Source organism: Methylobacterium variabile, assembly GCF_001043975.1.
Lineage (GTDB): Bacteria > Pseudomonadota > Alphaproteobacteria > Rhizobiales > Beijerinckiaceae > Methylobacterium > Methylobacterium variabile.
This window is the reverse complement of record NZ_LABY01000021.1, coordinates 1-41,631: the sequence shown is the minus strand read 5'-3', so window position 1 is coordinate 41,631 and position 41,631 is coordinate 1. Positions and strand designations below refer to the sequence as shown.

40 protein-coding genes and 1 pseudogene are annotated in these 41,631 nt (G+C 71.8%); 27 read left to right on the top strand and 14 right to left on the bottom strand.

The genetic code is table 11. The features are described 5' to 3' along the window. Both VQ02_RS03605 and VQ02_RS03600 read right to left on the bottom strand, forming a co-directional pair. On the bottom strand, positions 1-1,189 hold a 1,189-nt coding region (locus tag VQ02_RS03605; RefSeq protein ID WP_245239616.1), incomplete at its 3' end, for a stimulus-sensing domain-containing protein. 132 nt (positions 1,190-1,321) lie between these two features. Then, positions 1,322-2,038, bottom strand: coding sequence for a response regulator transcription factor (locus VQ02_RS03600; RefSeq protein ID WP_048430384.1), 717 nt, complete (start codon positions 2,036-2,038; stop codon positions 1,322-1,324). Positions 2,039-2,363: 325 nt separating this feature from the next. Here VQ02_RS03600 and VQ02_RS03595 point away from each other — a divergent pair, with 325 nt between their 5' ends. The 6 genes from VQ02_RS03595 to VQ02_RS03570 all read left to right on the top strand — a co-directional run bounded on the left by VQ02_RS03595 (position 2,364) and on the right by VQ02_RS03570 (position 10,441). After that, positions 2,364-3,131, top strand: coding sequence for a HugZ family pyridoxamine 5'-phosphate oxidase (locus tag VQ02_RS03595; protein ID WP_048442786.1), 768 nt, complete (start codon positions 2,364-2,366; stop codon positions 3,129-3,131). 228 nt (positions 3,132-3,359) lie between these two features. Continuing rightward, on the top strand, positions 3,360-4,970 hold the full coding sequence (locus VQ02_RS03590) for a phosphoenolpyruvate carboxykinase (protein ID WP_048442785.1): 1,611 nt from the start codon (positions 3,360-3,362) through the stop codon (positions 4,968-4,970). Between the two features lie 94 nt (positions 4,971-5,064). Further along, positions 5,065-6,159 carry an NAD(P)/FAD-dependent oxidoreductase gene (locus VQ02_RS03585; protein ID WP_048442784.1) on the top strand — a complete coding sequence of 365 codons (1,095 nt, stop codon included), beginning with the start codon at positions 5,065-5,067 and terminating at the stop codon, positions 6,157-6,159. Between the two features lie 424 nt (positions 6,160-6,583). Continuing rightward, positions 6,584-8,389, top strand: a complete 1,806-nt coding sequence (lepA, locus tag VQ02_RS03580) for a translation elongation factor 4 (protein WP_048442783.1) — start codon at positions 6,584-6,586, stop codon at positions 8,387-8,389. A 90-nt stretch (positions 8,390-8,479) separates the two neighbouring features. After that, a complete protein-coding gene (locus VQ02_RS03575; RefSeq protein WP_048442794.1) occupies positions 8,480-9,781 on the top strand; it encodes a glutamate-5-semialdehyde dehydrogenase in 1,302 nt (433 codons plus the stop codon). Positions 9,782-9,823: 42 nt separating this feature from the next. Continuing rightward, positions 9,824-10,441: a nicotinate-nucleotide adenylyltransferase gene (locus VQ02_RS03570; RefSeq protein ID WP_048442782.1), complete on the top strand. Its 618-nt coding sequence runs from the start codon at positions 9,824-9,826 to the stop codon at positions 10,439-10,441. Positions 10,442-10,454: 13 nt separating this feature from the next. Here VQ02_RS03570 and VQ02_RS03565 read toward each other — a convergent pair whose 3' ends face one another. After that, on the bottom strand, positions 10,455-11,378 hold the full coding sequence (locus VQ02_RS03565) for a class I SAM-dependent methyltransferase (protein WP_053080195.1): 924 nt from the start codon (positions 11,376-11,378) through the stop codon (positions 10,455-10,457). 457 nt (positions 11,379-11,835) lie between these two features. Between VQ02_RS03565 and rsfS the strand changes: the two genes are divergently transcribed. From rsfS to VQ02_RS03520, 9 genes are all read left to right on the top strand, one after another. Then, positions 11,836-12,168, top strand: coding sequence for a ribosome silencing factor (gene rsfS / locus VQ02_RS03560; protein ID WP_083469023.1), 333 nt, complete (start codon positions 11,836-11,838; stop codon positions 12,166-12,168). Between the two features lie 36 nt (positions 12,169-12,204). Then, a complete protein-coding gene (rlmH, locus tag VQ02_RS03555) occupies positions 12,205-12,693 on the top strand; it encodes a 23S rRNA (pseudouridine(1915)-N(3))-methyltransferase RlmH (RefSeq protein WP_048442781.1) in 489 nt (162 codons plus the stop codon). Then, positions 12,690-14,024: a murein hydrolase activator EnvC family protein gene (locus tag VQ02_RS03550; protein ID WP_083469022.1), complete on the top strand. Its 1,335-nt coding sequence runs from the start codon at positions 12,690-12,692 to the stop codon at positions 14,022-14,024. The genes rlmH and VQ02_RS03550 overlap by 4 nt, the downstream gene beginning before the upstream one ends. Further along, the gene (locus VQ02_RS03545; protein ID WP_048442780.1) at positions 14,024-15,346 is read left to right on the top strand and encodes a S41 family peptidase; all 1,323 of its coding nucleotides are present in this window, start codon (positions 14,024-14,026) and stop codon (positions 15,344-15,346) included. The genes VQ02_RS03550 and VQ02_RS03545 overlap by 1 nt, the downstream gene beginning before the upstream one ends. A 154-nt stretch (positions 15,347-15,500) precedes the next feature. Beyond that, positions 15,501-16,694, top strand: a complete 1,194-nt coding sequence (locus tag VQ02_RS03540; protein ID WP_048442779.1) for a divergent polysaccharide deacetylase family protein — start codon at positions 15,501-15,503, stop codon at positions 16,692-16,694. Between the two features lie 104 nt (positions 16,695-16,798). Next, positions 16,799-17,335, top strand: a complete 537-nt coding sequence (locus VQ02_RS03535) for an RNA pyrophosphohydrolase (RefSeq protein WP_048442778.1) — start codon at positions 16,799-16,801, stop codon at positions 17,333-17,335. A gap of 34 nt (positions 17,336-17,369) precedes the next feature. Further along, on the top strand, positions 17,370-18,029 hold the full coding sequence (locus tag VQ02_RS03530; protein ID WP_245239615.1) for a DUF2939 domain-containing protein: 660 nt from the start codon (positions 17,370-17,372) through the stop codon (positions 18,027-18,029). A gap of 161 nt (positions 18,030-18,190) precedes the next feature. Further along, complete coding sequence (locus VQ02_RS03525) at positions 18,191-18,625, top strand: Hsp20 family protein (RefSeq protein ID WP_048442789.1); 435 nt, start codon at positions 18,191-18,193, stop codon at positions 18,623-18,625. An 89-nt stretch (positions 18,626-18,714) separates the two neighbouring features. Beyond that, on the top strand, positions 18,715-18,981 hold the full coding sequence (locus VQ02_RS03520; RefSeq protein ID WP_048442777.1) for a BQ00720 family protein: 267 nt from the start codon (positions 18,715-18,717) through the stop codon (positions 18,979-18,981). Positions 18,982-18,995: 14 nt separating this feature from the next. Here VQ02_RS03520 and VQ02_RS03515 read toward each other — a convergent pair whose 3' ends face one another. Continuing rightward, positions 18,996-19,757 carry an alpha/beta hydrolase gene (locus tag VQ02_RS03515; protein ID WP_048442776.1) on the bottom strand — a complete coding sequence of 254 codons (762 nt, stop codon included), beginning with the start codon at positions 19,755-19,757 and terminating at the stop codon, positions 18,996-18,998. A gap of 251 nt (positions 19,758-20,008) precedes the next feature. Between VQ02_RS03515 and VQ02_RS03510 the strand changes: the two genes are divergently transcribed. Further along, entirely contained in the window at positions 20,009-21,241 is a 1,233-nt protein-coding gene (locus VQ02_RS03510; RefSeq protein WP_048442775.1) for a glycosyltransferase family 4 protein, read from the top strand. Between the two features lie 251 nt (positions 21,242-21,492). Then, positions 21,493-22,014 (top strand): translation initiation factor IF-3, encoded by a 522-nt coding sequence (gene infC / locus VQ02_RS03505; protein ID WP_048442774.1) that lies wholly within the window; start codon positions 21,493-21,495, stop codon positions 22,012-22,014. 128 nt (positions 22,015-22,142) lie between these two features. Here infC and VQ02_RS03500 read toward each other — a convergent pair whose 3' ends face one another. Then, the gene (locus tag VQ02_RS03500) at positions 22,143-24,413 is read right to left on the bottom strand and encodes an amylo-alpha-1,6-glucosidase (protein WP_083469020.1); all 2,271 of its coding nucleotides are present in this window, start codon (positions 24,411-24,413) and stop codon (positions 22,143-22,145) included. Positions 24,414-24,807: 394 nt separating this feature from the next. Next, the gene (locus VQ02_RS03495) at positions 24,808-25,944 is read right to left on the bottom strand and encodes a glycosyltransferase family 4 protein (protein WP_048442773.1); all 1,137 of its coding nucleotides are present in this window, start codon (positions 25,942-25,944) and stop codon (positions 24,808-24,810) included. A 350-nt stretch (positions 25,945-26,294) separates the two neighbouring features. Between VQ02_RS03495 and rpmI the strand changes: the two genes are divergently transcribed. The 7 genes from rpmI (at position 26,295) to VQ02_RS03465 (ending at position 34,395) form a co-directional block, all read left to right on the top strand. Continuing rightward, positions 26,295-26,498 carry a 50S ribosomal protein L35 gene (gene rpmI / locus VQ02_RS03490; RefSeq protein WP_007561407.1) on the top strand — a complete coding sequence of 68 codons (204 nt, stop codon included), beginning with the start codon at positions 26,295-26,297 and terminating at the stop codon, positions 26,496-26,498. Positions 26,499-26,564: 66 nt separating this feature from the next. Next, complete coding sequence (gene rplT / locus VQ02_RS03485) at positions 26,565-26,942, top strand: 50S ribosomal protein L20 (RefSeq protein ID WP_048442772.1); 378 nt, start codon at positions 26,565-26,567, stop codon at positions 26,940-26,942. A gap of 179 nt (positions 26,943-27,121) precedes the next feature. Then, the gene (gene pheS / locus VQ02_RS03480) at positions 27,122-28,204 is read left to right on the top strand and encodes a phenylalanine--tRNA ligase subunit alpha (RefSeq protein WP_048442771.1); all 1,083 of its coding nucleotides are present in this window, start codon (positions 27,122-27,124) and stop codon (positions 28,202-28,204) included. A 147-nt stretch (positions 28,205-28,351) separates the two neighbouring features. Beyond that, a complete protein-coding gene (gene pheT, locus VQ02_RS03475; RefSeq protein WP_048442770.1) occupies positions 28,352-30,775 on the top strand; it encodes a phenylalanine--tRNA ligase subunit beta in 2,424 nt (807 codons plus the stop codon). Positions 30,776-30,834: 59 nt separating this feature from the next. Next, on the top strand, positions 30,835-31,749 hold the full coding sequence (locus VQ02_RS35070) for a DUF1186 domain-containing protein (RefSeq protein WP_048442769.1): 915 nt from the start codon (positions 30,835-30,837) through the stop codon (positions 31,747-31,749). Positions 31,750-32,381: 632 nt separating this feature from the next. Beyond that, positions 32,382-32,879, top strand: coding sequence for a hypothetical protein (locus tag VQ02_RS39885; RefSeq protein WP_342447807.1), 498 nt, complete (start codon positions 32,382-32,384; stop codon positions 32,877-32,879). A gap of 22 nt (positions 32,880-32,901) precedes the next feature. Continuing rightward, positions 32,902-34,395: a methyl-accepting chemotaxis protein gene (locus VQ02_RS03465; RefSeq protein WP_342447806.1), complete on the top strand. Its 1,494-nt coding sequence runs from the start codon at positions 32,902-32,904 to the stop codon at positions 34,393-34,395. 52 nt (positions 34,396-34,447) lie between these two features. Here VQ02_RS03465 and VQ02_RS03460 read toward each other — a convergent pair whose 3' ends face one another. Continuing rightward, positions 34,448-35,248 (bottom strand): HesA/MoeB/ThiF family protein, encoded by an 801-nt coding sequence (locus VQ02_RS03460; RefSeq protein ID WP_048442768.1) that lies wholly within the window; start codon positions 35,246-35,248, stop codon positions 34,448-34,450. 121 nt (positions 35,249-35,369) lie between these two features. Between VQ02_RS03460 and dapE the strand changes: the two genes are divergently transcribed. Together dapE and VQ02_RS03450 are read left to right on the top strand one after the other, a co-directional pair. Further along, entirely contained in the window at positions 35,370-36,560 is a 1,191-nt protein-coding gene (gene dapE, locus VQ02_RS03455; protein WP_157080474.1) for a succinyl-diaminopimelate desuccinylase, read from the top strand. 53 nt (positions 36,561-36,613) lie between these two features. Continuing rightward, positions 36,614-37,186, top strand: coding sequence for a hypothetical protein (locus VQ02_RS03450; protein ID WP_048442767.1), 573 nt, complete (start codon positions 36,614-36,616; stop codon positions 37,184-37,186). A 26-nt stretch (positions 37,187-37,212) separates the two neighbouring features. Here VQ02_RS03450 and VQ02_RS39690 read toward each other — a convergent pair whose 3' ends face one another. Further along, positions 37,213-37,341: a hypothetical protein gene (locus tag VQ02_RS39690; protein ID WP_280818931.1), complete on the bottom strand. Its 129-nt coding sequence runs from the start codon at positions 37,339-37,341 to the stop codon at positions 37,213-37,215. Between the two features lie 15 nt (positions 37,342-37,356). On the opposite strand from VQ02_RS39690, the gene VQ02_RS03445 reads away from it, so the two are divergent. Next, positions 37,357-37,629: a hypothetical protein gene (locus tag VQ02_RS03445; RefSeq protein ID WP_048442766.1), complete on the top strand. Its 273-nt coding sequence runs from the start codon at positions 37,357-37,359 to the stop codon at positions 37,627-37,629. A 101-nt stretch (positions 37,630-37,730) separates the two neighbouring features. Here the strand turns inward: VQ02_RS03445 and truA are convergent, their stop codons facing one another. The 6 genes and pseudogenes from truA to VQ02_RS03415 all read right to left on the bottom strand — a co-directional run. Further along, a complete protein-coding gene (truA, locus tag VQ02_RS03440; RefSeq protein ID WP_048442765.1) occupies positions 37,731-38,483 on the bottom strand; it encodes a tRNA pseudouridine(38-40) synthase TruA in 753 nt (250 codons plus the stop codon). A 14-nt stretch (positions 38,484-38,497) separates the two neighbouring features. Beyond that, entirely contained in the window at positions 38,498-39,439 is a 942-nt protein-coding gene (fmt, locus tag VQ02_RS03435) for a methionyl-tRNA formyltransferase (RefSeq protein ID WP_048442764.1), read from the bottom strand. A gap of 4 nt (positions 39,440-39,443) precedes the next feature. Then, positions 39,444-39,959, bottom strand: coding sequence for a peptide deformylase (gene def / locus VQ02_RS03430; protein WP_048442763.1), 516 nt, complete (start codon positions 39,957-39,959; stop codon positions 39,444-39,446). Between the two features lie 102 nt (positions 39,960-40,061). Next, positions 40,062-40,667 (bottom strand): recombination mediator RecR, encoded by a 606-nt coding sequence (gene recR, locus VQ02_RS03425; RefSeq protein WP_048442762.1) that lies wholly within the window; start codon positions 40,665-40,667, stop codon positions 40,062-40,064. A 67-nt stretch (positions 40,668-40,734) separates the two neighbouring features. Continuing rightward, positions 40,735-41,058, bottom strand: coding sequence for a YbaB/EbfC family nucleoid-associated protein (locus VQ02_RS03420; protein WP_048442761.1), 324 nt, complete (start codon positions 41,056-41,058; stop codon positions 40,735-40,737). 61 nt (positions 41,059-41,119) lie between these two features. Next, a pseudogene (locus VQ02_RS03415) lies at positions 41,120-41,631 on the bottom strand (DNA polymerase III subunit gamma/tau); the annotation flags it as partial.

Here is a 41,631-nt window from a genome sequence, read left to right as displayed (position 1 = left end):
CGGCCCGGGCGAGCTCGGCGTCGAGGCGCGAGGCGTCGGCGATGTCGCTGATCAGCCGGTCGAGGCGCTTCACGTCGTGCTGGATGACCTGCATCAGCCGGCCGCGGGACTCGTCGGTCTTGGCGAGCGGCAGGGTCTCGACGGCGCTGCGCAGGGAGGTGAGCGGGTTCTTCAGCTCGTGCGAGACGTCCGCCGCGAAGTTCTCGATCGCGTCGAGGCGCCGGTACAGGGCCTGGGTCATGTCCCGCAGCGCCCCAGAGAGGTGGCCGATCTCGTCGGTGCGCCGCGTGAAGTCGGGGATCTCCTGGCGCGACTTGATGCCGGTGCGCACCCGCTCGGCGGCCTCCGCCAGGCGCCCGACCGGGCCGACGATCTGGCCGGCCACCAGCATCGACAGCACCACCATCACGAGCGCCGCGATGATGAACACCTGCAGCAGGGAGAAGCGCTCCGCCGCGATGATCTTGTCGATGTCGCCTTCCTGCGTCGACAGCAGCAGGGCACCCCGGACCGTGCGGCCGCGCTGGATCGGCACCGCCACCGACACGATGGTCTCGCCCGGGCTGCTGCGGCGCACCAGCGTGCCGCGGGCGCCGGCGAGCGCCCGCTGCACCTCCGGCAGGGTGCGGCCGTCCGCCGGGCCCGGCTCGTCGGCCGCCGGGTTGCGGCCGATCCCCGGCAGGTAGGCCCGCGCGGCGTTCCAGGCCTGCTCGACCAGGCTCGGGCGCTCCTTGCGCGCCGGCGGCGGATCGCGGCTGAGATCGCCCCGGATGTAGAGGCCGCGCGAATCGATCAGCATCGTGCCGTCGCGGTCGTAGACCCGGGCGCGGGTGCCGGTCGGCGTGATCAGGCGGCGCAGGAGCGGGGCCACCCGCTCCGGGTTGAGGGAGAATTCGAGGCCCGACGGGGCCTCGTCGCTGAACGCCCCGCCCTCGCCGGCCTGGAGCTGGAGCAGGCGGTCGGGGTCGATGGTGATGGCGTCGGTGTCGACAGTGGCCGAGGCGGCGATCGCCCCGGCGATGATGTCGCCCTGCGTCAGCAGGCTCTGCACCCGGGCCTCGATCAGGCCCTGGCGGAACTGGTTGAGGTAGAGGAAGCCGAGGAGGAGCGCGATCAGCCCGGCGAGGTTGAGCACCACGATCCGCCGGGTCAGGCTGGAGGCGAAGCGCTGGGCGATCCAGCGCCGCACCGTGCGCGGGCCGAACGGCTCGCGCGCCGCCTCCGCGTCCGGATCGATCTCGCTCGACGGTTTCAGGGCCGAGCCGCCGAGCAGGCGGCGCACGGTACTCAGGGCCGAACCCTCGCTCACGCCGGCGATCTCTTACATTTCCTTGAAGCGGTAGCCGACGCCATACAGCGTCTCGATCATGTCGAAGCTGTTGTCGGTCACCTTGAACTTCTTGCGCAGGCGCTTGATGTGACTGTCGATGGTGCGGTCGTCGACGTAGACCTGGTCGTCGTAGGCCGCGTCCATCAGGGCGTTGCGGCTCTTCACGACGCCCGGGCGCTGGGCCAGCGCCTGCAGGATCAGGAACTCGGTCACGGTCAGCGTCACCGGCTCGCCCTTCCAGGTGCAGGTGTGGCGCTCCGGGTCCATCATCAGCTGGCCGCGCTCGAGGGAGCGCGCCGCGGCGGCCTCCGCCTCCCGGGCCGAGGCGCCCGGCCCCGCCTCCTTGGCGGCGAAGCGGCGCAGCACCGCCTTGACCCGCTCCACCAGCAGGCGCTGCGAGAACGGCTTCCGGATGAAGTCGTCCGCTCCCATCTTGAGGCCGAACAGCTCGTCGATCTCCTCGTCCTTCGAGGTGAGGAAGATCACCGGCAGGTCGGACTTCTGGCGCAGGCGGCGCAGCAGCTCCATGCCGTCCATGCGCGGCATCTTGATGTCGAAGATCGCGAGATCGGGCGGCGAATGCTTCAGGCCGTCGAGGGCGGAGGCGCCATCGGTGTATGTCTGGATCCGGTAGCCCTCGGTCTCCAGGGCGATCGAGACCGAGGTGAGGATGTTGCGGTCGTCATCGACGAGGGCGATGGTCGGCATGGGCATTCCCTGGGGCGCGGGCGTCGCCCGCAGGACACACCGGCCCTGCTGAACGTCACCCGACTGGAACCGGTTCCGGGCCCGGCAGATCTTGGGTGTCGCGGCCGGTCCCAAGAAAGGCTGGACAGTGGCCGCGACGCCACGATTCTGACTCCCTTAAGGCCATCCCGGCGAAAAAGCGAGCACCCGTGGCGAGGGGGCCACAGGCGGCGGCGGATTCCGATGGCCCCGCCCGCGGCACCGCGCGGCCTGGACGGGCTTTTGTCCCGGCGCCAGGGTGCCGGCGAGGCGGCCCGGCGGCCGCGGCTGAGGGAGGTGACCGGGCATGGCCGACGCAGACAGGAAGCGGGCCGCGCCGCTGCCGGCCGCCGAGGCGCCGTTCGACGCCGTCGGCCTCGCCAAGGCGCTCCTGCGCAAGACCCGCGCGGGCGCCCTCGCGACCCTGGAGCGCGACGGGGGCGCGCCCTTCGCCTCCCTGGTCACGGTGGCGACGGACCATGACGGGACGCCGCTGCTGCTGCTGTCGCGGCTCTCGGCCCACACCCTCAACCTCGAGGCCGACCCGCGCTGCTCCCTGCTCCTGAGCCAGGGCGGCAAGGGCGATCCGCTCGCCCATCCGCGCCTGACCGTGACGGGCGAGGCCTCGCGCAGCGCCGAGCCGCGGGTGCGGGCCCGCTTCCTCGCCCGCCACCCGAAGGCCGCGCTCTACGCCGATTTCCCGGACTTCGCGTTCTTCCGCCTCCAGGTCCGGGCCGGGCACCTCAACGGCGGCTTCGCCAGGGCCGCCACCCTGACCGCGCCCGAGCTCCTCACCGACCTCGCCGGGCTCGAGGCCCTGGCCGAGTCCGAGCCCGGCGCCGTCGCCCACATGAACGAGGATCACGCCGACGCCGTGGCGCTCTACGCCACCCGGCTCGCCGGGGAGGAGCCCGGGCCGTGGCGCCTCACCGGGTTCGACCCCGAGGGGCTCGACCTCGTGGCCGGCGAGCGCACCGCCCGGGTCGCGTTCCCGGAGCGGCTGGCGAATCCCGCCGCCTTGCGCCCCACCCTGGTGACGATGGCGGCGCAGGCCCGAGCCGTCCCCGGCTCCTGACACAAAGTTGGGCTTGTCACTGCCCCCATAAGCGAATTCGATTGAACCGCGAAGTTTCGCCACCTACTAAAGCACCCCGGCGAGGCCGCCATGATCGGCCTCGGCGCGGGGGCGCTCGACCTGCTAGAACAGGGCGCGGTCGCCGCACCGGACGTGAGCAAGTCAATCGGCCCGATCCGGACCGGCACCTGCCCGGCTTCCCCAAGGTCGGTGCCAGGAGGAGCAGGCGTGAACGACATCGGCGTATTCAACGAGGCGTTCGGCGCCGACAAGATCGGCTTCCGCAACCTCAAGCGCGTCAACTGGAATCTGGAGGCCCCGAGCCTCTACGAGCACGCGCTGCAGCGCGGCGAAGCCCAGCTCGCCGCCGGCGGCGCCCTGGTGGCCGAGACCGGCATCCACACCGGCCGCTCGCCCAAGGACAAGTTCGTGGTCCGCGACGCGGACACCGAGAACGAGGTCTGGTGGGAGAACAACGGCGCGATCAGCCGCGAGCAGTTCGAGACCCTGTTCGCGGACTTCCTGGCCCATGCCGAGGGCAAGGAGCTGTTCGCCCAGGACCTCTACGGCGGCGCCGAGGTCGGCCACCGGGTCCGCGCCCGGGTCTTCACCGAGTACGCCTGGCACTCGCTGTTCATCCGCAACCTGCTGATCCGCCCCGAGCGCGAGGCTCTCGCGACCTACGAGCCGGACCTCACCATCATCGACCTGCCGAGCTTCCGCGCCGATCCGGCCCGCCACGGCTGCCGCAGCGAGACCGTCATCGCCTGCGACTTCTCGCGCAAGATCGTGCTGATCGGCGGCACGTCCTACGCCGGCGAGATGAAGAAGTCGGTCTTCACCTACCTGAACTACGTGCTGCCCAAGGCGGGCGTGATGCCGATGCACTGCTCGGCCAATGTCGGGCACGCCGGTGACTCCGCCCTGTTCTTCGGCCTGTCGGGCACCGGCAAGACCACGCTGTCCTCCGACCCGAACCGCACGCTGCTGGGCGACGACGAGCACGGCTGGAGCCCGAAGGGCATCTTCAACTTCGAGGGCGGCTGCTACGCCAAGACCATCCGCCTGTCGCGGGAGGCCGAGCCCGAGATCTACTCCACCACCGAGCGCTTCGGCACCGTGATGGAGAACGTCGTCATCGACCCGGTCACCCGCCAGCCGGATTTCGACGACGCCTCGCGCACCGAGAACACCCGCTGCGCCTACCCGCTGCCCTTCATCAGCAACTCGAGCGCCACCGGCCAGGCCGGGCACCCGAAGAACATCGTGATGCTGACCTGCGACGCCTTCGGGGTGCTGCCCCCGATCGCCAAGCTGACCGGCGCCGAGGCGATGTACCACTTCCTCTCGGGCTACACCGCCAAGGTGGCCGGCACCGAGAAGGGGCTGAAGGGCCCGGAGGCGACCTTCTCGACCTGCTTCGGCGCGCCGTTCATGCCGCGTCACCCGTCGGTCTACGGCAACCTGCTGCGCGACCTGATCGCCCGCCACCACGTCGATTGCTGGCTGGTCAACACCGGCTGGACCGGCGGCGGCGTCGGCACCGGGCGGCGCATGCCGATCCGCGTCACCCGCCGGCTCCTGACCGCGGCCCTCGACGGCTCGCTGGCCAAGGCGGATTTCCGCCGCGACCCATATTTCGGCTTCGCGGTCCCGACCTCGGTGCCGGGCGTCGAGCCGCACATCCTGTACCCGGTCAAGACCTGGCAGGACAAGGCGGCCTTCGCCGAGACGGCCAAGAGCCTGGTCGAGATGTTCCAGAACAACTTCAAGCGCTTCGAGGCCCATGTCGACGCCGACGTGCGGGCCGCCGAGCCGACCATGTCGATCGCGGCCTAACGAACGGCGCGGTCACCAGAGGGCCCCTCTCCCCGGAGAGGGGCCCTTTTCGTTGTACAAGCACGAACGAAGAAACCAGAGGGAGGAGCGGCCGATGATGGTGCTCGTCGTCGGTGCCGGCGTGGTCGGCCTCGCGATCGGTCGGGAGCTGGCCCTGCGCGGCCACGAGGTGATCGTCGCCGAGGCGGAGGGTGGCATCGGGACCGGCGTGTCCTCGCGCAATTCCGAGGTGATCCACGCCGGGATGTACTATCCGACCGGCTCGGCTCGGGCGCGCCACTGTGTCGAGGGGCGGCGCCGGCTCTACGCCTTCTGCGACAGCCACGGCGTGCCGCACGCCCGGATCGGCAAGCTGATCGTCGCGGCGACCGAGCCGGAGGGCGCCAAGATCGCGGCGATCCACGCGCAGGGGCTCGAGAACGGCGTCGAAGGCCTGTCCTTCCTCGACGGGACGGAGGCGCGACGCCTCGAGCCGAACCTGGCCTGCCACGCGGCCCTCCTCTCGACCGAGACCGGCATCGTCGACAGCCACGCCCTGATGCTGGCGCTCCAGGGCGACATCGAGGATGCGGGCGGGGCGCTCGCCTTCAACACCCCGATCGAGCGCCTGACCCGCTCCCCCGCGGGCTGGGTCGCCCGCTTCGGCGGCGAGGCCGCGGACGAGCTGACGGTGGACGCCGTCGTCAACGCGGCGAGCTTCGGCGCGCAAGGCCTCGCCCGGGTGACCGAGGGCTACCCGCAGGCGCGGGTGCCGCGCCTGGTGCTCGCCAAGGGCAACTATTTCGGCTGCACCGGCCGTCCGGCCTTCTCGCGCCTGATCTATCCGGCGCCGGTCGAGGGGGGCTTGGGGATCCACCTCACCCTCGACCTCGCCGGGCGGATGCGCTTCGGCCCCGACGTCGAGTGGATCGACGCGCCCGACTACGAGGTCGATCCCGGCCGCGGCGCCCTGTTCTACGCCGCGATCCGGCGCTACTGGCCCGGCCTGCCCGAAGGGGCGCTGGTGCCCGACTATGCCGGCATCCGCCCGAAGCTGTCCGGACCTGGGGAAGGGGCCGCCGACTTCCTCATCGACGGCCCGGCCGAGCACGGGCTGCCGGGCCTCGTCCACCTGTTCGGCATCGAGAGCCCGGGGCTGACCTCGAGCCTGTCGCTCGCGGAGGACGTGGCGGACCGGTTGGGGGCGTGAGGCGATCCCGCGAATTCATCGGCGATCGGCTGACAGAATTCGAATCCTCATCGTCATCCCGTGGCTCGCCGAAGGCGAGAGCCCGGGATCCAGAACCGCTGACGGTGCCGGATAAGACGACCTGCGTTCCGCCTCGTCCTGATGCATCCGCGGTTATGGATCCCGGGTTCCGCTGCGCGGGCCCGGGATGACGCCGAGGGTGGCACCTCGTGTAAAGCAAGTGATTGGCGCCTGATCTCGCTTCGGCCGTCGACGGCAGGTCGCGGCCGGGCACGCCTTCGGGCGACGACTCCACCCGGGACTCGCGTGCGTCCGGCCGCCGTCTTGGCGCGGCGGGGTGCCGCTGCTATCTCCCGTCGACTCTTTCCTTCACCGCCGTGCGCCACGCGCATCGCCGCGCCTGCGCGCCGGAGACAGCCCCACGATGACCGCGTCCCCCATCGACAACATCCGCAACTTCTCGATCGTCGCCCATATCGACCACGGCAAGTCGACCCTGGCCGACCGGCTGATCCAGATCACCGGGACGGTGGCGGCGCGCGACATGAGCGAGCAGATGCTCGACTCGATGGACATCGAGCGCGAGCGCGGCATCACCATCAAGGCGCAGACCGTGCGCCTCGAGTACAAGGCGCAGGACGGGCGCGACTACGTCCTCAACCTGATGGACACGCCCGGCCACGTCGACTTCGCGTACGAGGTGTCCAGATCGCTCGCCGCCTGCGAGGGCTCGCTCCTCGTCGTCGACGCCTCGCAAGGGGTCGAGGCGCAGACGCTCGCGAACGTCTACCAGGCGCTGGACGCCAACCACGAGATCGTCCCGGTCCTCAACAAGATCGACCTGCCGGCAGCCGAGCCCGAGCGGATCAAGGAGCAGATCGAGGAGGTGATCGGTATCGACGCCAAGGACGCGGTGCCGATCTCGGCCAAGACCGGCCTCAACATCGAGGCGGTGCTGGAGGCGATCGTCACCCGCCTGCCGCCACCGAAGGGCGACCGTGCCGCGCCGCTCAAGGCGCTGCTGGTCGATTCCTGGTACGACGTCTATCTCGGCGTTGTCGTGCTGGTGCGCATCGTCGACGGCGTGCTCAAGAAGGGCATGACGATCCGGATGATGGGTGCGGACGCCGCTTACGGCGTCGAGCGCCTCGGCGTGTTCCGGCCCAAGATGCAGGACGTCGCCGAGCTCGGCCCCGGCGAGGTCGGCTTCTTCACCGGCTCGATCAAGGAGGTCGCCGACACCCGCGTCGGCGACACCATCACCGAGGACAAGCGCCAGACCAAGGAGGCGATGCCGGGCTTCAAGCCGGTGCAGCCGGTGGTGTTCTGCGGCCTCTTCCCAGTCGATGCCGCAGACTTCGAGAACCTGCGCGGCGCGATGGGCAAGCTCCGGCTCAACGACGCCTCGTTCTCTTACGAGATGGAGACCTCCGCCGCGCTCGGCTTCGGCTTCCGCTGCGGCTTCCTCGGGCTCCTCCACCTCGAGATCATCCAGGAGCGGCTCGAGCGTGAGTTCAACCTCGACCTGATCTCGACCGCGCCGAGCGTCGTCTACCACCTCAACATGCAGGACGGGGAGCAGCGGGAGCTGCACAACCCGGCCGACATGCCCGACGTGATGAAGATCGCCTCGATCGAGGAGCCGTGGATCCGCGCCACCATCCTCACGCCGGACGAGTATCTCGGCGGCGTCCTGAAGCTGTGCCAGGACCGGCGCGGCACGCAGATCGACCTGAACTACGTCGGCAAGCGCGCCATGGTCGTCTACGACCTGCCGCTCAACGAGGTGGTGTTCGACTTCTACGACCGTCTGAAGTCGATCTCGAAGGGATACGCCTCGTTCGACTACCACATCTCGGATTACCGCGAGGGTGATCTGGTGAAGATGTCGATCCTGGTGAATGCCGAGCCGGTCGACGCGCTGTCCATGCTGGTCCACCGCACCCGCGCCGAGAGCCGCGGCCGGGCGATGTGCGAGAAGCTGAAGGACCTGATCCCGCGTCACCTGTTCCAGATCCCGGTCCAGGCGGCGATCGGCGGCAAGATCATCGCCCGCGAGACCATCCGGGCCCTGTCGAAGGACGTCACCGCCAAGTGCTACGGCGGCGACATCTCCCGCAAGCGCAAGCTCCTCGACAAGCAGAAGGAGGGCAAGAAGCGCATGCGCCAGTTCGGCAAGGTCGAGATCCCGCAGGAGGCGTTCATCGCCGCCCTCAAGATGGACACCTGACGCCGCTTGCCGCTCTCCGGCACGGCGTGCGATGAGGGTGCCCCCCAAGACGATGAGCCGCCGCATCGCGGCGGCCGGGATGTGACGACCGTGTCCGTGCTGAGCCTGAAGCCCCGCCAGGAGCCCCGCCAAGAGGACGTCGACGCGCTGATGCGCGAGATCGGCAGGCAGGCCCGCGCCGCCGCCCGTCGGATGGCGCTGGTCCCAGGCCCGGCCAAGGATGCGGCCCTGCGCGAGGCCGCCGCCTCCCTGCGCGCCGCCGGCCCGGCCATCCTCGCGGCCAACGCCGAGGACCTCGCCGAGGCCCGCGCCAAGGGCCTGCCCGCCGCCACGCTCGACCGCCTGGCGCTGAGCCCTGCCCGGGTGGAGGCGATCGCCGCGGCCGTCGAGAGCATCGCCGGCCTGCCCGATCCCGTCGGGCGCACGCTCGCGACCTACGAGCGGCCGAACGGCCTGCGGATCGAGCGGGTGGCGACGCCGCTCGGCGTCGTCGGCGTCATCTTCGAGAGCCGCCCCAACGTCACGGCGGATGCCGGCGCGCTCTGCCTCAAGGCCGGCAACGCCGCGATCCTGCGCGCGGGCTCGGAGAGCCATCGCAGCGCCACCGCGATCGCGACCGCGATGAGCGAGGGGCTGACCCGCCACGGCCTGCCCGCGGACGCGATCCAGCTCGTGCCGACCAGGGACCGCGCGGCCGTCGGCGCCATGCTGACCGGCCTCGACGGCGCCATCGACGTCATCGTGCCCCGCGGCGGCAAGGGCCTGGTGGCCCGGGTGCAGGACGAGGCCCGGGTGCCGGTCTTCGCCCATCTCGAGGGGATCTGCCACGTCTTCGTCCACGCAGCCGCCGACCTCGCCATGGCCCGCGCCGTGGTGCGCAACAGCAAGCTGCGCCGCACCGGCATCTGCGGCGCCGCCGAGACCCTGCTGGTCGACCGCGCCTGCGCCGGCACCCACCTCGCCCCGCTGGTGACCGACCTGCTCGACGCCGGCTGCGCCGTGCGCGGCGACGAGGCGGTGCGGGCGGTCGACCCGCGGGTGACGGCCGCGACCGAGGAGGATTGGCGCACCGAGTACCTCGACGCGGTCATCGCCGTGCGGGTGGTGGACGGCCTCGACGCCGCCATCGACCACATCGAGGGTTACGGCTCGCACCACACCGATTCGATCCTGACCGAGGACGCGACGGCGGCGGAGCGTTTCCTCGGCGAGGTCGATTCGGCGATCGTCGTCCACAACGCCTCGACCCAGTTCGCCGACGGCGGCGAGTTCGGCTTCGGGGCCGAGATCGGCATCGCCACCGGGCGGATGCATGCCCGCGGCCCGGTCGGCGTCGAGCAGCTCACCACCTTCAAGTACCGGGTCCGCGGCACCGGGCAGGTCCGGCCGTGATCGCCTGAGCGAGCGGCGGCAGGAACCAGGAACGGTGCGCCCGTGATCGTGCGCCTTCCGCCCCTCGCGCCTGGCCTGCGCGTCGGCCTCTACGGCGGCTCGTTCAACCCGGCCCATGCCGGCCACCGGCATGTCAGCCGGCTGGCCCTGCGGCGCCTGGCCCTCGATCGGGTTTGGTGGCTGGTGAGCCCGGGGAACCCGCTCAAGGACCGCAGCCACCTGCCGGAGGCGGTGCGCCGCGCCGAGGGCGCCCGGGCGGTCGCCGCGGATCCGCGCATCGCCGTCACCGACTTCGAGGCCGCCCTCGGCGTCCGCTACACCCGCGAGACCCTGACCTGGCTGACCGACCGGCACCCGGACGTCCGCTTCGTCTGGATCATGGGGGCGGACAGCCTGGCGACGTTCCACCGCTGGCGCGGCTGGCGCGAGATCGCCGCCCGGATGCCCTTCGCGGTGATCGACCGGCCGGGCTACACCCTGCGGGCGATGGCCTCGCCCGCCGCCCGGGCGCTCGCGCGCGACCGCATCGACGAGGCCGCCGCCGCCACCCTGGCCGACCGGGCGCCGCCGGCCTGGGTCTTCCTGCACGGGCCGCGCTCCAGCCTGTCCTCGACGGCCCTGCGGGCGGTCCAGGCGGCGCCGGCAGGGGTCCAGTCGTGAGGGCGCCCGGCGGTCATCCCGGCTTCCGGCCGGCGACGACGTAGAGCAGGGCTCCGCCGGCCGTGTGCCACGTCCCGTTCTCGGCCGCCGCCGCGGTCATGTCGTCGAGCCGCAGATGGTCCGACCACGCCCGCGCGAAGAAGTCCGCGTCGCCACCTCCCGCAAGGACGTTCCTGCGCATCTCGTCCATGTCGAAGGGCCCCGTACCTTCCCTTCGCCAGCGCGACGACGCGCCGAAGGCGGCTGCCTGCTCGCGGGAGTCGTAGGGCGGGAACAGGGCCGCGGCCTTGTCGCAGAGCCACACCCGGATCTCGCCGAGGCCGGCGGCGGCGAACAGGCCGGGCAGGCGCTCGCCGATGCATTCGTCGCCCAGGCCCCGGCGGGTCCGCCCGATGGTGTGGCGAAACGCGAATTCGGCGAGCCGGACCACCGCGTCATCCTCCATGCCATGCATCAGGCAGGTGACGGGCAGCCGGGCGACGAGGTTGTTCGGCTCGACGCAGAGGACGAGGCCGCCCGGACGCGCCGCGCGCACCATCTCGGCGAGCGCCCTGGACGGGTCCTGCAGGTGAAGCAGCAGCGTCTGACACGTCACGAGGTCGGCGGTGCCGGTGGGGACGGGGAGGGCGTAGGCGTTCGCCCGGATGCCCGCGACCGTGATGCCCCGTGCGGCGAGCGGCGCCATCGCCCGTCGAAACTCGGTGATGTGGGCCGTCTCGCGGTCGATGCCCGTCACCGAGACGCCGTCGGCGAGGCGCTTCGCCACGAGGCGCGTCCAATGGCCGATGCCGCATCCGACGTCGAGGACCGACCGCACCTGCGCGAAATTCAGCCGCGCCGCGAGCAGGTCGAGGTAGTCATCGTTCCAGAAATAATCCCGATCCTCCCCGAAATATTCCAGCGAGTGCGGCGATCTGCTTGGGGCGTCGTCGGGCATGATTCCTCCTCCCTGTGAGGAAGCCTATCATGAAGCCGTGACCTGGAGGCAGTGGCGGTGCCCTTGCCTGGCGTCTCGCGTGGTCCGCACGGGGCGACCGGACCATCCGGAGCACCCGACCCGGTGCGCCGGAGACTGGCCGGCCGTCCTCGTCGCTCCGCGCGGGCTCACCGCCCGCAAGCCCTCCGGACGGCGAGTCCCAGCGCTGCTCTGCGGCCCGGGCGACCGGGCGCGTGCCCGGGATTTGCACGGGTCCAGCTTGAAAATCCCGCACCGGCACGCCACTGTCCTTGAGAACGGCATCGGCGCCGCTGAGCGCGCCACAGGCAGCATCGTCTCGTGGCGCCAGCGGGTGCCTCATCGACAGGGGTCGGCACTGAACGAAGCAATCTCTCACGAAGCTCACGACGGCGAGCTTCCCGCGCAGCCCGAGGCGCAGGCGCCCGAGGCGGCGGACATGAGGTCGGTTGCCCTCGCCTGCCTCGAGGACATGAAGGCCGAGGAGACCGTCGAGATCGACCTCGTCGGCAAGACCTCGATCGCCGACGCCATGATCATCACCTCCGGCCGCTCGCAGCGCCACGTCGGCTCGATCGCTGACAAGGTGATCCAGGAGCTGAAGACCCGCGGCTTCGGCAATCCCCGGGTCGAGGGCCTGCCGGCTTGCGACTGGGTGCTGATCGATGCCGGTGACCTCCTGGTCCACATCTTCCGGCCCGAGGTGCGCCACTTCTACAACCTCGAGAAGATCTGGGGCGCCGACCGGCCGGCCGATCGCCTCGCCGGCTGACGCCCCAGGACGAAGCGCAAGGACGGACACGCCGCCATGCGACTCGCCCTCGTCGCGGTGGGGCGCCTGAAGCGCGGCCCCGAGCGCGACCTCGCCGAGGAGTATCGCGGCCGCGCCGACGCCCTCGGGCGAGGCCTCGGCTTCTCCGCCGTGCAGCTGACCGAGATCCCGGAGAGCCGGGCTCGGCGGGCGCCAGACCGCTGCGCCGAGGAGGCCGCGGCGATCCTGTCGGCGATCCCCGCGGGCGCCGCCGCCCTGGTGCTCGACGAGGGCGGTCGCGCGGTGACGAGCCCGGACCTCGCCGCCCAGGTCGGGGCCTGGCGCGACGGCGGCCGGCCCGGTCTCGCCATCGTGATTGGCGGCGCCGACGGCCTCGACCCTACGGTGCGGGCGCGGGCGGACCTGATCTTCGCGTTCGGGGCCGCCACCCTGCCGCACGGGCTCGTCCGCGTCCTGGCCCTGGAGCAGCTCTACCGGGCCATGACGATCCTCTCCGGCCACCCCTATCACCGCGGCGCCCCGTGACCCGAGCGCTCCTCCCCGCCCTCCTGTCCGCCGCTGCCCTCGCCTGCGCCGTCCCGGCCCGTGCCCAGGAGGCCCGCGCTCAGGAGGCCGGCGCCCCCGATCCGGTGGCGAAGGCCCAGGCCGAGAAGGACCAGCGGGCCGAGAGCCTGCGGGCGATCGAGAGCGCTCTCCAGGCGAGCACCGAGGCCCGGGCGAAGCTCGAGCGCGAGGTGGCCGAGATCAAGGGCGACGCCACCCGCCTCAACCAGGCCCTGATCGACGCCGCCCGCAAGGCGCAGGAGGCCGAGACCCGCATCTCCGAGCTCGAGGCCAGGCTCCAGACCATGGCGGGCAGCGAGACCGCCCTGCGCCGCTCCCTTGAGGCCCGCCGCGGCGTCATCGCCGAGGTGCTGGCGGCCCTCCAGCGCATGGGCCGGCGCCCGCCGCCGGCGGTGCTGGTGCGGCCCGAGGACGTGCTGGCGGCGATCCGGACCTCGATGCTGCTCGGCGCCGTGGTCCCCGAGCTGCAGGGCGAGGCCCAGACCCTGGCAGGCGACCTTGCCGAGCTCGTGCGCCTGCGCGGCCTCATCGCCGCCGACCAGGAGACCCTGCGCGGCGACGTCAAGGGCTGGGCCGTGGAGCGCCAGCGCCTCACCGCCCTCATCGTGGCCCGCCAGTCCCGGCTCGGGGAGGCCGAGACCGGGCTCTCCGCCGAGCGTGAGCGCGCCGCCGGCCTCGCCGGCCAGGCCCGCAGCCTCAAGGACCTGGTCGATCGCCTCGATGGCGACGTCGCGGCGGCCCGCCGCGCCGCCGGGGCGGCCAGGGAGGCGGCGGAGGCCGAGAGCCGCGAGACCCGCGAGCGCTTCGCGGCGGCCGCCCTGCGCGACCCCGCCCGCCTCGCGCCCAAGGTGCCCTTCGCCCAGGTGCGCGGCCTGGTGCCGCGGCCGGTGAGCGGCGAGGTGGTGCGCGGCTTCGGCAGCACGGATGGCGCCGGCGGCACCAGCCGCGGCATATCGCTCATGACGCGGCCGCGCGGCGTCGTCTCCTCTCCGGCCGACGGCTGGGTGGCCTACGCAGGGGCGTTCCGCTCCTACGGACGTCTCTTGATCATCAACGCGGGCGACGGCTACTATCTGCTCCTGGCGGGCATGGACCAGATCAACGTCGAGGTGGGTCAGTTCGTGCTCGCGGGGGAGCCGGTCGCCGTGATGGGAGACACGGGCTCCGCACCTTCGGCAGGAGCCGGCGGGCGGAACGATCCCGTCCTGTACGTCGAGTTTCGAAAAGACGGTGGCTCCATCGACCCGGATCCTTGGTGGGCCAAAGGGTCAAGCGAGAAGGTTCGCGGATAATGCGCAAAGTTTCCCTCGTCCTGTTCGGAGCCGTCCTGGGCGCCGGGACGGCCACGGTGGCGACCCAGACCCACCTGCTCTCGAGCACGAGCGCCGTCGCTGCCTCGGCCGAGACCTACCGTCAGCTCAGCCTGTTCGGCGACGTCTTCGAGAAGATCCGCACCGACTACGTCGAGAAGCCCGACGAGGCCAAGCTCATCGAGGCGGCCGTCAACGGCATGCTGACCTCCCTCGACCCGCATTCGAGCTACATGGACGCCAAGAGCTTCCGTGACATGCAGGTCCAGACCAAGGGCGAGTTCGGCGGCCTGGGCATCGAGGTCACGATGGAGGACGGCCTCATCAAGGTCGTCACCCCGATCGACGACACGCCCGCCGCCCGCGCCGGCCTGCTCGCCAACGACATCATCACCCAGATCGACAACGACCAGGTCCAGGGCCTGACCCTCAACCAGGCCGTCGACAAGATGCGCGGCCCGGTCAATTCGCCGGTGAAGCTGAAGATCACCCGCAAGGAGGCCAAGGAGCCTCTCGAGGTCACGCTCAACCGCGACCTGATCCGGATCAAGCCGGTGCGCTCGCGGACCGAGGGCGGCGACATCGGCTACATCCGCCTGACCCAGTTCAACGAGCAGACCTTCGACGGCCTGAAGGCCGCGGTCGACAAGATCTCGAACGATCTGCCCGGCGACAAGCTCAAGGGCTTCATCATCGACCTGCGCAACAACCCGGGCGGCCTGCTCGACCAGGCCGTGATGGTCTCCGACGCCTTCCTCGACCGGGGCGAGATCGTCTCTACCCGCGGCCGCAACCCGGACGAGACGCAGCGCTTCTCGGCCAAGTCCGGCGACCTGACCAAGGGAAAGCCGATCGTGGTGCTGGTCAATGGCGGCTCGGCCTCGGCCTCCGAGATCGTCGCCGGCGCCCTGCAGGACCACAAGCGGGCGACGGTGCTCGGCACCCGCTCCTTCGGCAAGGGCTCGGTGCAGTCGATCATCCCGCTCGGCGGCAACGGCGCCCTGCGGCTCACCACCGCGCGCTACTACACCCCGTCCGGCCGCTCGATCCAGGCCAAGGGCATCGAGCCAGACCAGGAGGTGCTGCAGGACGTGCCCGACGAGCTGAAGGGCAAGGACGAGACCAAGGGCGAGGCCGGCCTGAAGGGCCACCTCAAGCAGAAGGACACCGAGGAGCGCGGCGGCTCGTCGGCCTACGTCCCGCCGGACCCGGCGAAGGACAAGCAGCTGACCGCCGCCGTCGACTTCCTGCACGGCGTGCAGAAGGGTGCCGCCAACACCGCCAAGTCGAACGTGCCCAACTAGGTCGAGGACCCGGACTGACCGGCTCGCGCCGGCGCGCGCAGTCCGCCGCGCTTTAACGCCGCGTTTACCACGAAGGCCCGCAATACCGGTTGAAAGACCGGCGCTGCGGGCCTTCCGCTTCTTCGCAGCGACACGGTCGCGGGACCTCACGCCTGTGCCGCTCGCGTCCGACACCATCCTGACCCGTCCCCTCGGGCTGCGGGACGAGGCGACTGCCCGTGCCGCGCGCTGGCGCGCCGCCCTGCGCCCCGGGGTGCTCCTCGGTGCCTCCCTCGGCGCCGGGGCCGCGGCCCTCGTGGCCTTCCTCGCCCTCCACGACGACCCGCTGGCGGGCGAGCCTCACGCCGTCGCGGTCATCGAAGTCCGTGCGCCGAGCTCAGGCCCGCCGGAGCCGGCCGTCCCGGCCCGCCCCGACCCGGCGAGCCGCAGCGCCGGCGAGGTCGAGCGCGCCTCCGGCGTGGCGGTGAGCCGGCCCGACGGCACCGCGGCGCCGGATTCGGTGGTGATCCGGGTGCCCGGCAGCGGGCCGGTCCAGCTCGCTCCCGCCCCCGACCCGCGGCTGAGCGAGCGCGGCCGCTACGGCGTCCTTCCCAGGATCGGGCCGGACGGCAGCCGGCCTCTCGACGTCTACGCCCGGCCCGAGGCCGCGGGCCTGGAGCGCGGCGGAGCTGTGGCCGGGCGCATCGCCCTGGTCGTGTCCGGCCTCGGCATCGGCCAGGCGGCGACCCAGGAGGCGGTGCAGCGCCTGCCCGCCGCCGTCACGCTCGCCTTCGCGCCCTACGGCGCCGACGTCTCCCGCAGCGCCGCCCGCGCCCGCGAGGCCGGTCACGAGGTGATGGTGCAGGCGCCGATGGAGCCGTTCGACTATCCCGACAACGATCCCGGCCCCCAGACCCTGCTGGCCGGCGCGAAGCCCGCCGAGAACCTCGACCGCCTCGCCTTCGTGCTCGGCCGGGTGCCGGGCGCCGTCGGGGTGATGAACTTCATGGGCGCGCGCCTCACCGGCGAGGCGGCCGCCCTCGAGCCGGTGCTGCGCGAGATCGGGGCCCGCGGCCTCGGCTTCCTCGACGACGGCAGCTCGCCCCGCTCGCTCGCCCGCGAGGTCGGCCGCAAGGTCAAGGCGCCGGTGGCCCGGGCGGAGATCGTGGTCGACGCGGTGCCGCGCCCCGACGCCATCGACCGCGAGCTCGCCCGGCTGGAGGAGGCGGCGCGCAAGTCGGGCTTCGCGCTGGGCTCGGCGACCGCCCTGCCGCTCTCCATCGACCGCATCGCCCGCTGGTCGCGGGACCTGGAATCCCGCGGCATCCTGCTCGTCCCGGCGAGCCGGGCCCTGCGCGCCGCCCCATGAGAGAGCGGGCTCATGAGGGCCGGCGCACCCGGCCCGCTTCGCTCCCGCCGCATTTTCCCCCGGTGCTCGGTCCATACAGCGGGAAATTGCTCTAAGGTCGCCCCATGGCATCGCTTCACCGCCCCTCCGAGACCGCGCTGGCGGACCTTCCCTACCGGCCCTGCGTCGGCATCGCCCTGTTCAACCGGGACGGCCTGGTCTTCGCCGGGCATCGCCGGCACGAGTCGGCCGACCTCGGCGCCCATGCCTGGCAGATGCCCCAGGGCGGCATCGACGAGGGCGAGGCCCCGCTCCAGGCCGCCCTGCGCGAGCTCTACGAGGAGACGAACGTCGCCGCGGGCTCGGTGCGCCTCCTCGCCGAGGCGCCGGGCTGGTACTCCTACGACCTCCCCACCTTCGCGGCGGGCAAGCCCTGGAAGGGGCGCTATCGCGGCCAGACCCAGAAGTGGTTCGCCTTCGCCTTCGAGGGCGACGAGCGCGAGATCGACATCCTGCGCCCGGGCGGCGGCGCCCACAAGGCGGAGTTCGACGGCTGGCGCTGGGAGCCGCTGGCCAACCTCGCCGAGCTGGTCATCCCGTTCAAGCGCCCGGTCTACGAGCAGGTGATCGCCGCCTTCGCCCACCTCGCGCGCCCGGCGTGACCGGTCCCGGACGCCCCGCCCGCGGGCCTCGGGCATGATGCGCTGGTGGCTCACGGGCCTGGCGGTCCTGCTCCTGTGGGTCGCCTACGGGATCTCGCCCTACGTCGCGCTCTACCAGCTGTCGCGCGCCGTGCAGGCCCACGACACGGCGGCGGTGGCCCAGCGGGTGAACTTCCGCACCCTGCGCCTGTCGCTGACCAAGCAGGCCCTCGCGGCGGCGGTCGACGCCATCGCGGCCCGCCGCGACCTGTCGGCCCGGGAGCGCACCATCCTGACCGAGGCGAGCGGGGCCCTGGCCGAGCCGCTGGTCGAGTCCCTCGTCACGCCCGAGACCCTGATCGATCTCCTCGACGACGGCTGGCCGGTGCGCGCCGGCCTGACGCGCGATGGCGGCGCCGGCGAGGCGGCCTCCGGGACGCCCGACACCTCGCAGGGGTCCGACACCCCGAGGGGCAGGAACGGCCTCGGCTTCCACGCCTCGACCGTCGGGCAGCTCCTCGCCCTGTTCCGCTCGGCCGAGCCGCGGGGCTTCCGCGGCATGGTGGTGAGCTACCCGCCGGACCGGCCGCTCGAGAACCGCTTCCGCCTGCGCCTGCGCCTGCGGGGCTGGACCTGGCGCGTCGTCGACCTGGAACTGCCCGGCTCCTTGCGCGAGCGCATCAGCCAGCGGCTCACCGGGGCGATGCAGCGCTGACCGTGCCCGCTCCGGAGCGCCCGGACTCCCCTTGATGGGCCGGCCCGCGCCCCTCATATCCGGAAGCGGGCCGGCGGAGTTGCGGTCGGTCCCGACGGGCGCTGCGGATGCGGGCCCGGACAGCCTACGAAGTGCCTCCGCAACAGGGCTTCGCCGAGACCATGACGCGTCCCTCGCCGTTCGGGCATCCGTTCCTGCTGGGCTTCGACGAGATCGAGCAGGCGCTCGACCGCGTCGCCAAGGCCGCCAACGACGGCTACCCGCCCTACAACATCGAGCGCCTGCCTCGCACCGAGCGGGAGCCGGAGCGGCTGCGGATCACCCTCGCGGTGGCGGGCTTCACCCGCGACCAGCTCGACGTGACCCTGGAGGAGAGCCAGCTCATCGTCCGCGGCCGCCAGGCCGACGACAAGAGCCGGACCTTCCTGCACCGGGGCATCGCGGCCCGGCAGTTCCAGCGCGCCTTCCTGCTGGCCGACGGCATGGAGGTGCTGGGGGCGGACCTGTCTAACGGCCTGCTCTCCATCGACCTCGCCCGGCCCGAGCCGGAGCGCATCGTGCGACGGATCGACATCGGCTCGCGCGACGCGGGCTGAGCATCCCCATATCCCTTTCAACCGGTCGGCGGGCCGCTGCGGGGCCCGGCCGATCACCCGTCCTGCTGCCTTTGAGAGGAGGGCGCATCATGTCCGACACCACCCTGACCATGGATGCCACCGCCATGGACCCCAGCGCCCTCGCCGCCCTCGGCGAGGGCCACGTCGCCTACGTCCGGGCCATGCGCTCGGAGGAGGTCAAGCGCCTCTTCCCGCAGGCGCCCGACCTCACCCCCGGCCTCGACCTGTTCGCCCTGCTCTCGGCCAGCGGCGCCCCGATCCTGCTCACCGACAGCCGGGACGCGGCCTTCGCGAACGCCTGGGCGCACGACCTGCAGGCGCTCAGCGTGCACTGAGCGCCCGCGGCACCTTACGCGTCCGGGGGTGCGATTCCCTCGACCGCCGCGACCAAGCGGTCGAGGTCGGTCGGGCCGGAGAGGCGGTGGTCGCCCTCCTTGATCAGGGTCAGGACCACTCCCGCCTCCGGCAGCCGCTCCACCAGCCGCAGGGCGTGCCGCCAGGGCACGTCCGGGTCGGCCATTCCCTGGAGGATGTGCACCGGGCAGCCCGGATCAATGGGCTGAGCCAGGATCAGGTGGCGGCGCCCGTCCTCGATCAGCGCGCGGGTCACCGGCGTCGGCTCGGGCGAGTACTGCGACTCGCGTCGCCACACTCCGTCGCGCATCACCTGCGCGCGGATTTCCTCCGGGAACTGCTCCCACATCAGCGCTTCGGTGAAGTCCGTCGCCGGTGCGATCAGCACCAGGCCGGCCGGGCGCAGCCGGCGCGCCGCGAGCAGCGCGATCCAGCCGCCCATCGACGAGCCGACCAGCACCGGGCGCTCCGGCGCCAGGGCGGCGACCACGGCCTCGGCATCGGCGAGCCAGTCCGAGATCGTGCAATCGGCGAAGATCCCTTCGGATTCGCCGTGGCCCGCGTAGTCGAAGCGCACGAAGGCCCGGCCCCGCGCCGCCGCCCAGGCGTCGAGAGCCTCGGCCTTGGTGGCGCGCATGTCCGACCGGAAGCCGCCGAGCCAGACCACCGGCGGCCCCGCGCCGGGGCGCACCAGGGTGGCGAGGCGGCGCCCTCCCACTGTCAGCATCGTGGCGGGTCGGCGTGCCGTCTCGTCCATGGTGTTATCCCCGTTATTCCAACGTCCGCACTGGTCGCGGGCGGCCGGCGCCCAAGGTTTACCGATCTGCAACGGGGTCGCGCGACCTTTCGCTATCGTCCCGGTGCGGACCTTGACCCGGCGGCTTCTATATCGGGCGCCGCCGGGCACGCGAAAACCCGGCCGGCATCGCCGGCCCGTCGCCGATTCCTGCACGGAGCGGGCACCGTCTTGCCGCGAGAGCTGTGATCAGAGTTCTGACCCGGAGTTCCATGCCGTCGAGCCAGGCCCCGCCGTTCCCGGCCGCGAGCCACCCGCTGGCGGGCCGCACGGTGCTGCAGATCATCCCGGAGCTGGATGCCGGCGGCGCCGAGCGGACCGCGGTCGACGTCGCCGCGGCCCTCGCGGCGGTCGGCGCCCGCGCCCTGGTCGCCACCGAGGGCGGGCGCCTCGTCGGCGAGTTGCAGGCCAAGGGCGGCGCCTGGGTGCCGTTCCCGGCCCGCAGCAAGAATCCCTTCGTCATGGCCCTCAATGTCGGGCGGCTGGCCCGCATCTGCCGGGCCGAGCGGGTCGACCTGATCCACGCCCGCTCCCGCGCCCCGGCCTGGGTCGCCCTGGGGGCGGCGCGGCGGCTGCGCCTGCCCTTCGTCACCACCTACCACGGCAGCTATTCCGGCCGCTCGCCGGCCAAGCTCCTCTACAACTCGGTGATGGCCCGCGGCGACGTGGTGATCGCCAACTCGCACTTCACCGCCGACGCCATCCGCCGCCTGCACCCGCAGGCGGCCGGCGACCGGGTGCGGGTGATCCACCGGGGCACCGACCTCGCCGCCTTCGCGCCGGCCCAGGTGGCGCCGCAGCGGGTCGAGGCCCTGCGCCGGGCCTGGGGCGTCGCCCCGCACGAGCGGGTGGTGCTCCTCGCCGCCAGGCTCACCGCCTGGAAGGGCCACCGCGTCCTGATCGAGGCGGCGGCGGCCCTGCGGGCCCAGGGGCTCGGCGACTTCACGGTGGTGCTCGCCGGCGATTCCCAGGGGCGAACGGGCTACGTGCGGGAGCTCGACGCGATGATCGCCGCCCACGGCCTCGCCGGGCAGGTGCGCCGGGTCGGCCACTGCGCCGACATGCCGGCCGCCTATCGGGCCGCCTCGGTGGTGGCGGTGCCCTCGACCGAGCCCGAGGCCTTCGGCCGCGCCGCGGTCGAGGCCCAGGCCGTCGGCACGCCGGTCGTCGTGTCGGATCTCGGCGCCGTGCCCGAGACGGTGCTGGCGCCGCCGGAGGTGCCGGCGGCCGAGCGCACCGGCTGGCGCGTCCCGGCCGGGGACCCCGACGCCCTGGCGGGGGCGATCGCCGAGGCGCTCCAGCTCGGCGCCAGCGCCCGCGACGCCCTGGTGCGCCGCGCCCGCCGCCACGTCGAGGAGCGCTTCTCCCTCGAGCTGATGCTGGCCGACACCCTGGCGATCTACGCCGAGCTGCTCTGTCCGCCCGCGACAGGGGAGGGACCCTGAGGGAGGCGTCAGGTGCGTGCGGACGTCCCGGTGCGACCGGGGCTCCAAGACTTCGGGGATGCTTCGCTCTTCGGCAACCAAGTTCGGCATCCGCGAGTTGACAAACCGGGCGATCTCGCCAAGGTGATATCGTACACCCGAGTATGCCCGCGCGGTGGTTCGGGACTGGCCCGGAAGGGGATCCGGTCCGCGGACCGCCGCCGGACGACGTGACTGAGGAGATTACAGCCATTCGCAGACCTATGAGAGCCATGCCGGCCCCGCAGAAGGACGGGCCGCGCGCCAACCGGGACATCCGCGGCGTCCGCGAGGTCCAGCTCATCGACGAGAGCGGCCAGAACCGCGGGGTCATGGGCTTCTTCGAGGCGCTGCAGCTCGCCGAGGAAGCAGGCCTCGACCTCGTCGAGATCGCGCCGAACTCCGCGCCTCCGGTCTGCAAGCTTCTCGACTACGGCCGCTTCCGCTTCAACGAGCAGAAGAAGCAGGCCGAGGCGCGCAAGCGGCAGAAGACCGTCGAGGTCAAGGAGATCAAGCTCCGGCCCGGCATCGACAAGCACGACTACGACGTCAAGATGAAGGCCGTGCAGCGGTTCTTCGAGGAAGGCGACAAGGTCAAGGTGACGCTCCGCTTCCGCGGCCGCGAGATGGCGCACCAGGACCTCGGCCTGCGCCTGCTCGAGCGCGTGAAGGCCGAGACGCAGGAGGTCGCCAAGGTGGAGAGCGAGCCGCAGCTCGAAGGCCGCCAGATGATCATGATCCTGGCGCCGCGCTGAGCGCACGGCGCCGCGTCCGCGTTGTCAGGCGCGGGGCGGATCACGGAGCGCTCCGGGCGCGGGCTTCTCCTTGAAAAACCCGCGCGGGGAGCATCGAAGGGCCGGGCATGTCCCGGCCCGTCGCTTGTCTACTTCAGCAGGACCACCTGCGCGTCGCCGGTCCGGCGCACCACGTTCACCGTGACGTCGCTGCCGTGGCGATGGATCAGCAGGTCGACGTGGCTGTCGCCGAGCTTCAAGTTGCGGATCAGCACGTCGTCGAGGAAGGCCGGCAGGATCGGGTCGCGGAAGCGGATCCGGTTGCGGTCGTGGCGCAGCTCGAGCCCGAGGCAGGCGGCCAGGAACGCGAAGGGCGCAGCCGCCGCCCAGGCCTGCGGGCTGCACGCGACGGGGTAGTTCGTCGGCCCGCGCTGCTTGCGCTGGATGAAACCGCAGAACAGCTCCGGCAGGCGCCGCCCCTCCTGGTAGAGCGAGGCGCCGTGCTGGCCCTCGAACACGCGCGCCGCCTCGGCCTTCAGGCCGTAGCGCGCGAGGCCGAGCGCGACCAGCGCGTTGTCGTGCGGCCAGATCGAGCCGTTGTGGTACGACATCGGGTTGTAGCGCGCCTCGCCGCTGGCGATGGTGCGCACGCCCCAGCCGTTGAAGCCGTCCTTCGACATCAGCACCGCGGCGACGCTCTCGGCCCGCTCGGGATAGGCGATGCCGGTGAACAGCGCGTGGCCGGCATTCGAGGAGCGCACGGCGCAGGGGCGCTTCTCGCCGTCGAGCGCGATGGCGTAGGTGCCGATCTCAGGCAGGAAGAACGCCTCGTCGAAGGCCTTGCGCAGCCGGTCCGCCTCGTCCTTCAGGCGGTCCGAGAGCGCCTCGTCGCCGAGCAGCGCGGCGAGCTTCGCGGCGCCCTTCTTGGCGGCGTAGACGTAGCCCTGCACCTCGCACAGCGCGATCGGCCCCTGCGCCATCCGGCCGTCGGCGTGGAAGATCGAGTCGTGGCTGTCCTTCCAGCCCTGGTTGGCCAGGCCCTTCTCGGTCTCGCGGGCATATTCCACGAAGCCGTCGCCGTCCCGGTCGCCGTAGCGGTCGATCCAGTCGAGGGCCGCCAGGATGTTGGGCCAGATCGCCGTGATCGTCGCGGCGTCGCCGGTCTGCTCGTAGTACTGCCCGGCCAGCATCACGAACAGCGGCGTGGCGTCGATGGTGCCGTAGTAGAGGCGGAACGGCACCTCGCCGAGGATCGCCATCTCGCCGTTGCGGGTCTCGTGCAGGATCTTGCCGGGCTGCGCGTCGGCGGCCGGGTCGATCTTGGTCGCCTGCGTCGCCGCGAGGTGGCGCAGCACGCCCTTGGCGATCTCCGGGTCGATCCACAGCGTCATCATCGCGGTGATGATGCCGTCGCGGCCGAACACCGTGCTGTACCAGGGGATGCCCGCATAAGGGTACACGCCCTGCGGCGTGCGGCTGAGCAGCATGTAGAGGTCCGCCGTCGCGCGGCAGGCGGCCTCGTTGAACTGGTCGTTCGAGCTCTCGATCGTGGTGATGTTGGCGGTGGCCTGACGCAGGTCGCGGCGCGCGTCGCGGTAAGCCAGCGCGAAGGTCATGCCCTCGCCCTTCGGGTGGCCCTCCTCCCGCCGCGGGCTCGGATAGGCTGCGGCCGTGAACGGCAGGGCGCTGCCCACCGCCGCCACCGCCTCGCCGTCCCGGCTGCGATCGACCGTGTCGCAGATCGCCCGCACGAAGATCGAGGCCCGCCCGCCGGGGCTGAGCCGGACTTGGAACTCGGCCCGGTGCGCCTCGATCCGCGCCGGCCTGGGCCCGAAGCGCAGGCGGGTGGTGCGGCGGCGCCCGTCGAGCCCGTCGTACCGGAACGTCACCTCGTCGTCGCCCGTCACCTCGACGCTGCGCTTGCCCCGCTGGGGCCGGTCGCTGCCGCGCACCTCGAACAGGTCGCGGAAATCCGCGTCGAAGCTCAGGGAGACGCGCAGGTGGCGGGGCTTGGTGTCGTAGTTGCGCAAGCCGATGCGGTCGTAGCAGGTGCCGCGGAAGAGAAACTTGGTCCGCTCCAGCGCGATGATCTCGCGCGGGATGCTGGTCTCGTCGCCGGCGTCGAGCCGGATGTCCGGCGTCGTCAGGTCGACCGAGAGGGCGCCGTTGTCGTCCTGCACCACCGAGCCGAGCAGCATCGGCCGCTGGCCCTCGACGGTCAGCTCCAGGCGCGACAGGAAGCGGGTATCCTGGAAGTACAGTCCCTCGGGCCCCGGGAAGACGCCGATGTCGCCGTAGCTGTCGAGCACCGCGAAGGCGTCGCCGTGCTTGAGCGAGCGCAGCTGGCGCTCCACCAGCGAGGTCTGGGCCTCGATGTGGTACTGCGGCAGTTGCTCGTCGTCGGGGACGGTCGCGACCATCGGCAGGTTCTCCTGGGCATCGCTCCGCGAGGCGTCGCGGGGATCGGGGGCGAGATGTCGGGGCGCCGGGCGGGCGGCCCGGGGAGGCAACGGGAGGCGGGACCCGCGGCGATTCGCGGGTCCGGTCCCACGCTAGAGCGAATGTGGGCCATCGTGCGGCGGGTGCCAGGGGGGGCCGGGCGCGGGCGCGGCCCGGATTTCGGGCAGGGCCGGTGAGGCTCGCCGAGGCACCACGCCCTTTCCCGGAGGAGTGGAGCGTCAGCGGAAGGAGATCCGGGAAAGGGGTGAGAGCTTACAAAAGATCTGCAGAGAACAGGCAGGATGCGCCGCGCAAGACAAAGGCCCGGCCCCCTCGCGGGGACCGGGCCTCGTGACGATCAGGCGATGCCGCGGATCAGACCGCGCGGAGCACCGGGCGCACCGTCGCGCCGTTCGCCGCGCCGTTGAGGTCGAGGCCGGGAGCGCCGAAGCTCAGGCCCGGCAGCTTGATCGCGTCGGCCTCGCCGGCGAGGAGCGACTCGTAGGCGGCGACGTAGGAGCGGGCCATCACGCTCGCGGTGAAGCGGGTCTCGAAGTAGCGGCGCACGCCCTCGCGGCTCATTGCCTTGACGGTCTCGACCGCGGCCACGGCCTCGTCCATCGACTCGACCACCACGCCCGAGACGCCGTTCTTGATGACTTCCGGCACCGAGCCGTTGCGCCACGCGATCACCGGGGTGCCGGCCGACATCGCCTCGATCATCACCAGGCCGAAGGGCTCCGGCCAGTCGATCGGGAAGGCGAGCGCCAGGGCGTTGCCGAGGAATTCGTGCTTCTGGTCCTCGTTGATCTCGCCGATGTACTCGACCAGCGGGTGGTGGGTCATCGGCTCGATGACCTCGTCCCAGTACTCCTGGTCCGCCTTGTCGACCTTGGCGGCGATCTTCAGCTTCACGCCGGAGCGCTTGGCGATCTCGATCGCCCGGTCGGGGCGCTTCTCCGGCGAGATGCGGCCCAGGAAGGCGAGGTAGCCGCCGTCCTTGGGCTTGGCCGAGAAGCGGCAGTTCTCCGCCGGCAGGCCGTGGTGGATGGTCTGCAGCCAGTTCGCGTTCTCGGGCATCGGCCCGCGCTGGTGGTCGGAGATCGACACCAGGGGCATGCCCGTGAAGGTGCGGTAGACCGGCATGAAGTCCGGCACGTCGAGCCGCCCGTGCAGGGTGGTGACGCACTTGTGGTTCAGGTCCTCGAACAGCGGGTACTGCAGGAGGTCGATGTGGAAGTGGATGATGTCGAACTCGTCCGCCCGCCGGCGCAGGTGGTACAGCATGGCGAGGTGGCTGGCGACGTGGTCGCGGATGCCGGCGAGCCGCAGGCCCTCGGGGCAGCAGGCGACCAGCCTGGCGCTCGTCTCGGAGTCGCCGCTCGCGAACAGGGTGACGTCGTGGCCCTGCCGGACCAGCTCCTCCGTCAGCCAGGAGACGACACGCTCGGTGCCGCCGTAGAACTTCGGCGGAACAGCCTCCGCGAGAGGGGCTACTTGGGCAATGCGCACGACGAAATCTCCTGAGACGCCCAACGGTGGCGGGTCAACGTTGGCGGGGATCAAGCAGGATCGGGCCTGAGCGGGACATGAACGAAACCGCGCACCCGAGCTTATGGTTCCGGTGCGCCGCACAACGCTACGGCCGGGCGCCGCCTGTTCCCGTCGCCCACAGGGATCAACCGCCCGCCGAAGCGACGATTGCGGGCCTCGCCAGTCTCTGCTATAGCGCGCGCCTCGCCGAACCGCCCGGCCGTGAGGGCTGCCGTGGCGGTTCGTGTCGCTCCACACCTTCGATCGAGCGCGATCGTCGGGGCCCGCCCGTGGCGGATCCCCGGTGGAGTTCGCGTCAGGAGAGCAAAATGCCCAAGCTGAAGACCAAGTCGGGCGCCAAGAAGCGCTTCAAGATCACCGGGACCGGCAAGGTCATGTACGCCCAGGCCGGCAAGCGCCACGGCATGATCAAGCGGACCACGAAGCAGATCCGCAACCTGCGCGGCACGACCACCCTGTTCGAGGGCGATGCCGCCAACGTGAAGAAGTACTTCCTGCCGAACGCCCGGTAAGAACCGGCTTCGCGCGAGAAGACGCTTCGTCCCGAATCTGTTTCGTAGAACCCCCAGGAGATCACCATGGCCCGCGTCAAGCGCGGCGTGACCAGCCACGCCAAGCACAAGAAGGTTTTCAAGGCCGCCAAGGGCTATTACGGCCGGCGCAAGAACACGATCCGGATCGCCAAGCAGGCGGTCGAGAAGGGCATGCAGTATGCCTACCGCGATCGTAAGAACAAGAAGCGCAACTTCCGCGCGCTGTGGATCCAGCGTCTGAACGCGGCGGTCCGCCCGCACGGCCTGACCTACTCGCGCTTCATCGACGGCCTGGCCAAGGCCGGCGTCCAGGTCGACCGCAAGGCCCTGTCGGAGCTCGCCATCCACGAGCCGGCGGCCTTCGTCGCCGTGATCGAGAAGGCCAAGTCGGCGCTGCCGGCCGAGCTCGTCAAGGCGGCGTAAGCCCGGCGCTCCGGGCCCGCACCCTCGCGCGGGCCGGACCTTCGAGACCGCACCATCACGGCCCGCCCGCGCGGGCCGTTTTTCGTTGCGCGGGTCATTCCCTGCCGCCCGCCCCGCCGCCCGGGTTGACGGGCGGGACGGCCCGTTGCAGGGCATCCGCAGCCCGGATTGAGCAGACCATGACCGATCTCACCAGCCTCGAAACCGATCTCCTCGCACAGGTCGCCGGTGCCTCCGACGAGACGGCGCTCGAGGGCGTGCGCGTCGCCGCCCTCGGCAAGAAGGGCGCCGTCTCCGAACTGCTGAAGACCTTGGGGACCATGAGCCCCGAGGCGCGCAAGGAGCAGGGCCCGCTCATCAACGGCCTGCGCGACCGGGTCCAGGGCGCGATCCAGTCCCGGCGCGAGACCCTGGCCGAGGCGGCGCTGGCCGCCCGCCTCTCCGCCGAGCGCATCGACGTGACGCTGCCGGTGCGCGAGGGGCCGGAGACGCGCGGCCGCATCCACCCGATCACCCAGGTGATGGACGAGATCACGGCGATCTTCGGCGACATGGGCTTCTCGATCGCGGAGGGCCCCGACGTCGAGACCGACGAGCTGAACTTCACGGCGCTGAACTTCCCCGAGGGCCACCCGGCCCGGGAGATGCACGACACCTTCTTCCTGCGGCCCGACCGGGACGGGAAGCGCAAGCTCCTGCGCACCCACACCTCGCCGGTCCAGGTCCGCACCATGCGCGAGGTCGCACCGCCGATCCGGGTGATCTGCCCCGGCCGCACCTACCGGCACGATTCCGACCAGACCCACACCCCGATGTTCCACCAGGTCGAGGGCCTGGTGATCGACCGCCAGGCCAACATCTCCCACCTGAAGTGGATCCTGGAGGAGTTCTGCAAGGCGTTCTTCGAGGTCGACAGCGTCAAGATGCGCTTCCGGCCGTCGTTCTTCCCCTTCACCGAGCCGTCGGCGGAGGTCGACATCCAGTGCTCGCGCAAAGGCGGCGAGATCCGCTTCGGCGAGGGCGACGACTGGCTCGAGATCCTCGGCTGCGGCATGGTCCACCCGAACGTGCTGCGCAATTGCGGCCTCGACCCGGACGCCGTCCAGGGCTTCGCCTGGGGCATGGGCATCGACCGGATCGCGATGCTGAAATACGGCATGCCGGACCTGCGCCCGTTCTTCGAGGCGGACGTGCGCTGGCTCGAGCATTACGGCTTCCGGCCCCTCGACATCCCGAGCCTGGTCGGCGGCCTGACGGCCTGAGTGACAGCCCCTGAGTGATCGCCGCAGAGGCGCCCTGTCACCGGGGGCGAGATCCTGGCGATCGCCGACGAGGTCACCCGCCTCCTCGTCGGCTCCAGCCTCCTCATCACGAAGACCCGGCTCGCCTGAGCCGAGAGGTTAGTCCCGATGAAATTCACCCTCTCCTGGCTCAAGGACCACCTCGACACCGACGCCCCCCTCGACCTGATCGTCGAGACGCTGACCCGCATCGGCCTGGAGGTCGAGCGCGTCGAGGACAAGGCCGCCGACCTGTCGGCCTACCGCATCGCCGCCGTGCTCACCGCCGAGCAGCACCCCAACGCCGACCGGCTGCGGGTCTGCACCGTCGACACCGGCGAGGGCGCGCCCGTGCAGGTCGTCTGCGGCGCGCCGAACGCGCGGGCCGGCATGCGCAGCGTGTTCGCTCCCCCCGGCACCTACGTGCCAGGCAAGAACATCACCCTGTCGGTCGGCGTCATCCGCGGCGTCGAGAGCCGCGGCATGCTGTGCTCGGGCGCCGAGCTCGGCCTGTCGGACGACCACGACGGCATCCTCGACCTTCCCGCCGACGCGCCGGTGGGCCAGCCCTACGCGGCCTTCGCCGGCCTCGACGACCCGGTGATCGAGATCAACCTGACGCCGAACCGGCCGGACTGCACCAGCATCCACGGCATCGCCCGCGACCTCGCGGCGGCCGGGATCGGCACCCTGCGGTCGCCGCAACTGCCGCCGGTGCGGGGGGAGGGGGCCTGCCCGGTCACCGTCACCCGCGACTTCGCCCCCGGCGACGCGCATCTCTGCCCGCTCTTCGGCCTGCGCCTGGTGCGCGGCGTCAGGAACGGGCCGTCGCCCGAGTGGATGCGCCGGCGCCTGGCCGCGATCGGCCTGCGCCCGATCAACGCGCTCGTCGACATCACCAACTACATCACCTTCGATCGCGGCCGGCCGCTCCATGTCTTCGACGCCGCCAAGGTGAAGGGGAACCTCACCGTGCGCCGCGCCCGCGACGGCGAGGAGGTGCTGGCCCTCGACGGCCGCACCTACCGGCTCGACGACGGCGCGATCGTGATTGCCGACGAGGCGGGCGTCGAGTCGATCGCCGGCATCATGGGCGGCGAGCATTCGGGCTGCGACGAGGGCACCACCGACGTGCTGATCGAGTCGGCCCTGTGGGACCCGCTCACCATCGCCCGCACCGGCCGGCGCCTCGGCATCGTGACCGATGCCCGCTACCGGTTCGAGCGCGGGGTCGACCCCGCCTTCGCCCTGCCCGGTCTCGACCTCGCGACCCGGATGGTGCTCGATCTCTGCGGCGGCACGCCGAGCGAGGCCGCGATCTCCGGCGAGGTGCCGGACACCGACCGCATCATCGACTTCCCCTGGACCGAGGTGCGCCGCCTCTCCGGCCTCGACCTGCCGCGGCCCGAGATGAAGGTGACGCTGGAGGCGCTCGGCTTCCACGTCGCCGGCTCCGGCGATCGGGCCAAGGTGCTCTCGCCGTCCTGGCGCCCGGACATCGAGGGCAAGGCCGACCTCGTCGAGGAGATCGTCCGCATCGCCGGGCTCGACCGCATCGAGCCCAAGCCCCTGCCGCGGATCGAGGCCACGGTGATCCGCCCGGTGCTGACCGTGATGCAGAGGCGCACGCGGCTCGCCAAGCGCGAATTCGCCGCCCGCGGCCTCGTCGAGGCCTTGACCTGGTCGTTCATCGCCAATGCCGACGCGACCCTGTTCGGCGGCGGCAAGCCGGAGCTGGCGCTCGCCAACCCGATCGCCGCCGACCTCTCGGACATGCGCCCGAGCCTGGTGCCGGGCCTCGCCCGGGCGGCGCAGCGCAACGCCGACCGCGGCATCGGCGACGTCGCCCTGTTCGAGGTCGGGCAGTGCTTCGCCTCCGACCAGCCGGAGGGCCAGACCATCAAGGCCACGGCTTTGCGCCGCGGCAGCGCCCGCCACGGCGGTGCCGGCCGGCACTGGGACGGCACCGCGCGCCTGGTGGACGCCTTCGAGGCCAAGGCCGACGCCCTGGCGCTGCTCGCGGCCCTGGGCGTCCCGACCGGCGGCCTGCAGGTGGTGGCCGGCGGGCCGGACTGGCTCCATCCCGGCCGCTCCGGCACGCTGCAGTTCGGGCCGCGCAACCCGGTCGGAGTCTTCGGCGAGCTGCACCCGCGGGTGCTGAAGGCCCTCGACATCAAGGCCCCGGTGGTGGTCTGCGAGATCACCCTCGACGCCCTGCCGCTGCCCAAGCACCGGCCCACCAAGATGAAGCCGGCGGCGAACCTTCCGGACTTCCAGCCGCTGACGCGCGACTTCGCCTTCGTGGTCGGCCGCGACGTCGCGGCGGGCGACATCGTAAAGGCGGCGCAAGCGGCCGAGCGCAACCTCGTCACCGGCATCGAGGTGTTCGACGTCTACGAGGGCGCCGGCATCGGCGAGGACCAGAAGTCCGTCGCCGTGGCGGTGCGGCTCCAGCCGACCGACCGCACCCTCACCGACGCCGAGATCGAGGCGGTGAGCCAGAAGATCGTCGCCGAGGTGGCGCGCAAGACCGGCGCGACCCTGCGGGGCTGAGCGTGACGGATCCGGCGGCGAGGCGCTCGCCGCCGGGTGACGGGGACGAGGAGGCGGGCATGGCGGATACCGAGCTGATCCGGGAACTCTCGGCGGCGACCTACCTGCCGGAGGAGGCCCTGCAGCGGGCGGTCGCGGCCCCGGGAACGATCGCCGCGCCGGTTCTCGTCCTGCTCGACCGCGCCGCCGAGGCCGAGGAACTGACCGAGCCCGAGAGGAGCCTGCTGTTCTGGGGCCTCCACGTCCTCGCCTCGGTCCGGGACACCCGGATCCACCCGCCGCTGATGCGCCTCCTGCGCCACGGCGACGAGGCGATCTCGGCGGCGCTCGGGGAGGATTATCCGAACACCCTCGCGGGTCTCGTCGCCAGCAGCTTCGACGGCGACGCGGAGGGCCTGCTCGCCGCCATCGCCGGCGAGGCTCCGGCCGGCATCGTGCGGATGCACCTCTTCCACGCCCTCGCGCTGCTGACCGCGGACGCGCGCCTCGACCGCGAGACGGTGCGGACCTTCCTGATCCGCTTCGACGACGAGCGGCTGGGCCGTGACGAGGACGAGGCCTGGCAGGGCTGGGAGGACGCCGTCGCGCTGCTCGGCTTCGACGACCTCGTGCCCCGCCTCAAGAAGGCGCGCGAGGACGGCCGCGTCGCCGACGATCACGTCGACTGGCAGACGGTACGGGAGACCCTGAAGGAGGCCCGCCTTCGGCCGAAGAGCCGCGAGCGCTTCGACGAGCTGCTGATCGGCTACCTCGACGACCTGATCTGGGCGCTGGATCACACCCGCGAGGGCGCCTACGACCATCTCCCCGACCTCGACGAGGACGGCGTTCCGATCCCCGAGCGCAATCCCTACCGCGACGTCGGCCGCAACGATCCCTGCCCTTGCGGCAGCGGCAAGAAGTTCAAGAAGTGCTGCCTCGACAAGGTCGAGCAGGGCTTCGCCGCCCTGCCGCCCTTGCCGCCGCTCCGGTAAGACCGCCGTACCGTCGAACGGACGCGTTCGGCGGCGCAGGGCAAGCCCGAAAGCGCGCTGATTTAAGACCCCCCGCGCGGGGCGGAACGCCGACGCTGCCGGCAAGGCGCTCTCGGCGTCGTGGAGGGCGCGCGGCAGGTGCCGCGCGCGACCTCGAGGCGGATCTAGGCCTGGAGCGAGGCCGACGCTCTCCCGAACCCGCCGGCGCTCCCGTCGTCACGCAGCCCGTCCGGTCCGTCTCGACATGGCTTTCGTTGCGTCCATGAGCGCACATGGCGGCCGCGCGCTGCGGCCCGATTGCATCATCGCGCGGCATTCGTGACCTTATGGAGGCTTCGCGGTCACCCTGCGTCACGTCTTGCCCGATTTCTCGCCGGATCCTGCAAAGTTATCGTGCACATTGCTCTCAAACGAGACAGGGGCGAGGTGGGGTCTGATCCTGCGTCAACGACCACATGATCCGGGCCATGCGCGGACCAGCGTCAGGTCGAGGGAAAAATATTTTGAGCATCGAGGCGATTATTACATCGACATGACCTAGGGAATTTTTCTGAAACGTATCTCAATCGTGAAAATTTTTACCTGACATTATCGAATGTCGCGCAGGTTTGACTGGGAAATAGATCCTTGTCATGCGGGCAGGTTCCATGAAGTCTGGTATTCGGTCGCGCCTGTACGGGGGCTTTGCCGCCCTCGCGGTTCTCTCCGTGGTCATGGGCGGGTTTGCCTACCGCCAGCTCGACAGTCTCGACGACATGTTCAAGTACAAGGGGCAGATCGAGCATTCTGCCCGCGATCTCTACACGGTGAACGGCCTGACCGAGCGGTTCATCGCCCAGAGCAGGCAGTATCGGACGACATCGACGCCGGAGGCGGCGGCCGGGATGCAGTCGAGCCTGTCCGAGATGGCCCGGCTCGCCGAAGGCCTCACCCAGCGTGCGTCCAACGAGGAGCGTCGGAAGCTGTACAAGGAGATCCACACGGAGGCGACCAGGCTCGCGACAGAGCTTCCGAAGCTGATCGAGCTGGGAACGCAGATCCGCGAGAACAGGGACGGGGTCTATACCTCCGGTGACGACCTGACGGCGGCCTCGGGGGGCCCTCATCACCCAGCTCCGGTCCGGCGGTGACGATGCCGTTCTCGCCCAGGCCGTGGAGATCGAGCGGACGCTGCTGCTGTTCCGCGTCATGAACTGGCGCTTCCTGGCCACCCGGGATCCCAAGACCCGCGCCCTGTCGGCCGCGAACTACACCAATGCCAACGGGACCATCGCGAAGCTGAAGGCGCTGAACCTGACGCCGGCGCAGCGGCGGGACCTGGGCGTCGTCGAGGAGGCGCTGCACCGGCTCAACCGGCACATCTCGGCCGCGGCGACCGCGATGCTCGAGACCGAGACCTTCTACGAGCAGGGCATGAGGACGCGGACGGACGCGATCCTGGCCACGGGCCTGGCGGTGCGGACCAGCCTGGACGCAACGGTGCAGGAGATCACCGCCCGCAGCGCCAGCACGATGGCGACGGCGAAGCAGGTTCAGGTCGCGCTGCTGGCGCTCATCCTCGCCATCAGCGTCGCCCTGGCCGTTCTGATCGCTCGCAGCATCATCCGTCCGATCTCCGGCATGACCCGCGCCATGAGCCGGCTCGCGGCCGGCGAGACCACCCTCACCGTCCCGTCCCAGGATGCCGGCGACGAGATGGGCGAGATGGCGAGGGCCGTGGAGGTCTTCCGCCAGAATGCCGTGGCGCGGGTCGCGCTCGAGGCCGACCAGGCCGCGCAGCAGACCGCCCGCCAGCGCCGCGCCGACCGGGTCGACCAGCTCGTCAGCACCTTCCAGCAGCGGGTCGCCGGCGCGCTCGACATCGTCACCTCCGCCGCCACCGAGCTCGACGCGACCGCCCGCTCGATGACCCAGGTCGCCGACCACACCAACACCCAGGCCGCGGCCTCCAGCGCCTCCGCCGAGGAGACCTCGGCGAACGTCCAGACCGTCGCCGCGGCGGCGGAGGAGATGGTGAGCTCGCTGCGGGAGATCGAGCGCCAGGTGGTCCATTCGCGGGAGGTCGCCGGTCACGCCGCGCACGAGGCCGAGGCCACGAACGCCGCCATGACGAGCCTGGGCGCCGCCGCGAGCCAGATCGGCGCGGCGGTGACCACGATCTCGGCGATTGCCAGCCAGACCAACCTCCTGGCGCTGAACGCGACCATCGAGGCGGCCCGGGCGGGCGATGCCGGGCGCGGCTTCGCGGTCGTCGCCGCCGAGGTCAAGCAGCTGGCCGCGCAGACGAGCCGGGCGACCGAGGAGATCGGCGGGCAGATCAGCGCGATCCAGGCCGCCACGGATCAGGCCAGCACTGCCATCCGGCAGATCGGCAGCACCATCGCGGCGATGAACGAGATCAGCGGTGCGATCGCCGCGACGGTCGTGGAGCAGACCGCGGCGACGACGGAGATCTCCCGGAACGCGACCCAGGCGGCCCGGGGAACCCAGGACGTCTCGTCGAACGTCTCCCGCGTGCTGTCGCTGGCGGACGAGACCGGGGGCGCGGCGTCCCAGGTGCTGATGGCCGCCGCCGAGCTGGCGACCCAGTCCCTGACGGTCAAGCAGGAGGTCGACGGCTTCCTGAGCGAGATCCGGGCGGCCTGAGCGGCCGGCCGCAGATCCCGTGTGAACTCCCGGCCGGTGCCGGCCGGGGGTTTCAGGGCCGGGCGGCGAGGGCCTCCGGGTCCGTTCCGCTCAGCGGGTTGCCCGGGTCCCAGGCGTAGTGAAGCGTCTCGAATCGCAGGGCCCGTGCATCGACCATCAGCAGGCGGCCGACCAGCGGCTCGCCGAAGCCGGTGACGGCGCGGATCACCTCGAGGGCCATCAGCGAGCCCATCAGGCCGGCGAGCGCGCCGAGGACCCCGGCCTCGGCGCAGGTCGGCACCGCGCCGGCCGGCGGCGGGCTCGGGAAGAGGCAGCGATAGGTCGGGTTCGGCCGCCCGTCCGGCCCGGTCTCGTGGGCCCGGATCGTGGTGAGCGAGCCGTCGAACTGGCCGAGCGCCGCCGTCACCAGGGGGCGGCGGGCCCGGTAGCAGGCGTCCGAGACGGCGTAGCGGGTCGAGAAATTGTCCGAGCCGTCGGCGACGAGGTCGTAGTCGGCGATCAAACCTTCCGCGTTCTCCGGCGTCAGGCGGGTGGCGTGGGTCGCGACCCGGACGTGGGGGTTGAGGCGGGCCACCGCCGCCGCCGCGCTCTCGACCTTCGGCCGGCCGATATCGGGCGTGCCGTGGATCACCTGGCGCTGCAGGTTCGAGAGCGAGACCGTGTCGTCGTCGACGACCCCGATCATGCCGATCCCGGCCGCCGCCAGGTACTGGATCAGCGGCGCCCCGAGCCCGCCGGCCCCGACGACCAGCACCCGCGCCGCCTTGAGGCGGACCTGGCCGGGACCCCCGACCTCCCGCAGCACGATGTGGCGGGCGTAGCGTTCGATCTCGTCGGGGCTGAGCGCGGTCATCCGGCGTAGGTAAGCGAGACGCCCGGTGCGCGGTAGCCCCCCTTGCGCGCGGGCGGTTCTCATCCGCAGCGTTCGGCGCTACCGATCCCGGCGACCCGCGCCCTCGAACCTCCGGCTGCCCGTGACCGATCCCCGCTCCCCCCTCGCCCTGGCCCAGGGGCTGATCCGCTGTCCCTCCGTGACGCCTCTCGAGGGCGGGGCGCTCGCCTACCTCGCCGGCCTCCTCGCGCAGGCGGGCTTCAGCGTCGAGCGGCCGGTCTTCTCGGAGCCGGGCATGCCGGACGTCGAGAACCTCTTCGCCCGCATCGGCGGCGACGGGCCCTGCCTCCTCTTCGCCGGCCACACCGACGTGGTGCCGCCGGGCGACGCGGCGGCCTGGCGCCACGATCCGTTCGGAGGGGTCGTCGAGGGCACGGAGCTGTTCGGGCGCGGCGCCGTCGACATGAAGGGCGGCATCGCCTGCATGCTGGCCGCGGTGCTGGCCTTCCTCGACCTGCGCGGGCCGGATTTCGGCGGCGCCATCGCGTTCCTGGTCACCGGCGACGAGGAAGGGCCGGCGGTGAACGGCACGGTCAAGCTCCTCGACTGGGCTCGGGGACGGGGCGAGCGCTTCAGCCACTGCCTGCTCGGCGAGCCGACGAACCCCGACGTCCTCGGCGAGATGATCAAGATCGGCCGGCGCGGTTCGCTCACGGCGGACCTCGTCGTGCACGGCGTGCAGGGCCACGTCGCCTATCCGCACCGGGCGGAGAACCCGATTCCCGGATTGCTGCGCCTCGCTCAAGGCCTGCTCGCCGAGCCGCTCGACGCCGGCACGGCGCATTTCGACGCCTCGAACCTCGAATTCACCACCATGGACGTCGGCAATCCGGCGACCAACGTGATCCCGGCCGAGGCACGCGCCACCTTCAACATCCGCTTCAACGATCTCTGGACGCCCGCGACCCTGGCGGCCGAGCTGGAACGGCGCCTGGGCCGGGCTGCCGGCAATGCGGTGCGCTACAGCCTCGCCGTCCGTCCGACGAATTCCGTTGCGTTCCTGACCGCGCCGGACGCCTTCGTGGATCAGGTCGCCGCCGCGATCGAGGCCGAGACCGGCCGCCGGCCCGCCCTCTCGACCACCGGCGGCACCTCGGACGCCCGCTTCATCAAGGATGCCTGCCCGGTGATCGAGTTCGGCCTCGTCGGGCAGACCATGCATCAGGTCGACGAGCGGGTGGCTTTGGCCGACCTCGACCGGCTGGCCGCGATCTACGGGCGGGTGCTCGATGCCTATTTCCCCGGCACTGCCGAGACGCAACGTCAGGCTTGACCGACATTAGACGAAAGTTGAATCTGGCGGCCTCGACCCACAGGAGGCCGTCGATGTTCGTGAGCGCTGACGAGGTGGCCCGCTCCTTACGGGGCACGGCCCGGCTGATCGGATGCCGGCCCGACGCCCTGCGCCACTTCGACGTGAGCGAGCGCGGATTCTGGCGTTCCTTCGGGGCGGTCTGGCTCACGGCGCCGGCGTTCACGGTGGCGCTCGCCCTGGAGCGGGGCGGGACCGGCGACGTGATCTTCAGGCTCGACCACACCACCGTGGCGGTGATCGCCGGCGTCGTGGCGAGCTTCCTCGCCGTGCCGCTGGCGATGATCGCGGTCCTGCGCCGCCTGGACCGGACCCGGGCCTACGTGCCGCTCGTCGTCGTGACCAACTGGTGCCTGGCGGCGGGCCTCGCGACCCTGGCGCTGCCGGGCAGCCTGCTGCTCCTCGGTCTCGCCACGCCGGCACTGGCGGCGCTCTACGCCGGCGCCTTCGCGGTGGTGGTCCTGTGGCTGCACGGACGGGCCGTCCGGGCGATCCTCGGCCTGCCGGGACCCGCCGCCGGTCTCGTGACGCTCGCCTGCTTCGGGCTGATCGCCGGCCTCGCTGCCGGGGCGCACGCCTTGGTGTGACTCCGCCGGAAGAGGGGCGCCCGCGCTCAATGCCCGGCGGGCGACAGGTAGCGGATGGCGGCGACCAGGATGCCGACGGCGGCCGTGACCAGCGCGCCAAGCTTCACGGTCATGCGCTGCTCGAGGAGCTTCAGGTCGGCCCGGCTTCCCGCCAAGCCGAGATCGAGCCGGTGCGAGAGGTCCGCGATCTTGGATTCCAGGCGAAGCTCGCTCTCCCGCAGATCCGTCTTCAGTCCGGATACGCTCTCGCGCAGATCCGTTTTCAGCGACGTTTCGGCCTCGCGCAGGTCCGCCCTCAGCGCGGTTTCGCTCTCGCGCAGATCCGCCTTGGTCGCGAGCTGTGCCAGATCCGCTTCGCGCCCTTGCGTCAGCGCGCCCGTGATCGCTTCGGCCTGGTCTCCTCCGAGAATCCGGAGTCCTTGAGCCTGCGAACGACGGCGTAAGTATCGAAGGCGATGGCGGTCATGAGTAGCGTTTCGGCTCCGGCATCACCATCGCTGTCAGAAACGCCCGAGTCGGACAAGCGTGCCCGTATGACGCTGGGTCAGGAAAGGTCTGCCGGGTAATCGACCCCGATCAGCGTCAGCCCGCCGGACGGCGCCAGCGGCCCGCAGCGGGTGCGGTCGCGGGAATCGAGCACGTCGCGCACGCCCTGCGGCGTGAGCCGGCCGCCGCCGGCCAGCATCAGGGTGCCGACCATGCCGCGGACCTGGTGGTGCAGGAACGAGCGGGCGGCGGTGACGACGATGATCTCCTCGCCCGTACGGGTCACGTCGAGCCGGTCGAGGGTGCGCACCGGGCTGTTGGCCTGGCACTCCGCGGCCCGGAAGGCCGAGAAGTCGTGCCGGCCGAGGAGCAGCTGCGCCGCCTCGTGCATGAGGGCGGCGTCGAGGGCCCAGGGCACGTGCCAGACGAAGCCGCGGCTCAACGCCGGCGGGCTGCGGCGGTTGAGGATGCGGTAGCGGTAGTGGCGCTTGACCGCCGAGTGGCGGGCGTCGAAGTCCGGCCCGACCTCGGAGGCCGCGATCACCGCCACCGGCTCGGGCCGCAGGTGGGCGTTGGCGGCGTCGCGCACGGTGTCGGTGCGCCACGGCTTGTCGAGGTCGAGGTGGACGACCTGGTGCGTGGCGTGCACCCCCGCATCGGTGCGCCCGGCGCAGTGGACCCGCACCGGCCCGCCGACGAAGCGGGCGATCGCCTCCTCCAGCGCCTGCTGCACCGAGCGGTCGGCGGCCTGCCGCTGCCAGCCGGCGAAGGCGGTGCCGTCGTACTCGACCACGAGCTTGTAGCGGGGCATGGCGTCGGGACGGGTCAGGCCGCTTCGACGAGGCGAGCGCCCGGCGCGAGCCGCCGGCCGCGGGCGAAGTCCTCGAACGTCATCGCGCCCTTGCCGGCTGGCTGCACGGTGACGAGGCGCAGCGCTTCCTCGCCGCAGGCGACGGTGCCGATCTCGTCGAGGAGCGTGCCGGGGGCGCCGCCGCCTGGCGCTGGCCGCGCGCGCAGCACCTTCACCCGCTCCGGCCCGCGGCCGAGATCGGCGACCAGGTAGGCACCCGGGAAGGGCGACAGGCCGCGCACCCGGTCGTGCAGGGCACGCGCCGGCTGCGACCAGTCGAGCCGCGCCTCCTCGTTGGTGATCTTGTGGGCGTAGGCGACGCCCTCCGCGGGTTGCGGCCGGAACTGCAGGTTGCCGCGCTCGAGCGCGCCGAGGGCCCGGGCCATCAGGTCGGCGCCGAGCGGCATCAGGCGGTCGTGCAGCTCGCCGGCGGTCATGTCCGGGGTGATCGCCACCCGCTCCAGCATGCCGACCGGCCCGGTATCGAGGCCGGGCTCCATCCGCATCACCGCGACGCCGGTCTCGGCATCGCCCGCCATCACGGCGCGCTGGATCGGCGCGGCGCCGCGCCAGCGCGGCAGCAGCGAGGCGTGGAGGTTGAGGCAGCCGAGCGGCGGCGCGTCGAGGATCGCCGGCGGCAGGATCATGCCGTAGGCCACCACCACCGCGACGTCGGCGCCGTGGGCGCGAAACGTCTCGGCGGCCTCCTCGGTGCGCAGGGTCGCGGGCGTCAGGACCGGGAGCCCGAATTTTTCCGCCAGGGCCTGGACCGGCGAGGGCCGCAAGGCCATGCCGCGGCCTGCGGGCGCCGGGGCGCGGGTATACACCGCCACGACCTCGTGGCCGCCGCCGACGATCTCGGCCAGCGTCGGCACCGCGAAGTCCGGGGTGCCCATGAACACGACCTTGAGCGACATGGGCTTATGCGGCTTCGCGCTTGGCCGCCTTGGCGAACTTCTTCATCACCCGGTCGCGCTTGAGCTTCGACAGGTGGTCGATGAACAGCACACCGTTGAGGTGGTCGATCTCGTGCTGGAGGCAGGTCGCGAGGAGCCCGTCGGCCTCCTGCTCCACCGTCTCGCCGTCGAGGGTCCGGAAGCGCACCCGCACCCGGTCGGGCCGCACGACCTCGGCGTAGTAGTCGGGGATCGACAGGCAGCCCTCCTCGTAGGGGCGGGTCTCCTCCGAGGACCAGACGATCTCGGGATCGAGGAGCACCAGGGGCCGGCGCTCCTCCTTCTCCTTCGAGGTGTCGATGGTGACGATGCGCACCGGCTCGCCGATCTGGATGCCGGCGAGGCCGACGCCGGGGGCGTCGTACATCGTCTCCAGCATGTCGGCCGCGAGCTTCCGCACGTCGCCGGTGATCGTGCCGACCGGCGCCGAGATCTCGCGCAGGCGCGCGTCCGGCAGGATGACGAGGGGACGGATGCTCATTGTTCGCCAGGACGTCGGGGGACCGGGCGCCGAGGGGCACCCGCAAGTTTCCGGGAGATAAGGATTCGTGTCCGCCGGGTCAAACCCGTTGGCGGCGCCGCCCTAGAACGCGGTGCGCTGCCGGATCGCCGCCGAGAGGGTGCCCTCGTCGAGGTAGTCGAGCTCGCCGCCGACCGGCACGCCGTGCGCGAGCCGTGTCACCTTGATCGGCAGGTGGGTGAGCAGCTCGGTGACGTAGTGGGCGGTGGTCTGCCCGTCCACGGTGGCGTTGAGCGCCAGGATCACCTCGCGCATCGCCGGCGCGCTCACCCGCTCGACCAGGCGGCCGAGGTTCAGGTTCTCCGGCCGCACCCCGTCGAGGGCCGAGAGCACGCCGCCGAGCACGTGGTAGCGCGCCGTCACGGCGCCGGAGCGCTCGAGCGCCCAGAGATCCGAGACGTCCTCGACGACCACCAGCATCGTGGGATCGCGGCTCTGGTCGCGGCAGATCGTGCAGGGATCCTGCGTGTCGACGTTGCCGCATTCGTGGCAGACCACGATCCGGTCGGCGGCGACCCGCATGGCGTCGGCGAGGGGGGCGAGCAGCGTCTCGCGCTTCTTGATGAGCTGGAGCGCGGCCCGGCGGGCCGAGCGCGGCCCGAGGCCGGGCATGCGGGCCAGGAGCTGGATCAGCCGCTCGATCTCCGGGCCCGCGACGGCCTGGGGCATGAAAGTCGGGCCCTGTCTTGAGGTTGAGGCGCGAATTTTCCCCTCCCCGCGAGGGGGAGGGGGAGAGCTAGAACGGCAGCTTCATGCCCGGGGGCAGCGGCAGGCCCTTCGTCACCTCCTGCATCCGCTCCTGGGCGGCGCGCTCGGCCTTGCCCTTGGCGTCGTTGAGGGCCGCGACGATCAGGTCCTCCAGGATCTCCTTCTCGTCCGGCACCAGCAGGGCGGCGTCCAGGGCGACGCCCTTCACGTCGCCCTTCGCGGTCATCGTGACCGTGACGGCACCGCCCCCGGAGGCGCCCGACACCTCGACCCCGTCGAGCTCCGACTGCAGGTCGGCCATCTTCTGCTGCATGGACTGAACCTGCTTCATCAGTCCCATGATGTCGGGCATGGCGTCCTCGTGGGGTTGAGAGAGAAACTGCAGCGGATGTGGGGTGCCGGCGGGCCGCCGGCTACAGGTCGGGGTCGTCGGCGTCCGGCGGCGCGTCGGGGGCGGGCGGATCCGCCGCCTTGTCGCGCACGTCGACGATCTGGGCGCCCGGAAAATTCTTGAGCACCGCCTGGACTAGCGGGTGGCTCGCCGCGCCCTGATGGCGGCTCTCGACCGCCGCCTTCGCCCGGGCGGCGAGCGTCGCCTCGCCGGCCTCCTGCGACAGGACCACCGCCCAGCGCCGGCCCGTCCAGAGATGGAGCGCGTTGGCGAGGTCGTTGGCGAGCGTCGCCCGCCCACCCTCGGCGAGGCGGAACTCGATGCGGCCGTCCTCGAACCGGACCAGATGGGCGTCGCGCTCCAGGGCCATCTTCAGGCCGATGTCGCGGCGCTCGTCGGCCAGCGCCACGACGTCCTCGAACCGGCGCAGGCGCGGGCCGGATTCCGCCTTGGCGGCCGGGGCGGACTGGACCAGGGTCGGACGCGGGACCGGGGGCGGCGCGGGACGGACGGGCGCCGCCCCCGGTCCCGCGT

Excerpts from the sequence above, each read along its gene's own strand:
- VQ02_RS03585 (WP_048442784.1), top strand. The coding sequence starts at position 5,065 with ATGATGGTGCTCGTCGTCGGTGCCGGCGTGGTCGGCCTCGCGATCGGT.
- VQ02_RS03420 (WP_048442761.1), bottom strand. The coding sequence starts at position 41,058 with ATGCCCGACATCATGGGACTGATGAAGCAGGTTCAGTCCATGCAGCAG.
- VQ02_RS03520 (WP_048442777.1), top strand. The coding sequence starts at position 18,715 with ATGTCCGACACCACCCTGACCATGGATGCCACCGCCATGGACCCCAGC.
- pheT (WP_048442770.1), top strand. The coding sequence starts at position 28,352 with ATGAAATTCACCCTCTCCTGGCTCAAGGACCACCTCGACACCGACGCC.
- VQ02_RS03510 (WP_048442775.1), top strand. The coding sequence starts at position 20,009 with ATGCCGTCGAGCCAGGCCCCGCCGTTCCCGGCCGCGAGCCACCCGCTG.
- VQ02_RS03500 (WP_083469020.1), bottom strand. The coding sequence starts at position 24,413 with ATGGTCGCGACCGTCCCCGACGACGAGCAACTGCCGCAGTACCACATC.
- infC (WP_048442774.1), top strand. The coding sequence starts at position 21,493 with ATGCCGGCCCCGCAGAAGGACGGGCCGCGCGCCAACCGGGACATCCGC.
- rsfS (WP_083469023.1), top strand. The coding sequence starts at position 11,836 with ATGAGGTCGGTTGCCCTCGCCTGCCTCGAGGACATGAAGGCCGAGGAG.
- rplT (WP_048442772.1), top strand. The coding sequence starts at position 26,565 with ATGGCCCGCGTCAAGCGCGGCGTGACCAGCCACGCCAAGCACAAGAAG.
- VQ02_RS03595 (WP_048442786.1), top strand. The coding sequence starts at position 2,364 with ATGGCCGACGCAGACAGGAAGCGGGCCGCGCCGCTGCCGGCCGCCGAG.
- lepA (WP_048442783.1), top strand. The coding sequence starts at position 6,584 with ATGACCGCGTCCCCCATCGACAACATCCGCAACTTCTCGATCGTCGCC.
- VQ02_RS03450 (WP_048442767.1), top strand. The coding sequence starts at position 36,614 with ATGTTCGTGAGCGCTGACGAGGTGGCCCGCTCCTTACGGGGCACGGCC.
- def (WP_048442763.1), bottom strand. The coding sequence starts at position 39,959 with ATGAGCATCCGTCCCCTCGTCATCCTGCCGGACGCGCGCCTGCGCGAG.
- VQ02_RS35070 (WP_048442769.1), top strand. The coding sequence starts at position 30,835 with ATGGCGGATACCGAGCTGATCCGGGAACTCTCGGCGGCGACCTACCTG.
- VQ02_RS39885 (WP_342447807.1), top strand. The coding sequence starts at position 32,382 with ATGCGGGCAGGTTCCATGAAGTCTGGTATTCGGTCGCGCCTGTACGGG.
- VQ02_RS03515 (WP_048442776.1), bottom strand. The coding sequence starts at position 19,757 with ATGGACGAGACGGCACGCCGACCCGCCACGATGCTGACAGTGGGAGGG.
- recR (WP_048442762.1), bottom strand. The coding sequence starts at position 40,667 with ATGCCCCAGGCCGTCGCGGGCCCGGAGATCGAGCGGCTGATCCAGCTC.
- fmt (WP_048442764.1), bottom strand. The coding sequence starts at position 39,439 with ATGTCGCTCAAGGTCGTGTTCATGGGCACCCCGGACTTCGCGGTGCCG.
- truA (WP_048442765.1), bottom strand. The coding sequence starts at position 38,483 with ATGCCCCGCTACAAGCTCGTGGTCGAGTACGACGGCACCGCCTTCGCC.
- rpmI (WP_007561407.1), top strand. The coding sequence starts at position 26,295 with ATGCCCAAGCTGAAGACCAAGTCGGGCGCCAAGAAGCGCTTCAAGATC.
- VQ02_RS03525 (WP_048442789.1), top strand. The coding sequence starts at position 18,191 with ATGACGCGTCCCTCGCCGTTCGGGCATCCGTTCCTGCTGGGCTTCGAC.
- VQ02_RS03460 (WP_048442768.1), bottom strand. The coding sequence starts at position 35,248 with ATGACCGCGCTCAGCCCCGACGAGATCGAACGCTACGCCCGCCACATC.
- VQ02_RS03545 (WP_048442780.1), top strand. The coding sequence starts at position 14,024 with ATGCGCAAAGTTTCCCTCGTCCTGTTCGGAGCCGTCCTGGGCGCCGGG.
- VQ02_RS03600 (WP_048430384.1), bottom strand. The coding sequence starts at position 2,038 with ATGCCGACCATCGCCCTCGTCGATGACGACCGCAACATCCTCACCTCG.
- VQ02_RS03530 (WP_245239615.1), top strand. The coding sequence starts at position 17,370 with ATGATGCGCTGGTGGCTCACGGGCCTGGCGGTCCTGCTCCTGTGGGTC.
- VQ02_RS03565 (WP_053080195.1), bottom strand. The coding sequence starts at position 11,378 with ATGCCCGACGACGCCCCAAGCAGATCGCCGCACTCGCTGGAATATTTC.
- VQ02_RS03535 (WP_048442778.1), top strand. The coding sequence starts at position 16,799 with ATGGCATCGCTTCACCGCCCCTCCGAGACCGCGCTGGCGGACCTTCCC.
- rlmH (WP_048442781.1), top strand. The coding sequence starts at position 12,205 with ATGCGACTCGCCCTCGTCGCGGTGGGGCGCCTGAAGCGCGGCCCCGAG.
- pheS (WP_048442771.1), top strand. The coding sequence starts at position 27,122 with ATGACCGATCTCACCAGCCTCGAAACCGATCTCCTCGCACAGGTCGCC.